We start from the raw sequence: 57,671 nt of genomic DNA, 5'->3' as shown, positions 1-57,671 counted from the left end.
ATCTCAAAATATTGTTTAATATTAAATTTATTTAAAAAATATTCTACCCACTCACGACTCGAACTTGAAGCAATAGCTAATTCTAAACCCATCTCTTTCGCTTCATTAAAGTAATTTTCAATTCCTGGACGTAATTCCTTCTTTTCCATCACTTGTTTATGTTTTTTACTCGTGATCTCTCTAACTGCTTGAAGATCAACATCTTTAGTTGCATTTGCTAATAAATAATCATATAAAATATGGACTCCATCTGTTCCAATGACTTGACTCCATATTTCAATTGGTAAATCTACACCGTATTCTTTATAAGTTTCCAGATAAACATCAAACCATGGAGTTTCAGTGTCTAGAATCGTTCCATCAAAATCAAATACTATTGCTTTTATCATAAAATATCCTCCTAAGTATGCTAGTTCATTCCTATCCTGAATAAAATACAAATGGTTTAAAGTTGAATATTAAAAAGACGATGAAAATAGTATATCAATTTTAACCCGTCAAGTCATTCTAATATGAAATTTTAGTGAAAAATGAAATTGTAATAATTTCTCAGAAAACGGTTAACCTATGAAAAGATGTTTTGACTATGTTAATTATTAAGCTTTTTTACATATGAGGAGGATATTAAGATGACTGATCTAAGAAATGGATTAAATCAATTATTGGCAAATTTAAACGTGATGTATACAAAGCTACACAATTATCATTGGTTTGTAACAGGTGAACATTTTTTTGAACTGCACAAAGCTTCAGAAGAATTATATGGTGAAGTAGCAACATATATTGATGAGGTAGCAGAAAAAATGCTGGCATGTAAAATGGTTCCAGCTGCTACAATGAAGGAATATTTACAATTGGCTTCCATAGAAGAAGCAAAAAATGGACTAAGCGCGGGTGAAATGGTGCAATCTGTTTCCAATGATCTAACTAAACTCATCGATGATCTCAAAATTGGGATTGAATTAGCTGACCAAGAAAAACATATCTGTATTTCTAATTTACTTCAGGATATTTTATGTGATTTTGAAATGGAATTGTGGAAGCTTTCTGCTTATTCGCAAAAATCTATTTAAGTAAATCAAATTCAACACCCGCTAATAAACGAATCAGCGGGTGTTTTAAAATTACATAAAAACAAAATATCTCAATCAATATATCACATTAGTCCAAATAAAGAATCATTCAATTCTAAATACAGGTCCTTTCGGAACAAAGGGTAAAGAATTCCCTTTCGGTATGATATAGGCATGTTCTCTTGTTATTTTTAATCGATGAATATATCCATCTGTAATAATTAATATCGGTCCCTTTTTAGGGAAATCATCTGTTTCTTGTAACAAATCAATCGCTGGCTGCAGAATTGTGCCACCTCTCCCTTTAACTTGTACTCTTCCTGCAATCTCTTCGGGTGATAAATATCCTGCATCATAAGCCATTGCATCACAAAATACAACTCTAGCAAAAGGAACATCTCTAGATAAACTGTAACTCGAAATAGCGCCTAAGGCTTTTGATAACAATTTTTTATCCATAGACCCACTTGTATCCAATATTACACCAAAAGTTCTCCCATCTTCGTCCCCACCATTTGAAACCCACTTTGGTCTTGGAATGTCTGGTGTAGATGACTGTCTTCTAGAGATTCTTGCATAGGTTCTGATCTTTTCTTGAGGAGAAAAATGTTGATCAAACCATTTTGCTAGTTCCACATCCCATTTTATTGGAGGCTGTCCTAATGCTTTTATTTCTTCAACTAACCCTGCTGGCAATAAACCTCTATTCATCTCTTGATGATATACAAATCCTTGCTGTAAACTATTTTTACAAAAATCATCAATGGTGATTCCATTCCTAGGATCCCAAAAACTTCGATTTCCTTTCTCGATAATATCACCTTGTCCGATTCCTCTAAGAGTGTAAATTTTTTTATATGTGCGGATATCACTGACAATTCGATCATAAATGGATTCAGCTGACAACCCCTTCATATTCTGATCTAATAAGATACCTACTTTGGGAATTTCACCTATCCCCATTTCAACAAGCCAGTGATTTATAACATAATCACAAGCCACATTCCAAAAATAGTGATCTCTACCAAGACATCGTTGTTGATGCATTAAACCTGCGTGTAAAAACTCATGTGCCAATACAAATTTACACTCTTCTTCATCTAGACCAGCAGCAGGGTTGATATAAATTTCTTTTTCTAATACATCTATTGCAGCTATTGATATATCTAACCTTTGACATAACGTTACATCATCTATAATTTTAAAATTTGAAGCTAAAGAACCTAACAATGGATAGTGATTAACAAACCACTTTTTCGCTTTTTCTGGAATCGAATATTTACCACTACCTTCTGATAAAGTATCTTGATACCCTCCTGCAACTTGAATGGCACTAGTCACAGCAATGGATAGCCCTTTCCCAAAACAAGCTTGCCAGTCAATTTCTCCCCCCCATCGATAAGTATACATATGATCTTTAAAAAGCATATCAATTTGATTCTCACCCGCTGTACCCAAATAAATGAATTCTTCAGGCACCCCATTTTCTATAAAAGAATCATACAACTTGTCTTCATTTTTTACAGGAGTTTGAATCTGATATCCTAATGCCCAAGGCGGCTTACCTAGTTTCATATCTAATAGAAACTTAGCAATATACACATCACATGCGATGTTCCAATATTGTTTGTTTTCTTTTTCCTTGAAATGTCCAAAACCTAAATGAAGTAAACAGTGTGCGAGTATATATATCCACTCATCTATTCCTCCCTTTTTATTAGGATTCGTATAAATATTACCTTTTTTTGATACCACTGCCCATCCGTTTGGAGGATATGGAGTATTTTCTTCTCTGAATATATTTGCATGTGTAACAAGTGGAGAAAACATAGGATGATTCTCAATATATAAATTTGCTTTCAGAAAATGCACAGATGCAATATCCACTTTTTGTTTTTTGTCTTTACTCATACCTTGGCCCTTTTCTGTGCAAGCCTGGGCAAATCCCTTACAACTTCTACCATGAACCATTCTGGTAGTGGATCTTCGTCCTTTGAATTGGCTACAACCATTTGAGCCATTTCTAGACTGATTTCACTTAAATCTTTCAACAATGATTTTGCTCGATGTGCATATTTTTGGTGATTTGAAGTCAAATCTTCCTTCCGATTTGGAAGTTCCTTAACAATCTGAGATCTAAATGAAAGACTTAGAAAATAAAGTGTGTCCCTTTCTTCAGGCTCAGTTGGAAATCTAGCGTCTCCATTCATAATATGATTAATTTGATACTTTGTTTTTAAATTTTTATGAAAAGTTTTAAACTGCTGTGCATGTGTAGGACTGATAGAGCCATTAGCCAAGATTTCAATGACTGAGTTAGGAATTTCTTGGCCATGATGACCGTATTCTTTAAGCGCATCACTTAACATATGCCAAGATCTTGGTGTTGAAAAAGGCTCTTCTGTTTTTGGTGGCTGTACCCATAAGTGATCTGGCCTTGTTTGCAAATACTCTAATACATAAGGATGCACTTCTTCTTCATATGCCCAAATAAACCATTGTTTAATACTAACTTCAAGCTGCACATGAAACATTCGATTAATTAATGCAGAAGACATTGGTTTTACAATTGCGCTGTCTTGAGCTCTATTTCCGGCTCCAATGACGACTGATCCCTCAGGAAGCTCATAATCTCCAATTCTTCTTTCATGAATTAAGCTATAAAAAGCTTTTTGAACTTCCTGAGAACACGCATTTAATTCATCCAAAAATAAACAATAAGGCTCTTCTCTAGCTATCATTTTTGGAGGACAGAATCTACTTTTTCCGTTAACAATTTGCGGTACCCCAATAATATCTTCAGGTGCTAGCTGGCTTCCTAACAAGGATACACATTTCAGTCCTACATCATTTGCGAATTTTTCTACTAATGAAGATTTCCCAATTCCAGGTGGCCCCCATATAAAAACAGGTCTAATTACTGCAACATTTAACAATACTTCCATTAATTCATGTTGATTAACTTTGAAGTTTAAATTCATTCATTTCTCCTTTTATAACAAATATTATATATTAAATTTTTTACCATTCTCAATTAAAATTTCACTTTGCATTCACCTTCTGTTCAAACCACTCATGTATAGATATCCCTAATTCTCTAACTTCTCTCATTATTTTTTCTTTCAATTCCTCATCCATATAAAAAGTCATCGGAGTCAAACCAGTATCTATCAATAATCCATCGTACTTTTCTATGACTTTTCCTTTAACAATAAACTTCTTGAGCATATCAATAAAGTCAAAATGAGTCTGTGATTGAACCCCTTGCAGCTGTGATTTTTTTACTTCAACCAATATTTTGTCATCCATTTCAATTTTCATATTGTTAGCTCCAACGTGCTGTAGCAATTCTACAATAATATCATATATCAACGAATCGATCGATGCAGGTGTAGGAAATTGAAATTTAGCCGTTCCATAAGTTGTAACATTCTTTTTATTTTCTAAAACAACTTGCGACTCCCACCCTTCTTCTTGTGCTTCTTCTAACGTCATTTCTTCTCCGTTTTCATTCATAAGAAAAGCTTCAACTTTCTTCTTCCCTTTACTATATATTTTATAAATGCGAGCTAATTTACCATCTTTTTTATAAGGCTGAAACAAAAACAATCCTTCATTTTTATGATATATTACATCTTTTTTGGCTAGCTCTGGATGATCCAATTTATATTGCTGAATCACTTCTTTCTTAATAAAAAACGTGCGTTTTCCCTTGTATTCATCCTCATAATACGCTAATTCATTATTCTTGATTAATTTATGTACATACGTGGTTGAAACGTTTAATATTTTTGCAGCATCTGAAGAAGTTAGATCTTTTTTCTTATAAAACGTCTTGATCCTCTCCACATCCTGGACTTTAAACTTGTATCCCCCATCCCCTCTATGTGTTTCTCTATTAATAGGCTCCAACCTTTTCTCTCTATTTGAATGTTCCATCAGCTTGTAAACTGAAGTTTTACTAATATGAAATGCTTTTGCTACATCTTGAATACTCATGTACTTTTTCAACTTAAATCACTCAACTTTCATTCTTTTTATTCAACTCATTTATTCACATAAGAAGTATATAAATGTTTATATCATTTTTAGAGCTAATTATCATTTTTAAATTATATCATATGAATATAACTTTTTAAATTAAAATCAATATGTATTAACTTTAATAGTTAAATTTAAACAAAACTAATAACCCATTATTTTATATTAGATATTAATTATAAACTTTAATAAAAAATAGACTTATTATAAGTTAATTTGATATAATTAATTTTAATATTTTATATATATGGGTGATATTTTTGAAAATTAAATTAAATGAATTTATGTTAAATAAATTTAATAACCATACTATGATACAGAAAAATAAAAAAGAGATGGTAACTCTATTGTTAAATGAGGAAGGCTATCAGGAGATTTATCAAAAATTCTCACAAAATGAGGATGAGTTTGGGAATTATAATTACAGACATTTGAGTAACATCGAAATGATTTATGTATATATACATATGAGAGGGAAAAGCAGAAAGGAAAAATCCAAAAAAGAGTATGTAAGAGAATTACTTCAATTTTTACATATCATTAAGGAATATGAGGTAGAAGATATAAGAAAATTAAGCCGAAGAAATGTTGAAGGGTATCAGAATCATATCGAAAAAATGTACGATAAAAGCAACACAATAACTAAAAAATTAAATATTGTCAAAAGCTTTTTGAAATGGTGTTATCAGGAGAGGTATTTAAAGAAAGATTTAAACAGAGGATTTTATTCAATTATGGTAGACAAAACCAAAATTGTAGAAAGAGATATATCTATTGAACAAATGAAGCAAGCATTACAATATTACGAAAGGAACCCAAAAGTAAAATCAATCATTTTGCTTTTAGCTACCAGCGGTTTACGACTTGCAGAGATCATAACACCAAACTGGTCTGATTTATATTATGATTCAAAGCGAAACAAGTACTACTTAAAAACGATCACAAAAAGAGATAAAGTTCGCCATGCTCTAATAAAAGATTATGTATTAGAAGAAATAAAAGAATATAGAGGTAGAGTTGGATTCGATTCAGAATTGAATACAAGTGACAACTCCCCCTTCTATCCGAATCGATATGGGAAAAAATATACTTTGTCTAGTTTATCTACAACTCTTTCAAAACAATTGGCTGATGCTGGACTAACAACGGTTCAAGGTGAAAGAGTGACTCCCCATTTTTTAAGACATTTTTTTGCACGAACTGCTTATTCTAATGGGGCACCCTTAGATCATATTGCAGATACATTAGATCATAGTGATCCAAGAATAACAAAACAAAACTATTTGTATAGAGAATTGAAAAAAGAACATGATGTGAGTGAATTTGTAGATTTGTAAATATTGAAGAGTTCAATATAAAACAAAATAATCATTTACTCATTCAATAATTGCATTAAATAAACACCATAATAAAATCCTTCTAGTGTAAATAAATCAGAGTAATTGTTTACATCGCTTTGATCTTCAGGCAGCTGAATAAAGTATCCTCCTTTTTCTCCTGTTAAATTGTTCACAAAATGAAGAACTTGTTTTTGTTCTTCTTCATAGATAGGTAGTTGGTAAATCTCCTTTGCTCTCACCATTCTAAAAGTTGAATATAAATTTACTGCATTCACATCATTCTTAACGGTATAACCTCCGACTTGTTGTGAAAAATATTTTTGTATAGCGTCGGATAATTGGTCAATATCTAAATTTATATTCTGATTCTTTGCACTATTTATAATATAAAATAGCTCTTTTTCACTTTCATGGTCGTTTAATCGATTGCTAATATCTTCAACATTGAAAATGATGTCTAATTTCTTGTCAACACTTCCGTCTAAATTTAATAAATAATCTATAGAGGTAAGATAAAATGTTGTTTGAATATCTTTTTCCGTATGTTCATTGGATAACTGTGTATAGAGCTCTTCAATACTTTCGATAAATTTGGTTAAAGAATTTAATTCATTCACTGATAATGTAAAGAAATACAATTCTTCTAAACTATTCACTCTATCTTTATGGTATCGAGTTAATGTTTCTAAAATCTTATTTTTATTATGAGGCATATTTAATTTTTTTGCAGTTACCATTCCATAATAGTTATCTCGTAAATTAAATTGAATATCTCCTTCATATATCCAGTCAACAGTAAAATTTTTTACATTTTCCTTTACAGCCTGGTTAGCACTATTATCTTTTATAATTTCATTTGCTAAAATCATTTTATAAATCATTTGAAAGTCCACTGTAGAAGATAGGGGCTCAAAGTTATTTAAATATTTACTATCTATTTGTAAATCTACACTCATATATTCACTAGCTTTTTGCAGGTTTAAAATAATTTCATTGTTAACTACAACATTATTTATTTCAGTACTAGACAATGAATTAAAATACTGAAGCCAATATTGTAACCATTCCTGCCTTTCTTCTACAACCTTATTATTTAATTGGTTTAATGGGATCTCTAAATAATTTAAACTTAATATAATAGGTATACCCTTACTAACCAAATTCATTTTCGCTTCATTTAAATCATAAGTAAAATTATTGTTATCCATAAATAATTCCTGCAACTTATTCTCTGTTTTCGCTAATTCTTTTGGATATGTATTTAATACTTGAAAAACCTCCAGTACTAGTGCTGTTGCAGTCAGTTTTTCCTCTAAGCCTTCCTTTTCTGATTCCCAATAAAACAAACCACTATTATCATCCAATTGATTTAATAACCTTTGTACGTGTAGGTTTATACTTTCATTACTAAAATTATCATATATAATTTGTTCGATTAACACCTTTAAATAAGTGTCATAAATAGAGTTATACGAAGATAATGTATCTTTTTTTGCTTCGTAAGTATTTTTAATTAAATGCATATCATTTTGATTAAAAGGTGTTTGTAAAATTTCTTTAGTTTTTAATAACCATGCTGTTTTATATAAATCAAGATTTTCTTTAAACATTTGATATATATTATTATAAAAAAAAGCATAATTTTCATTTTCGTAGTAGCTTCTTTCCAGCAAATTGATATGTAGGTTCTCATTTATTTGTTTAAATTCTTTATTTTGAGACATTTCTTGTAATTCTGATTTTTGTTGAAAGCAACCTGATGTCAATATCGTAATTAACAAAAATAAATAATATATTTTTCTATATTTTGAACTGACTATATTTAACTTCCTCATTTTTATCTCCCTTAGAAAATGGACAGCCCCTGATTAATAGGAGCTGTCCGTGTAAAATTAAATTATAACCATGTACCATCAGAAGCAGTAGGAGTATAAAAACTACTTCCGAATTTAAAAGTTGCTGAGGTAGATTGACTAACGTAAATATCAAAACCTGTTGCAGAAATATTGTTGTAATAATGGTTCATTTGCCAAGTATTATTAACTGAATCAGTCCAAGATGCTGTACTTCCGCTTACAGAAAAACCAGCGGATGCTGGCACAGATACGGATACAGTAACACCCGTAAAACTAATAGAATCAGCAAGAGTAACTTTATCCGCATTAAATGGATTAGAACCTAACCAAGCACCTCGTGAATCTCCAGAGACTTCCGTTGTGCAACAAATATTATAATTAATAGTGCTATCAAACTGAGCATACATAGTACTGCCATTATAAGTCATTGAGTCGTAATCGTTTATATTTGCTGATAACAATGCAGATACATCCGAATCAGAAGATTGCTTTCCTGTGTGTAATTTTCCCTTAATAATAGGAATATATTGATTGATCATTTTAATATATTCAGATTTATCTGTAACTTCTTCAGAAGGAATCATGACAATGTTGCTGTTGGTTTCTTTTAAAACTTTTATATCTTTGTGACTTTTCAAATCTGAAAACTTCATTTCTTTTTCAGCAAATACTGAACCTGCAAAGATAAATATAAAACAAAGCGACAACAGTGATATTTTTTTAAAATTTGAAATCATAAAATACCATCCTTCTTTTTATTTTATATTGAAAGCTGGCCAGCTAACAAACGAAAAATATTGAAGCAGCAACCATTAATATGTATTTATATATCTATAGTACCATAATTTGTAAAGCTTAGTGTTGTTTTTATATAAAATAACACTAAACTTTAGTATTCAAGACATTTTTATATTTTTTTCCTCATCTTTTAGTAAAAAATGAATCTGATAACAAAGTGGTTTGCACCATCAGTAGAAAGAACAATGGAATAACTTAGGTCAATCCCATTCGATTTTAACAATATGAAAACTGACTTTCATATAACTCTCTATAAAAACCATCCTCTTCTATAAGCTGTTCATGAGATCCTTGTTGTACTAAATATCCTTCTTTTAGTACAACAATGTTGTCAGCATTTTTAACTGTATTTAATCGATGTGCAATCACTATACTCGTTCTCCCTTGCATAAGCCGCTTTAAAGAGTTTTGAATTGTAATTTCTGTTATCGAATCAATACTGCTTGTGGCTTCGTCAAGTATAAGAATTGAGGAATTAACTAACATTGCTCTTGCTATAGCAAGAAGCTGCTTTTGTCCTTGACTAATGCCACTTCCATCCTCTTTTAATTTAGTATCATAACCTTCAGACAACGCTTCTATAAAAGAATGTGCTCCTGCTAATTTAGCCGCTTCTATCACTTCCTCATCCTTTGCAGTTAAACGACTATAACGAATATTGTCCCTAATACTTCCCTCAAATAAAAAAGGTTCCTGTAAAACAAAAGCCATCTGTTTTCTTAAACTATTCCGATCTAAATCCATCAATTGATATCCGTCTATCCATATATCTCCTTCAGTCACATCGTAAAAACAAGCGATTAAATTAATAATGGTTGTTTTACCTGCACCTGTAGGTCCTACAATAGCAATTGTTTCTCCAGGTTTTGCAGTGAAACTAATATGTTTTAATACTTCACTGTTGTCATCTTCATAAGAAAAGGATACATTTGAAAAAATAATTTCACCTTGTATGGAAGATATTTCTTTATATGTTTGTTTATCTTGCCTATCTTCTTTTTCCTCTATAATTTCAAATACCCTCTCTGCCCCAGCAATCGCTGATAAAAGTGAATTCCATTGATTTGCTAGTTCATTTAAAGGTCGAATAAATTGACGTGAGTATTCTAAAAAAATTAAAATAATACCTATAGTAACTCCTCCAATATTATATAAGATGAAAATGCCTCCAATACAAGCGATAAAAGCATAATTAAAAAAGTTTAATGTATTCATCAATTTAGGAATAAAACCTGCAATGGTTTGCGCCCAAAAACCCACTTCATAAATCGCTTTATTTTTTTCTTTAAACTCTGAAATGACTCTGTTTTCTTGAGAAAAAACTTTTATGATTTGTTGTCCAGATAAGGTTTCTTCTGTAAATCCATTTAGCACACCCATATTATATTGCTGTTTCTTATATAACTTTGACGTATGCTTTGTAATGATTTTAATACCAATAAACAATATTGGAATAACACTAAAAGTTAATAATGTAAGCAATGGACTTAACCAAATCATGATGGAAACAGTCCCTATTAAGGTGAGAACACTAGAAAAAAATTGAATCATTGAACTATTTAGCATGCTGCTAACATTTTCAATGTCATTTGTTAGTCTACTCATCAACTCACCATGTTGTCTCTTATCAAAAAAAGATAGGGGTAACCTGTGTAATTTTTCAAATAAAACAGATCTCATTTTAAAAATGATGTTTTGTGAGGTTTTAATCATCAATATATTTTGATACCAAACGGTGAAAGAGTGCAAGATATAAATTAAAGCCAAACCCAATAATAACCACAGTAATCCTAATTGATCGAAATTAACGATATAATGATCAATACCTAAACCGACCATTAATGGCCCAAGTAAACCCAATCCAGAACTAATTATAACTAATCCAAATACAATCAAAATTTGATTTTTCCACTCAGACATCAATTTCCATAACTTTTCGAGAGTAGTACTCATATTTTTAGTTGTATTACTTATCTCGGATACCTTTATACTCGTTAATTCTTCGTTTTCTTTCTTTTTTAAGACTTGCCTTGACACTTGAAAAGGTTTTAACATCTCTTTGAACATGAAGGGTCTATTCCTTTCCATTTTGAGACTCATAAATTTTTTGGTATAAAGTACTGCGGTGAATTAATTGATCATGATTTCCTTGATCTGCTATTTCACCTTTCTCCATGACTAAAATATGGTCAGCATTTTTAGCTGTACTAATTTTTTGCGTACTCATCAATGTGGTACATTCCATTTTCTTAATTGACTGCAATAACTTAGCTTCTGTTTGTAAATCCAATGCACTCGTACTATCATCTAACAACAAAATTTTAGGTTTTCTCACTAAGGCTCTAGCAATAGCTATTCTTTGTTTTTGCCCTCCTGATAAATTGACTCCTTTTTGTCCAATTAAAGTATCGTATTGATCTCTAAATTTAATAATATTATCATGAATTTGAGCTGATTTTGTTGCTTCTAAGATCTCTTTATCCTTTGCTAATGGATTACCCCATTTAATATTTTCTTTAATCGTACCTGTAAATAAGTGTGACTCTTGAAGAACAAATCCAATATTATTTCGTAAGTTTTCTACATCAATTTCTTTAATATTAAATCCATCAATGAAAATATCCCCTTCTGAACACTCATATAAACGTGTAATTAATTGAAATATAGTGGATTTACCAGATCCAGTTTCTCCTATGATGGCCACAGTTTCTCCAGACCTAACTTTAAATGAAATATTTTTAACCGCAAGTGTTTGAGCACTAGCGTATTGAAAAGATACATGATCAATTATGATATTACCTTCAATTATATAATCCAAATTTTTAAAAGTATCATGATTAGTACTTATATTTTCCGTTGTTGTGTCCAACACATCAAAAATTCTCTTGGCCGAAGCTTTTGCACGTGATAGTACCATAATAAGCATGGAAAAAATAGAGAGAAAACTGAGAATTCTAGTCGTGTAATTAATTAAAGCAACAATTTCCCCGACAGTTGCTTTATCTGTTTGAATTTGTATGCTGCCAAACCAGAGGAAAGCCATAATAACAAAATTCATTAATAACATATTAATAGGCGTAGAGGATTCAGTTAGACGAAATGCTGATACGGTTTGTCTTTGAAGTTTAGCACTGGCTCCCTGAAATCGTTCTATTTCAAAGTGCTTTCTTAAATATACTTTAATGAGTCTAATGGCTCGGAGATTATCCCTCATAATTTTATTGACTTGATCTAACTTTCCTTGAACAAAAGAAAAAGAATGCGCTGCTTTTTTATAAATCCAAATTAAAAAAAAGAAAACAAACGGAACAGTAATAATAAAAAACATCGCTAGAGGCGCATTCACAAAGAAGGACATCACGATGGCTCCAATAATAAGAAAAGGAGCTTTCATCATAATGCGTAAACCCATAAACACTACCTGCTGAAGCTGTGTTACATCATTTGTTAAACGGGTAACTAAAGAGGAAGATTGAAATTGCTTAAAGACAGATAATGAAAAAGATTGAATGTGTGTGTATAACTTTTCTCTTATATCATAACCAACGTTTTGACTTGTATATGCAGCATAAAATGTATTTATAATTCCAGAAACAAACACTAAAATTGAAGCAGTAACCAATACAATTCCCCAACGTAATACATGATGTATATTCTGCTGCTGGATTCCATCATCAATCATTTTGGCAATAAGAAATGGCTGCAATAATTCTAATCCTAATTCTAAAAACATAAATATCAGTGCAATGACTGCATGTATTCTATAAGTTTTTATAAAGGAAAACAATTTTTTCATGAAGAAGCCTCTCTTTTGTTAAGGTATGAGAAGATTATTAATCTATACGAATTTTTACATTAAGAATATACCAAAAGTTTATTAGTTAATTTTATATATTGAACGTTGAACAGAGGTGTATCCGTTGAGAATCAAAGTTATGACTTATAACATTCATCACTGCAAAGGTAAAGATAAAAAAGTAGATCTTTACAGGATAGCTAATGTAATTGAACATAGTAAAGCAGATGTTATTGGCCTTAATGAAGTAGATAAACATTTTTCAAAAAGAAGCTTATATAAAAATCAAATTCACTGGCTTGCAGAACATCTGAAGTTAAATTATGCTTATAGTCCTTCCATTTCTATCAATTCCAAAAAATCAAGATTTGCTCGACAATATGGAAATGCCCTTCTTTCAAAGTTCCCTATTATATCAAAAAAATCTCATTCTTTTAATTATGTACCTGGACTAGTTGAAAAAAGGTCTCTCCTCGATGCAACGATTCAAATTGATGGACAATTACTTCATTTCTTGGTTACACATTTAAGTCTTAATCGTTATTTTCATAAAAAACAAACTCATTATATTTCAAATTTAATTTATAATACTTCTCTCCCTGTTATACTCATGGGAGATTGGAATATGAAACCTAAATCACAAGCATGGAACAAATTAACCAATCAAGTACAAGATACTTGGCTGGTTGCAGGAAAAGGGCCAGGATACACTTATCCATCCAATCACCCGAAGTTTAGGTTAGATTACATTTTTACATGTACTAGGCTGAAGATTGATAAAATTGAAGTAATGAACAGTGTACCTTTGGCTTCTGATCATTTACCACTGAACGCAATTGTCACTTATACAAAAACATAACAAATGATTTCAACCAGCTAAAATTAGTCTTTTCTTTTTTTATGTATATTTTTTCTCAAAAAGATCATTACCAATAAGAAGAGTAAAATAAAAACAATAAATCCAATAACAATATAGTTTAGGTTTTCATTTTTCTGCAAATCTACCTTTTCACTAGGTTCTGATCCTTCTCCCAACACAGCTAAATCTTGTTTTGCATTTGCAATCCCAGTAGTTCGATCACATATGATCGTAATCAATGCTTCCTCATCATACATATTTGAATAATTTGCATATACAAGGTATTCCGCTCCAACTCTAAACTTAAAGCCACAATCACCTTCACCTTGTCCTGTAGTAATATTAACTTGAGTTTGATCTATTCCTTTATATGTCTTTGTAACATTGAAATTTACGGATTTTGGGCTGTATCCTCCCCGATTTATATCCTTAATTTGATATACTTGCCCTATAAACACAACATCAGATCGATTAACCTCATCCTCTATACTAAACGGTTCAACACAACTACATGCTTGAACAGAAGTAGAGGGTACAATGAAGAATTGCAATCCAACTATAACAGCTATTAAAAATAATGAGAAATTTCTCAATAACTTCCACTCCTTTAAATAGTTGAGCCCCTCATAATAATCAGATATTAATTTTAAAAATGCTACTCCTCTTAATCAATTACCTACTATATTTATAATGCTTTTATATTTTGTGTAACTATAACATTTTATCATAAAATATGATAAATTATAGAAAAGCATTTAGAGAGGAGTAATTTTATATGACGGTACATACTGAAACCTTTATAAATTCTAGTATTGAATTAATTTGGAGAGCTTGGACAGAATCTGATAGAATTACAAAGTGGTTTGCACCAGCCGCAGAAATACAATTAAAGAATTATGGAAAATATGAACTTTACTTTGATCCAACGAACAAAAATAGCATGAGTACGATTGGATGTAAGTTACTAGATTATGAGGAACCTAGTTTTCTAGAGTTTCAATGGAAAGGCCCAGACGAATTCAATGATGTAATGAATGATGAAAAAGAGCTTACCATAGTAAAAATCTCATTATTACCTTATGAAAATGGTACAAAACTAATTTTAGAACATACAGGTTGGGGTACTACAGATGGTTGGATTAAAGCAAAAAATTGGCATATCAAAGCATGGGAGCAAGCTTTAAGCAGTCTAAAATCTAATATGGAATCTGGAGAAGGCATTTTGAGTTGTAATTAATTATTAATATTCATCAATGAGGTGATCAATCCATGAAAATAACGCCACTAATACATATGAGACCAAAACTTCGTTCTTCTATTCGTATCTGGATTGGTTCAAAATTTTATACGTATAAAAGGTATTTAGAGTGGATTAAGCGAAAAACTAAATTTGCAACTCAATATAATGATACTCTATTACCATTCACAGTATTTAGCCATAATACGCCCACGTTAAGGAAACTAAAAGATGTTGATATGTGGATGCAATATAACAAAGTTATAAATTTAAAAATAGCATTAAAAAAGTTGAATCACATTATTATTCATCCAGGAGAAACATTTTCTTATTGGAAACTTATCGGAAAAATAACGAAACAAAAAGGATATGTTGACGGTATGGTTTTACACTATGGTAAATTCCGTACAAGTACCGGTGGAGGATTGTGCCAGTTGTCAAATTTAATCTACTGGATTACACTACATACGCCATTAGTTGTGACTGAACGTCATAGACATAGCTATGATGTATTTCCAGATGCCAAACGAACACAGCCGTTTGGTAGTGGAGCGACATGTGCTTATAACTATCTGGACTTGCAAATCTTTAATCCTACTGAACAACCCTTTCAACTTCATTTGGTTATAGAAGATGATTATTTATTTGGTGAATGGAGAACAACGAACCCACCTATTCATAAATATGTAGTATATGAAAAAGAACATTCAATTACTCAAGAGTATTGGGGAGATTACGTTCGACACAATGTAATTCACCGTAAAGTATATAATTTAAATAATGAATATATTGAGGATCAATATATAACTGAGAATCATGCGATCATGATGTATCAACCTCTATTAAAATAATATTATTAGAAAAGCCGTTATTACTCAGATAATAATAACGGCAGAAATTTAAATTGAACTTTCTCCTGAAAATTTATGTGAATTGTGTCTGTTGAAACCGATTAAATCGTCCAAGCTCCTTTAATAATACCAACTAAAAACCAATCTCCATTATATTCTTCAAACACTAAATTTAAGCTCTGCCAATCCATTCCCTCGTATTGAGGATCGAATCCTGAAAAATAATATTCCACTATATTTGCATTTGGATAGACTTCAAATTGATTTTGGATCATATTACCTTCAGCTAATGTTTCATTGTAACTAACCTCTTCTGAGTTGGCAAAATCAGCACTATAAACAAAATCATTAAAATACTCTGCAGGAGTTAATTCAATTGAGTCACCTGTGCCATCGTAAAATCCCCAAGTATAAACGTTTTTGTCTGTTAAAAAACCGTTTATTTGATCTGTATTAAATACTAAATCAGAAATTACATCCACATAGAGATATGGTGAAAATCTTACTCCTTTATTTGGGTGGACATATGATGATAATTGTGACATGTTTTTAGCTTGTAATAATAATACAACTTCATTTGCTTTATTTAACACAATCTCTTTTGTACTTAATTCAGGATTTTCTTCATCATCTGTTGATTCATCAATATCCTCATTCACAGTTCCCTCTTCATTAGTTTCCTTATTCAAATCTCCATTAGAACATGAGGTTAAAAAAATTAATGTTATAAAGATTATACTTATCATTCTCATCATGAAATCATTCCTTCTTTCTTTTTGTATAACATTATGATTTCTAATATAGTACAAAATTGGAAGTTTAATGTCAATTGAATTCTTGTAAATATTTTTTATACAAAGAGTAATAAGTTAAAGATTTAATAAGTAAAAGCCGTTATTTTTACAACGGCTTTTTGTAAGTTATATATTCAATAAAAATAGTGTTTACAATCTCTTTAATTCATTACATTAATTGAGTGTAATTATGGTTGTTTAATTATTCACTACAATTTGTAGGTGGTGGCGTTACTTCTGAATCAAGCTTAATTTTTTCTGAAACGGTATCTCTAATTACGGATACCACTAATTGAAGTAAATAGTTGATATCACTTTGGGTTTGTTGAAATTGTTGTACAATTGGTAAACTATCCAATTGATCTTGAAGCTCCGTTTGTTCTGCTTCTATTTTTTTAACCATTTCAGGGTTTTCAAATGATTCAAAAGCAACCACTTCTTTTTGTTTCTTCTTGATATCACTGATCATTTTTTGTATTTTTTCATTATTGTCTATTTTTTTCTCTGCTTCCTTATACATTCTTACTTCATCAGTCGTAGAGATTAAACTAGCTAGCTCTTTTGCCTTTTTTAAAATATCTTCTCGTACAACTAATTCAGTAATGGTATATTCAGGCATGCCATGTTCATTGACACGTTGTTTTGCCTCTGACAATATATTCACCCTCCTACCATTTAATAATAACTTTATTGTGGTGTAACCAAATTATACTACTTCTTGAACTACGATGTTCCCACTGACAAACCAAGTCGTTGTTTTATTTATTTTAACATCAACGAAATGACCAATTAAATCCTCCGTACCCTCAAAGTGGACCAATTTATTTGTACGTGTTCTACCACTTAGAAACTTTGCATTATTTTTACTTATACCTTCTACGAGAACTTCAACTGTTTGCCCCTGCAATTTCGCATTTTGTTTATAACTTGACTCTGCTACTGCTTCGTTTAGACGCTTTAGTCGTTGTTTTTTAACTTCTTCAGGTACATCGTCTTTCATTTTAGCAGCTGGGGTTCCTTCTCTAGCTGAATAAATATAGGTATATGCAAAATCATACTCAACTTCTTTTACTAAAGAAACTGTATCTTCAAATTGCTCTTCAGTTTCTCCTGGGAATCCAACAATAAAATCTGAAGTTAAAACAACATCGGGAATTGCTTTTCTAATTTTAGAAACGAGATTCATGTAATGTTCACGAGAATATTTACGACTCATGATTTTCAACATTTCTGTATTTCCAGATTGAACAGGTAAATGAATATGTTCTACTAAATTACCCTTTTTAGCTAATACTTCTATCAAATGATCATCAAAATCTCTAGGGTGAGAAGTTGTGAATCTAACTCTTGGAATATCTATTTTATGAATATCGTCCATTAGATCACCAAAACGATAATTTATATCTTCAAAATCCTTCCCATACGCATTTACATTTTGACCTAACAACGTAATTTCTTTAAATCCTTGGCGTGCTAGATCTCGTACTTCTGCTATGACATCTTCAGGTCTTCGACTTCTCTCTTTCCCTCTTGTATAAGGAACGATACAATACGTACAAAACTTATCACAGCCGTACATAATATTAACCCAAGCTCTCATACCTTCCCTCTTTTTAGGAAGGTTTTCAATGATATCTCCTTCTTTAGACCATACTTCAACAACCATCTCTTTATTGAAATAACAATCTTTTATTAAATGTGGTAACCGATGAATATTGTGTGTTCCAAATATTAAATCTACAAAATTATGTTTTTGTAAAATTCTGTTGATTACGTTTTCTTCCTGTGACATACATCCACAGACCCCTAAAATAAGAGATGGATTTTCCTTCTTAAGATGTTTCAAATTACCTAACTGTCCAAAAACCTTTTCCTCGGCATTTTCACGAATAGCGCATGTATTTAGTAGAATGACATCTGCTTCAGAAGCTTCTTCTGTTGCTTCATAACCTATTTGCTCTAACATGCCCTTCATCGTTTCTGAATCATGTTCATTCATTTGACAGCCATAAGTTCGAATTAAATATTTTTTTCCTATACCAAAGCCTGTCATTTCTTCAGGTATAGAAAAATTATAATGAACCTTTACATCTTCTTTTCCTCTTTTTTTAGCATCACTTAAAGAAGGAGGGTTAAAATATATAGAAAAATCCTTATCGGATTTAACAGACATGTCACAACACCCTTTCAAAAAAAATAAACATCCTTTTTATTATAACACCTACAGTAATTTTTTTAAAGAATACTCGCCGAGTGGTGAGACTTAAAAACAATAAGAAGAAAGGTAGTTGTTACGTTCAAGAATGGACAGGCTCAAAATTCATCTTAATAGTCAATAATTTCAGCAGTATCACATGTATTTATACCAGCTGCATTTGCTTCATCCGTATCAATGTGCATATCTAGTGCATAATTATCAGAAATTCTAGCAATAACATCTTCAAATATTAATGGACGTTCTCCATTTACTCTCACTTTCAAAAATTGCTTGTTTTTAATTCCCCATTTTTGTGCATCACTTGTATGAAAATGTATATGACGTGCGGCAATAATGACTCCTTTATCAAGTTGCACCTCTCCTGCAGGTCCAACAATTTTTATGCCAGGCGAACCCTCAATATCACCAGACTCACGCACTGGTGATTGCACACCTAAATAAAAAGAATCTGTTTTTGATATTTCTAATTGACTTTCTTTTCTGGCTGGACCTAATATACGTACTTTCTCAAAGGAATTTTTAGGACCTTCTATACTGACTGTTTCATTTGCTGCAAATTGACCAGGTTGTGATAAATCTTTCATTATAGTTAGTTCATATTCTTTCCCAAATAAAATTGCGATATGTTCCTGAGATAAATGGATATGACGTGCGGATACTCCAACTGGAACTTGTTTCATAGTGGTTACTTCCTTCCTATTTCAAAAATAAATTATTTTAATATTATATCCAAAAAAAAAATTTGCTTTGATATCAATTCAATAACAATTAATCCATATTGAAAAAATACTGTCAATTTTTAATTATACAAAAAAGCATATGGTGTACACCATATGCTTCACAAAAGTTCATACAATTATCTAAATTCAGCTACTAATTCGTTAAATTCCTCTTCTGATAATTTTAATTCTTGTTTGTTTAAAGCTTCTTCTTTAAAACCTGGTACATGATTTTCATAACTTGTTCTGGTTTTATCTTGATAGATAACACCAGTAAGCATACCATTATTTTCCATCAACTTAGACATAGCCATGATTCGATCGGAAGAATCGTAATTTTCAATATCTTCAACACTTACGATATTTTCTTTAAACCAATCATAAGTGTTTATTTTATTAAATGTTACACAAGGACTAAATACATTAATAAAGGAAAAACCATCATGTTTAATTCCTTCTTCAATAATGTTTGTCATTTCTTTTAAATTACTTGAAAAGGATTGAGCTACGAAAGTGGCACCTGATGAAAGTGCTAACTCTAAAGGCGGTAAAGCAGCTTCCTTAGATCCTTCTGGAGTACTCTTAGTTTTAAAACCAAAAGCACTACGAGGTGAAGTTTGACCTTTCGTAAGACCATAAATTTGATTATCCATAATAATATAAGTGATGTTCATATTTCTACGAATAGCATGAACAGTATGTCCAGTACCAATTGCAAGACCATCGCCATCTCCACCAGCAGCAATGACAGTTAGTTCGCGATTAGCCATTTTTAACCCTTGAGCAATTGGAAGAGAACGTCCATGAATTCCATGAAGTCCATTTGCATTGATATAACCAGATATTCTTCCAGAACATCCTATACCTGATACAACTGCTAAATCATCAGGTTCTAACCCTGTGTTAGCTGCCGCTCTTTGAATTGCAGCTTGGACGGAAAAATCTCCACACCCAGGACACCAATTAGGTTTGATTTTATTTCTAAATTCCTTAAATGTAGCCATCTATTTCAACTCCTTACAAGTTTCATGAATATCAGAAGGTAAAAACGGATTCCCATCATACTTAAGATGGTTCGCAATTTTTTCAGCATATCCAACATTTAGTTTAATTAAAGAAGCTAGTTGACCCGTCGCATTATTTTCAACTACAACAACTTTTTTAGCTTTTTCAATATATGGTTTTATTTCTTCTGTTGGGAATGGATGCATTAAACGGACAGTGACATGATTTGATGATATCCCGTCCTTATCCAATCTGGATCTTGCTTCGTCAATGGTACCACCAGTTGATCCCATACCAACAATTAATAAATCAGGAGTTTCATGTGGAGCGTCCACTAATATCGGATTAGTCACTTGAATGTTTTCCATTTTTCTCAAACGTTTATCCATCATTTTTTGACGATTATCAGCCGCTTCTGAAGGACGCCCTTCTTCATCATGTTCGACACCTGTCACATGATAAATTCCATTTTTGGTTCCTGGAATTGCACGTGGCGAAATTCCATCTTCAGTAATTTCATAACGCTTAAATAATTTTCCGTCTTCACGAGGATCAATTTCACTTACAATTTTTCCTCGGTTAATTTCTATGTTTTCAAAATCTAAATTCTCTGCAGTTTGTTTACCAAGTGATAGCTGTAGGTCCGTTACAACAATTACAGGACATTGATAAATTTCAGCTAAATTAAAAGCCTCTACTGTATCATAGAAACATTCTTCAATCGTGCTAGGAGCAAGTACTATTTTAGGTATCTCACCATGCGTACCATATATAACTGCATTTAAATCACTTTGTTCTTGTTTTGTAGGTAATCCTGTACTTGGTCCACCACGTTGAGTATCAACAATAACAACTGGTGTTTCTGTCATACCTGCCAAACCGATCCCTTCCATCATTAATGAAAGTCCTGGTCCTGCAGATGCTGTTAAGGAACGTACACCACCATAGTTTGCACCAATTGCCATCGTAATTGCAGCGATTTCATCTTCAGTTTGAATGACAGTACCATTATATTTAGGTAATCTTTTAATTAAATATTCCATAACTTCTGAGGCAGGTGTTATTGGATAAGCTGGCATAAATCTACAACCCGCTACCAAAGCTCCTAACCCAATAGCATCATTACCAATCATAAATAAACGTCTCTGTCCATCTGCTGGTTCAATTTGCAATTCAGGCAATGGACCACCAGTTTCGTCCTTAATAAACTCGGCCCCTCTGGATACAGCTTCAATATTTTTATCTACAATAGCTGTTCCCTTACGACCAAATTCTTCTTTAATTACTTCTTTAATTATATCAATAGGCAAATCAAGCAATGCTGCAGATGCACCAGTTGCCACCATGTTTTTCATTAAGGATGTACCAAGTTCTTCAGCAATACCTGTAAATGGTACTGCAAACAATCTAGCTTTGATGCCTTCAGGAACTTTTGGTGAGAATTTTGCGTCTGCAACAATAACTCCACCATCACAAAGTTCATGGGCATTTAAATCTATTGTTTCCTGATCAAATGCAACTAAAATATCTAAATCATCAGAAATAGAACGAATAGGTTTTTTACTAATTCTTATTTTATTGTTAGTATGTCCACCTTTAATACGGGAGGAAAAATGACGATACCCATATAAGTAATAACCAAGACGATTTAATGCTGTAGAAAAAATGCGGTCTGTACTTTCTAGACCTTCCCCTTGTTGTCCACCAATCTTCCATGACAATTGACTAATCACTTAATGCAACTCCTTTAACAAATTCATCCGATAAAAATTTTTATATAATTTTCAAAAAAACTTCACAAATGTTTTAAAATTAGTTTCAATAAATATGTTATGATTTCGAGTTACAAAAAGCAATAGATTTTGACAAAGATTACACATAGTTATTTTAGATCATATCCATACTAATAATAGATCAATCGAAAAAAGAATCTATTTTTACTATAAATAGTAATTAATTTTAAATTATGGTAAATTATTTTCAAAAAAATGGAACCAATTTTTATATAAAAAACCATCAACAATATCTTCAGAATAATGTTTTAATAAAGCTTCCTTCAGTGTAATATAGTTTCCTGTATGACTCAAATCATTCATCCAGAAGTCAATCCCATCAAAATCAGAACCAAACCCTACATGATGTTGCCCACCTATCTCACAAATATATTCAATGTGCTTTAACAAATCACTTATATAAACATCCTCACTAGTATTGACAAAATAAGGGACAAAAGATAACCCAATTCTACCTTTATTTTTTATGATTTCTAAGATTTGATCTTTTTTTAAATTACGAACATGATTACAAATATCATAAACATTTGAATGAGAGGCTATAAAAGGTTTTTGATTTATTCCTATAAAATCCCAAAATGAGTTTTCACTTAAATGAGAAACATCTAGAATAATACCTAAATCATTACATTGTTCAATAAGTTGCTTCCCCTTTAGTGTAAAGCCAGCATTTCTAGGCTCTAATACACCATCCGCCGCCCAATTTCCATAATTCCATGTAATTCCAATACACCGTACCCCTAACTCATATAAAATTCTCAAATAAGATAGATTACCAGACAAAGCATCTACACCCTCTAATGTAATCATAGCGCCAATCTTATTTTTAGATAAAGCAGATTGTAAGTCAGACTTATTTTTGATATGTATAATATGATCATATTTCAAAACCTTTTCGTGAAATATATAAATATATTTTAAAATATGATCTATACTTGGATTTTGAATACTTTCAGAAATATAAATAGCAAAACATTGCATTAAAGTATTGCTCTTAAGTAATCTTGAAATTGTCACATCTAAATAAAGATGATCATCAAATTGAATGTTTTCATTTTCATACATTTTCATCAATACATCACAATGTGCATCAATAACCTTCATTATATGTTCACTCCTCCACATAACAACACTTAGTTATATACCAATACAATAATTATATTTTTGAGCATAAAAAAACCTGTCTACTATGTAAACAGGTACTCCATAATGTTAAGGATTATCTAGGCTCCACAATTAATTTAATTGCTGTCCGATCTTCCCCATCAATTAATATATCTGTAAAGGCAGGAATACAAATCAAGTCAACCCCACTAGGTGCCACAAACCCTCTTGCAATGGCTACAGCTTTTATCGCTTGATTTAGTGCGCCTGCACCAATAGCTTGAAGCTCAGCACTTCCACGCTCACGTAATACACCAGCCAGTGCGCCTGCTACGGAGTTTGGATTGGATTTAGCAGAAACTTTTAATACTTCCATGGACAGTACCTCCTTGGGAATGATTGCCTTGGCTAATACTTTGCATTAGTTATAATATTCGTGAAATTTAAAAAAATTCCTTCTTTTCGCGAAAAGAGATTTAATATCCTCTAAATTCTCATTCGAATATCACTTGATCTTCGGCTAATCTGATGAGGTCTATTTTTTTTGCAAGACCAGTTGATTCATCAATTTCTATGATAGACCCATGAAACTGCCATTTTCCTTCATCTGGTATAAATCTAACTGGCAATTGAGTTTTAAATTTTCTTAAGACAGATAAACGTTCCATACCTAATACACCTTCTTTAGATCCTACCATCCCAATATCTGTTACATAGGCAGTTCCTTGTGGCAATATTTGATTATCGTTCGTTTGTACATGAGTATGTGTTCCTAGAACGACAGATACTTTCCCGTCCAGATACCATCCCATCGCTATTTTTTCAGAAGTTGCTTCAGCATGAAAATCAACTAGTATATTTTTATAATTTTTATGTAATTGATTTAAAATTTCATCTGCTTTTTCAAATGGACAGTCCAATGGAGGTAGGAATGTCCTACCTTGTAAATTAACAATAACTAGTTGTTTTGATTTATTTTTTATGACTGTAAACCCTCTTCCAGGAGTTCCAGAAGGAAAGTTTGCAGGACGAACAATCCTTTCCTCATCATCAATAAAATCAAAAATCTCTTTGTTATCCCAAGTGTGATTTCCCATTGTAATACCATGTACACCCAAATCATAAAAATGGTTAGCTATTTTACGAGTAATACCTCTACCGCCAGCAGCATTTTCACCATTCGCAATAATAATGTCAGGTTGATACTTTTGTTTTACATAGGGTAAAACATCTTCCAATGCTTTTCGTCCAACAGAACCAACAATATCACCAATAAATAATACTTTAATTTTATTTTCCTCCTTTTATGTATATGATTAACAAAACAAAAACCACCCAATGGCAGTCTTTTGAATATGTAAGTCTATTCATCTTCATATCACGATATAACATTTATACTACTTCTTCTGGATAATATAAAAGTGGCTTATGTAAGCCACTTTTATAGATCTTATTTTGCGTATTCAACTGCTCTAGTTTCACGAATAACTGTCACTTTAATGTGACCAGGATATTCTAATTCATTTTCAATTTGAGACGTTATCGTACGTGCAAGTCGATAAGCTTCAGTATCATCAACTTGTTCAGGATGAACCATGACTCTTATTTCTCTACCTGCTTGTATTGCATAGGACTTCTCAACACCTTCAAATGATTCAGAAATCTCTTCTAACTTCTCTAAACGTTTGATATAGGTTTCTAAAGTTTCTCTTCTTGCTCCAGGTCTTGCTGCTGAAAGCGCATCTGCAGCACCAACTAGCATAGAAATTACTGAAGTTGCTTCACAATCGCCATGGTGTGAAGCGATACTGTTAATAACTACAGGATGTTCTTTATATTTTTTCGCAAGTTCTACACCAATTTCAACATGAGACCCTTCAACTTCATGGTCTAACGCTTTTCCAATATCATGTAATAGTCCAGCACGTTTTGCCAAAGTGATATCTTCGCCTAATTCTCCAGCCATTAGACCTGCTAAATAAGCTACCTCTAATGAATGTCTTAATACATTTTGTCCATAACTAGAACGGAATTTTAAACGTCCTAAAATCTTAATTAGATCAGGATGTAAACCGTGAACACCAGCTTCAAATGTAGCTTGTTCACCGTATTCACGAATACGTTCATCCACTTCTTTACGTGACTTTTCGACCATTTCTTCTATACGTGCCGGATGAATTCTTCCATCAGCCACTAATTTTTCTAGTGAAGTTCTGGCAATCTCTCTTCTGATTGGGTCAAATCCGGACAATATAACTGCTTCAGGAGTATCATCGATAATTAAATCAATTCCAGTTAATGTTTCTAAAGCTCTTATATTACGGCCCTCTCGTCCAATGATTCTACCTTTCATTTCTTCGTTTGGAAGTGAAACAACTGAAACTGTCGTTTCAGCAACATGGTCAGCAGCACATCTTTGGATAGAAAGTGAAATGATATCTTTCGCTTTTTTATCCGCTTCTTCTTTCGCCCTTTGCTCAATTTCTTTAATCATCTGTGCTGTTTCATGTCTAGTTTCTTGTTCAACACGATTTAGTATTATATCTTTGGCCTCACTCAACGTAAGATTTGAAATTCGCTCTAATTCAGCAACTTGCTTGTCATGGATTAGTTGAATTTGTGACTGTTTATCATCAATTTGCTTCTCCTTGTTGGCAATTTTTTCTTCTTTACGCTCAAAAGATTCTATTTTTTTATCCAGCGATTCCTCTTTTTGCAACAATCGTCTTTCTAGTCGTTGGACTTCATTTCGACGGTCACGAATGTCTTTTTCAGCTTCGATTCGGATTTTGTGTGCTTCGTCTTTAGCTTCTAATATATTTTCCTTTTTAAGTGCCTCAGCATCTTTTTTAGCATTTAACATGATCTGCTCAGCTGCATGTTCAGCACTAGTGATCTTAGCTTCTGCAAGAGATTTGCGGATAAAATAACCAATCCCGCAGCATATTAAACCAACACCAACAACGAGAACGATAATCCAGATGGAATCCATGATTCATTCACCTCCTCGTTGATAAAACTCCAAGGGTTAGCCTGGGATAATATGGTTTTTTAATCCGTTTTACATTTTCATTTAATCATTCTTTTTTTCATACTTGGCAGAAAGTTGATAATAATTGGCGAAAAAAAATAGGTGAATATACATGAATATTTTATCTTTAATAAAATAAGGTTGTCAAGTAATGAAATGATTTAGAAGATAAATCTATCACTCATTGAATTCTTCTTTCTCAATTTTATCTATAATATTGCGAATTAAAGAATAATCAAATCCTCTTCTCATTAAAAAAGAGCTAATCTTAGATTTTTTTTTGGTGGGCTGTCCACTTTGTAAATCCCATCTTTTTTTGGCTAGTTGATATGCCGCTTTAAATTCCAATTCTTTATCTAATTCCTGTATCACTTGATTCATTGTCACTTTACTGATCCCTTTTTGGGACAACTCTTGTTCAATCCATTTCAACCCTTTTTTTTGATATTTAATGCGATGATTTGCTAAATTCAGTGCATAACTATAATCATCAATATATTTTGTCTTTTCTAATTGATCTAATGTAAGATCAATTAGATTTTCTTCATAACCTTTATCACTTAATTTTTGTTTAAGCTCATATCTTGATTTAACTCTACGTGAAATCATACGAATGGCTTGACGTTGTATGATTTGCAGCTCTTCATCTTCTACAACACGCTTTATCTTTGTTTCATTTATTTCTTCACCTTTAAGTAAACGATGTTTGACAAGTATGTCTTCATGAACAGAAAGTACATATCGATCGTTCACATAAATATTGTATCTATTAAGATTATTTTTTTGCTTTTCAACTAAAGTAATCAATTTCTCTTCAGACCTAGTGCTCATAAAACTTCTCTCCTAATGTTATATGTAGATAAAGCACCTTCAATGAAGGTGCTTCTTAAACACTTTAAAAATTTATATATTTAATGAGGCCGATTAAGATATGGACATCAGTATGGGCACTTTTTTACTCATTTGTAGCTAATGGAGCATTGTTTTCTGCTTTTTCATCTTCATTTTCATTCGGGATAAGATCTTTATCCAGTCTGATTTTTGTTTCGATTTCTTCAGCCAGCTCAACACTTTCCTTTAAAAATTGTTTTGCATTTTCCCTTCCTTGACCTAATCTCTCACCCTCATAAGAATACCATGCTCCACTTTTATTAATAATATCTAGTTCTGTACCAATATCTATGATACTGCCTTCACGTGAAATTCCTTCCCCATACATAATATCAATCTCAGCCTGCTTAAATGGGGGCGCCACTTTGTTTTTCACTACTTTGACACGTGTCCTATTCCCTACCATATCATTTCCCTGTTTAAGGGTTTCAATGCGTCTTACATCAAGTCTAACAGAAGAGTAAAACTTCAGTGCCCTACCTCCAGGAGTTGTTTCTGGATTTCCGAACATCACACCTACTTTTTCACGCAACTGGTTAATGAAAATAGCTATCGTTTTAGATTTGCTAATAGCACCTGATAGTTTTCTCAACGCCTGAGACATTAAACGAGCTTGAAGACCTACATGAGAATCACCCATCTCACCTTCAATTTCTGCTTTAGGAACTAACGCAGCAACAGAATCAACAACGATAATATCAATGGCACCACTACGTACCAATGCTTCTGCAATTTCCAGTGCTTGTTCACCTGTATCAGGTTGTGATAAAAGTAATTCATCGATGTTAACTCCTAGTTTCTTAGCATAAACAGGATCAAGTGCATGCTCAGCATCTATAAATGCTGCTTGTCCACCAGATTTTTGTGCTTCAGCTATAGCATGAAGAGCAACTGTCGTTTTACCGGAAGATTCAGGGCCAAAAACCTCTATAATTCTCCCACGTGGGAAACCACCTATTCCAAGAGCAATGTCTAAGGCAAGAGCTCCACTTGAAACAGTTTCTACCTGTGTACTAGTAGATTCTCCTAATTTCATTACAGAACCTTTTCCAAATTGTTTTTCTATTTGACGTAAAGCCATGTCTAAAGCAGCGCGACGATCTGTCAAAGAACTCACTTCCTTTTTTTATCTTTATAATCATAATGATACCTTGTTTTAGTGTTCTTGCCAAGCATTTTTTCGAACATATATTCGATTTATTTGTTTTAAAAAACCGCAACAAAGAAAAATCTTCGTTACGGTGCTTCCGATATCGTTATTATATATGAAACGCTGAAAAGACACAAGATTATTCATGTAGGAGAAATGTGTTTTTTACTGTCGAAACAAAGACTAAAACAGTATTTTTTGCGCTTGCCTGGGAAATATCGAGTGATTATATTTCCCTTATTTCTTTCCATAATTGATATAAAGCATATTTTGCTGCTCTAAGTTGAACCATTTCACGACTTCCTGGCATTTGCACAGATTTCACCTTTACTGGACGATCCTTTTGTTTTATGCCTATAAATACTAATCCGACGGGTTTCCCTTCAGACTCTGAAGGTCCAGCAACCCCTGTCACTGAGATTGAGAAATCTGTTTTTGTTTGATCATTCAAATTTTCTGCTAACAATTCTGCTGTTTGTGAACTGACTGCTCCCGGTGCACCTTTTCCTTCTAAGACCGCTAAAGGAATATGAAGATACTCGTGTTTAAATTGATTACTATAACAAACAATACCACCTTGATAAACTGAAGAGCTTCCAGCAACGCTTGTAATCAATTCGCTAATCTTTCCACCTGTACAGCTTTCTGCAACAGATAACGTAAGATTCCTAGATCCCATCATATTTATTAATGCTTCTTCAAAGGTGATATTTTCTGATGCATAAAGATATTTACCAACTCTATTGATAATTTCATTCTCTATAGATTTCATTTTTTCAAAGGCTTTCTTTTGAGTTTCAGCTTTTGTCGTAAGTCGAATCATTACTTCTCCTTCTTTAGCATAGGGAGCTATAGAAGGATCTTTTTGTTGCTCCATCAAATCCTTTAAACGGTCCTCAAGTATGGATTCACCAATTCCTGCAAACTTTAAAAACTTTGAATGTAACGGCTGCTCATCTCCAATGATAGATTGCAGCCATGGAACAGCATATCGATCAAACATAGGTTTGAGCTCTTTAGGGGGCCCGGGTAATAATATGTAATGATGATTATTTTCAGTTAAAGCAACTCCAACAGCAAGCCCTGTATCATTCTGCAAAGGTTCACAATCAGAAACTATATAGGCTTGTTTAATATTATTTTCGGTCATTTTAATTCCACGTTTATTAAACAGATCACTCATTTTTTTCAAAGAGGGCTCATGAACTTCAATTGATTTCCCTACAAATTCTGCAAAAATATCTTTGGTTAAATCATCTTGAGTAGGTCCCAAACCTCCACAACAAATTATAAGATCAGCACGATTATTAGCTATTTTTAATGCTTCTGCTATTCTTTCTTTATTATCACCGACTGCGATTTGAAAATAAACATTGATACCTAATTGAGCCAGTTTTTCAGATATATACTTAGCATTGGTATTCACAATCTGTCCTAATAAGATTTCTGTACCTACTGCAATAATCTCAGCTTTCAATAATATCCCCTCCTCTAAACCCGAACAACGTACTATCATCATAATAAAAAACAACAGGCAGTAAAACTAACCTATTGTTTATTTGTTGAAAAATGAATAACTGATTTATTTTTCAGAAAATAATCAATTCCAGAATATACTGTAATAATGACAGCGATCCAACTTGCAACAAGATCAAATGGAAATCCGATAAATGTAAAAGGAAAATTATTAAGCAATAGTGCAATAATAGCTGTAATCTGAGAAGCTGTTTTCCATTTACCCCATTTGCTTGCAGCAACAACTTTTCCATCTAGTAATGCAACTTGCCTTAGCCCTGTAACAGCAAATTCTCGACTAATGATTACAATGGCAATCCAAGCTTCCAATTTCCCCATATCAACTAGTGAAATTAACACAGCTGCAACTAATAACTTGTCAGCTAGAGGATCAAGCAGTTTACCTAAGTTTGTAACAATCTTTCTTTTCCGAGCAATATATCCATCTAAACCATCTGTGCTTGCTGCAATGATAAAAATTAACGTAGCAATAATTTGGCTATAAGTAATTTCAAATTGAGCAAATTCTAAAGGTGGAAAATCTAAATTAACCAATAAAAAAAACATAATGATTGGAACCAAAAAAATCCTGGCCAAAGTTATGCGATTGGCTAAGTTCATAGATTCCCCTCCCCTGTTAGATCATATTCAATAGAGTGAGTGATCCGAACTGGATGCAATTCACCTATGTTTGCTTTTATGTTTGAAACAAACACTTCTCCATCTATTTCTGGAGCGTCATATTGTGAACGGCCAATAAACACATCATTTCGTCCATCATAACGTTCAATTAATACATCTAATACCTTACCAATATGTTTATTATTTTGTTCCTTTGCAACTACCCTTTGAATTTCCATTAAAATGTTAGATCTTCGTTCCTTCACATCATCCGGAACTTGATCGGGCAGTCTTGACGCAGGAGTATCCTCCTCTTGAGAGTATGTAAATACCCCTAATCGATCAAATTTAATTTCTTTAACAAAATCACATAATTTTTCAAAATCCTCTTCCGTCTCTCCAGGAAAACCAACAATAATGGAAGTTCTCAGTGAAATTTCTGGAATTCTTTTTCGGATTTTATTAATTAAAGCTCTGGTATCCGTCTGTCTCCCTGGTCTTCTCATTCTTTTTAGAATTTGATCTTCACTGTGTTGTAAAGGCATATCTATATACTTACAAATTTTAGGATTATTAGCAATGGCTTCAATCAATTCATCTGTAAAGAAACCAGGATAGGCATAGTGTAGTCGAACCCACTGGATTCCTTGTACCTCACTTACTTTATTTAATAATTCAGGCAGCTTAAATTGATCATATAAATCAGTACCATAATTTGTTGAATCCTGGGCAATTAAACTTATTTCTTTAACTCCTTGTTGTGCCAATTGCTTTACTTCAGTAAGAATAGATTCAATGCTCCGACTTCTAAATTTTCCTCGCATAATCGGTATACTACAAAAAGTGCAAGCATTATCACAGCCTTCTGCAATTTTCACATATGCTGTGTATCTAGGCGTTGTTACTTTGCGTGGCAATGCTGATTCATAATTAAAGATAGGATTACCTACAAGTGCAGGTTTTTTACCCTTTAATGCTTCGTCAATGATTTGATTAATATTATCAAAATCACCTGTACCTACTATGCCATCAATTTCTGGCATTTCCACCATCAATTGCTCTTTATATCTTTGTGTTAAACAACCAGACACAATTAATGCTTTAAGATTTGCGGTATTTTTTAGATCAGCAAGATCTAGTATAGTATTGACTGATTCTTCTTTAGCCGCATCTATAAAACCGCATGTATTCACAATAATGACAGTGGCGTCACTTTTGTCATCTGTAATGGAATACCCACGCTCGTGAATTAAACCAGACATGATTTCTGAATCCACTAAATTCTTTTCACAGCCAAGAGTCACTAGGTTGACTTTTTCGCTCATTCAGTAGCGCCTCCAAATATAAGTGCAATTTATTCTTAACAAGTATAATACATGCATATTAGGCTGTCAAAACAAATTAACCCCCTGTTTATCTCATGTTTATAAATTGTAATTCTAGTGCTAAATCAGCTTCATTCAACAATTTGATCACTTTTTGTAAATCATCTTTATTCTTTCCTGTCACACGAATTTGCTCACCTTGTACTTGCGTTTTTACTTTTAATTTTTCATCCTGAATCATTTTTCTAATTTTTTTATTATTTTCTTGATCTATCCCTTGTTTAACCTTAATCTTTTGTCTCACAGTACTTGAAGCTGCAGGTTCTATTTTATCAAATTCTAAATTTTTAATGGAGACGTTTCTTTTGACCATCTTTGTTTTTAAAATATCTAACACGCTTTGCAATTTATAGTCATCATCAGAAATAATGGTAACTTCTTCACCATCTAATGAAATTTCACTTTTACTCCCTTTAAAATCAAATCGGGTTTGAATTTCTCTCTCTGCTTGATGAATAGCATTGCTTAATTCTTGAAAGTCCACCTTAGACACAATATCAAATGAATATTCGGAAGCCATAACACTTCCCCCTTTCCATTATTTCACATCAAATTATAACAGTTAAATACAAAAAAAGGCAAACCATATCAAGTTTACCTAATTAGTATATTGATTTATACTCTAATCGTCAGCGCTTTCATCACTAGGAGGAGTGCCCTCTGAAATTTCTGTATCCTCTTCTTGACTTGAATCAGACTTTTTGAGATTAATTTGAAAATTCCATACGTTCGCAATATCCTGCTCAACTACTTCTCCATTCACAGTAATCGCAGCATTGTTAGCATTGCCTAAACGAATATATAATGATCCTTCATGTTCTAGAGAATATATCTCACCTATTTTATTTGTTTCAAACAATTGTTGATGTATTTCTTCTCCCTCATTATTGTTTTTTTTTATTTGCATCCAAACTCTATTCAATATTTCAACTTCCACTTGAAGTTTATCCACATTTGAAACGACATAGGTATTTGTACTTCCTTCAGATGTTACTAAAGTCACTTCAGGATCGGGGGGAAGCTCAGGTACTGGAGCAGGTTCAGGTTCAACTTCTACTTCAGTAGTGGAATCATCCATTGTCTCTTTTTCAGATTCAGTTAACACTTCTGATTGATTTTTATCGGTTAAGCGTGGTTCATCAAGTAAATTTTGATCTTTTTCCCCGCTTACTAAAAAATAATAAATTAAAGCAAAAATTAAGGCGATAAAACAAATGACTAGAAAAGCTGCAGCCCATTTCGTTATTTTTTCAGTACTTATAAAACTCCTTTTTTTCCTGCGTATATTCCTTACTTTAGTTTCTGGTGCAGTAACAGTAGGTACATCATTCTGATACAATTTCATGACCTGATCTCGATCTACTCCAACTGAATCTGCATAGCTTTTAATAAACGCTTTTACATAAAAATGACCAGGGAGTGCATTGAAGTCACCTGTCTCAATTGCAATTAAATATCTTTTTTGTATTTTAGTTAATTCTTGAAGCTCATCTAAAGATATATCTTTATCAAGTCTAGCTTTTTTAAGTAGATCACCGAGTTCAGACATGTTTCACTCCCCTATAGATTCATAATGTTAAAAGTCACTTAAAGGATTCGTAAAGTGTTCAATTACAATCTCTTCATCAGGATGATTTCTTAATTCAATAATAAAATTAAAATCATCATAATCAAACTGAGATTCTCTAACAAAAATATCCGGATGTTCAATTACTTTTGTTGAAGGCATTCTCATCACTTCCTGCAATAAATGATAGTGCATTTCATTAGATCGTATTGTACTAACAATGCCATCTATAATAAAAATGTTATCAGGATTCAATTCATCTTCTAATAATTGACTACGAACTGTCTGCCTTAATAATGTGGAAGATAAAAAAATCCACCTTTTTTTTGAACAAACACTACCCGCTATAATGGATTCGGTTTTTCCAATTCTTGGCATCCCTCTTAATCCAATGATTTGATTGCCATCTCTTTTAAATATCTCACCTAAAAAATCAACCAATAATCCTAATTCATCACGAGTAAAACGAAATGTCTTAAGGTCATCAGAATCATCTCGTTCAATGAAGCGACCATGTCTAACAGCAAGAATATCAACCAGTTTAGGTGGACGTAATGCAGTTAATGTTATGTTCCCTACATTTTCCATCAAATTTCTTAAAGCAATGATTTTATTGTCATCATTAGTTTCCAATAACATTCCACGATTACTATCCTCTACTCCATTTATGGTTAAAATGTTAAAATTCAACATACCCATAATAGATGCGATATCACCTAATAAGCCAGGCCTGTTTTTATGTATTTTATATTCCATGTACCATTTTTTATATTCCAAAATAAAGCACCTTCCTGTCGATAAAAACTATGAACAAATGATGTAACTTTGATTCATTTGGTGATTTATCTCCTTACATTAGTTTATCAAAAAAAAGAATGCTTTACCATTGTTAAAATTGATTTGTATGAACAAAATTATAAAAAATCCCCCATAATTGGGGGACAAAAATTTATGTTTTATTTTACTAATTTTACCATCAACTTTGCTATTGTTTTTCTTTCTTCATGATCACCTACATCCCATAATTCCTTCAATAATCTTTCTTCTGAATTTTTGGGATCCACTTTTTCATCAAGAAATTCACCAATTTGATAAGCCAGTTTAGAAATAGTGTCTTCACTCATTCCTGCTTTTTTAGCCTGTTCGACCCTATCTGAAAGAAAATGTTTCCATTTATCAAACGTTTCTAATACGGTTGACATATATTCATCCCTCCTCCTTGTTGAATTTAAATCAACAGTTATAATATTTGCAAAGACAAGGAGAAATATGCGGTTAGAGGTTTAGGTTAGCCACCCACCATTTGGACTAATGATTTGTCCAGTAATGTAACTGGATTCTGGTAAAGCTAAAAAATAAACCAAAGAAGCAATTTCATCTGGATGGGCAAATCTTCCGGCAGGTATTTCACTCTGTAAATTACTTTTATCCTCATCATTTAATTTATCAAGCATATTTGTATCGACGGCACCTGGAGCAACCGCGTTCACAGTGATATTGGATGGAGCTAGTTCTTTAGCAAGTGACTTCGTAAATGCATTCATTCCACCTTTTGTGGTTGAATACAGTACTTCGCAGGAGGCACCACTAATCCCCCATATAGAGGATATATTAATAATTCTCCCATGTTTTTGACTAATCATGTAGGGTAAAAAAGTTTTAGTGCATAAAAACATTCCTTTTAAATTGACATTAATGACGTCATCCCAGTCATTTTCATCCACATCTGTTAATAAACCATAATGTGAAACGCCTGCATTATTCACTATAATATCTGGCTGCATATCATGATATGCCAATTTCTCTTTCATACGTTCAATCTGTTGTTTAGATCTTAAATCAGCAGAAATTGTAATAGCTTTTGAGCCATTTGAAATACAAGTTCGAGCAATTTCGTTTGCTGACTCATGAGAATTCAAATAATGAATTACAATATTGATACCTACCTCTGAGAATCGTTTAGCTATTGCAGCTCCAATCCCTCTACTTCCCCCAGTAATAAGCACTGTCATCTCTGAAAATGGTTTCATCCGTTCTCCTCACTTTGAACAATGGATGCTGACATTTTAGTCCAATCAAAATGTGTATTTAATCTGTTATTGACCTGTTCAATTTTTAAATTTTCATAAGTAGTTAAAATATCAAATAAATCAATATCCTTAAATTGGTATCTTGTAAATTCACTTGCAATGGATTCAGGAGAATTTAACATTCTTAAAAAGTTACCTATCTTTTTCTTACGGCTTCTTTCAAAAGCAGCTGGTTCGATACCTTGTTTCATAACTTTATCAATTTCTTCCTTTACTCTGGATAGTAACATTTCTGGTTCTCTTGTTTCACCGCCCATAATGGAAAAAGCAAAATCATATTGTCCATTATATTCATGAGAAAATTGATCAGTTATTAACTTTTCATCGTATAGCTTTTGATAAATGTCAGAACTAGAACCGAATAATACATCCAGTAATACTTTCATTTCACATTCTCTTTGTAACAATCCACTTGATTCATTTTCTAATTCTGATTCCTTAAAACCAAACAAACACTTTGGTAAGGAAACGGGTAAAACCGTAATTTTCTTTACTTCTTTTACTGAAGATGATTCATTTTCAAAATAACGTTTAATATTCCCTTGTTTTTCATAATTTTTGTGGGATTGATTTTCTTTGACAAGTCTCATAATTTGTTCTGGTTCAACGCCTCCAACAATAAATAAATTCATATTACTTGGATGGTAAAAAGTATAATAACATTCAAGCAACTGTTCCTTTGTAATTTTTGATATTGAATCAATTGTACCAGCGATATCAATATGCACAGGGTGAGTATGATACATCGCATCGATTAAACCAAAATAACAACGCCAGTCGGGATTATCCTTGTACATATTAATTTCTTGCCCTATAATTCCCTTTTCCTTTTCAACACTTTCATCTGTAAAGTAAGGATTTTGCACGAAATTTATTAAAGTTTCAATATTTTTCTCAATTTGCTCTGTTGCAGAAAATAAATAAACTGTACGATCAAAACTTGTAAATGCATTTGCTGATGCACCTTGAGACGAAAATTGAGAAAAAACATCACCAGTTGGTTCCTCAAACATTTTGTGCTCTAAAAAATGAGCAATTCCATCAGGCACCTTAACTTTTTGCTTTCCTTCAACCTGAAAATGATTATCTACTGAACCATATTTTGTTGAAAAAGTAGCGAATGTTTTTTTAAATCCGGGTTTTGGTAAAATAAAAACTTTCAAACCGTTATCAAGCTGCTCAAAAAAAATTTTTTCATTTAATTTTTCATAAGGTATAGTTTTCATTTCATTCTTCCCCTTTCTTATCTCGCAAGAAATAAATCGTATCAAGATCAATTTGTTCAGCAAACGTTGAAATTGAAAGTATATCAACATCATTTATTTGTTGAATTAATTCATCACTACTTCTTTCTTTTCCAGACAATATATTGTTAAAATCGAAACCAATCATTTCAAAGGCAGAATCCTGTATTTCCTGAAGTTGATTGGAAATCATCGCTTTAGTATGTGTTAATTCTATATTACTAATTATTCCTTTTTTGAGATCTTCAATTTGTTTTTTTATAATTTCAACCGCTTTATCATAATTATTAATTTCAATCCCTGAATGTATAGTAATAATGCCTTTATGTCCTTCAAATCTTGAAGAAGAATAATAAGCTAAACTTTCCTTCTCTCTAACATTGACAAATAACTTTGAATGAGGAAAAGAGCCTAAAATTCCATTGTACATCAATGCAGTGGGATAATCTTTATCAGCATATGTTACATGAGTTCTTAAACCCATATTTAATTTGCCTTGTGTCACATCTAATTCTTCAATAACAGATTTGATTTGCTTTTGTGAAGTACTGCCCTGATTAGACTTTTGTTCATACTCTGTTTGCTGTTTATCATGAATATTGAAATGATCTTTAACAAATTTTTCAACTTCATCTAATGATGTATCTCCTACTACATAAATATCCATAACAGCATCACGTAACCATCTTTTGTACTCTTCGTACAAAATTGTAGGTGTTATTTCTTTAAGTTCATCAATTTGTCCTAGAGCATACAATCGATAAGGTTCATTTTTACACATTTCTTGAATGCATCTTTCTGCAGCATATCTAATTTTATCATTAATAAGTCCTTCAATACGTTTTTGAACAGTGTTTTTTTCAGCTTCAACATATGACTTACTAAAAGCATCATTTTCTACATACGGATTTGTAATCGTACCACCCAAGAATTGAATAGACTGCTTCAAAAGAGAGTTTTTTTCATTTACAAAATGATCATTAATCACATCCATTTGAAATTTAATAATCTGATGATCTCCTCTTTTAACGACATCAAAACCAAAACCAGCACCATACATATCATCTAATTTTTTTCTAAACTGTTTTGTTTCAGGGTATTTCATTGATCCTCTTCTTAATACAAAAGGAATTAAACCTACTGGAGTTACTGTAGATTCAGATAATGGACAACCTATATAAACAGAAATAGCATAGGTTTTGAATCGTTTCGTAGGTAAAACATGAAGTCTAATATTATTTATTGATGTTCTTTCAAACAAATGATTACTCAAAATTTAACTCCCCCTTAAATTCATGATTCTTGTGAAAAATCTATTCTAAGTGATAAAATTGTATACCACTTAATGCTTATTACTTTATATTTTTTATTTCATAACGCCACATTGTAAAAATAGCTTGCTCAAGCAAACAGATTTCAATCATTGAACAAGCTATTTTTGAACCTTTTACATTATTTAATTATTTAGCAAATATGTGCTGACCTATCTTTTTTACCTGTGGTCTTGACCAAATCCAAGAAGAAGTAGCTGTAGCTGGATTAAAATAATATATACAACCCCCCGTTGGATCCCAACCGTTAATCGCATCCATTACAGCTTTTTTAGAAACTTCATTTGGAGTAAGCCAAATTTGTCCGTCTGCAACAGCTGTGAAAGCTAATGGTTGAAAAATAACACCGGAAATTGTATTTGGAAACTTTTCAGACTCAATTCGATTTAATATTACAGCTGCAACTGCTACTTGACCAACATAAGGCTCTCCTCTTGCTTCACCATGTACCGCGTTTGCCATTAAGTTCAGATCATTTGTGGAATAACCAGAATGATTCGTATATGTAACATTGTTCTGAATTTGTTCTCCCGGTCTCCAAGCTTTTGTAGCTTTCCATAGTTTAAGTTTCGTTTTTGGACCCACAACTCCATCTGCTTTTAACCCAAATTCCCATTGAAACCATTTAACAGATTTTAATGTATTACTTCCAAAGTCACCATCAATTTTACCATTATAAAAACCTAAATGTTTAAGTCTTCCTTGCAGTTCTCTCACATCATTTCCAGCTGATCCATATTTTACAATAGCATCACTAAATGTCTGTTCAGTTTCAATTTTGGAATTGGATTGATAGACGGTGATTAAACCTATAGTCAAGCATAAGGTGATGAGAATCAATCGTTTCTTCAGCATATTTCAAACCTCTCTCATTTTTATAATGAATTACTTTATTCCTTATTATGAGAAAAGTTGAAATTAACTATTCGTTTATGAAGTCTTCTGATTTTGACTTTTACTTTGATTCAATTGATCTAGTGTAATGATTACTTCTCTAGGTTTACTCCCTTCATAAGGGCCTACGTAACCTTTGGCTTCCATAGAATCAATCAATCGAGCAGCTCTTGTATAACCTATTCTCATTTTCCTCTGCAATAGGGATACTGAAGCTTGTTTTGCTTCTATTATAATTTGGACAGCTTGATCAAATAATTCATCTTTTGGCTCAGTATCTTCTTCTTGTTCATTTACTTCTGGAACTATATCTTCGTTATATTCTGCTTTTTTCTGATTTTTTACATAATTTACTACAACTTCAACTTCTTGATCTGAAAGAAATGCACCTTGTATTCTGATTGGTTTGGATAAACCAACAGGTAGGAATAACATATCTCCACGACCAAGTAATTTCTCAGCGCCTACTGAATCCAATATCGTTCTAGAATCAACTTGAGAGGATACACCAAAAGCAATTCTGGATGGAATATTTGCTTTTATTACACCAGTAATAACATTCACAGAAGGTCTCTGAGTAGCAATGATTAAATGAATTCCAGCTGCCCTTGCCATTTGTGCCAACCTACATATAGAATCTTCAACATCGTTTGCAGCAACCATCATTAAATCTGCTAATTCATCAACAATGACTACAATATAAGGTAACGGCTCTCCACTTTCAGTCTGTTTAAGATATTCATTATAACCTTCAATATTACGCGTTCCTGTTGTAGAAAAAAGCTCATACCTATTTTCCATTTCATTAACAATTTTTCTCAGGGCTAGTGAAGCTCTTCTAGGATCTGTCACAACTGGAGCTAACAGATGTGGTATTCCATTATAAACATTTAACTCTACTTTTTTAGGATCAATCATTAAAAATTTTACTTCATTCGGTTTGGCTTTAAATAAAATACTTGTGATAATTCCATTTACACAAACAGATTTTCCCGAACCTGTTGCACCAGCAACTAATAAATGAGGCATCCTTGCAAGATCAGCTATAATAGGTTGTCCAGAAATATCTTTACCTAATGAAATGGATAGTTTAGCATGTGAATCTAAAAATGTTGAACTTTCCATCACTTCTTTTAAAGTAACTACTGCCACTTCCGTATTAGGAACTTCAATTCCAATTGCAGATTTTCCTGGTATAGGAGCTTCCATACGTATATCCTTTGCAGCCAGAGCAAGGGCAATATCATCCGTAAGACTAACTATTCTACTAACCTTTACTCCAATATCTGGTTGTAACTCATATCTAGTAACACTAGGTCCAGGAACTACATCAATAACTCGTGCACTTACCCCAAAACTTTCTAATGTTGCTTCTAATTTTTTTTCATTTGTTCTGAATTGATTTCTTTTTTTACTTTTACCACTGTTTGTTTTGCTTGTTAAGATTTTAATTGAAGGAAGTTGGTATGTATCTGAATACTCTGGACTATTCAAATTCATTTGAGTATTCATTGTTTCGGGATTAACATTAGTATCAGGTTCTATTTGAATCTGATCCTCTAGGTTAATTTTGTCAAACTCACCATTCTGAACTTCCTGTGAAAATTCTCCTTTACTTTCAATGGCAAGCGGTTGTGAATTCAACTTTACTTGAACTTCATTTTCATTTTCAAAATACGGTTCGGATATGTGATTATTTTGGAGATTTTGATTTTCTATCAAAGTCTCATGATATGGTACTTCTAAATTAACCTCTAAATTATCCTCTAGATCATCTTCTTCTATCTCATTATTAGTGGAAGAGGCTTTAGATTTTTTTCTCTGATAGTTGTAGTTTTTAAATAGTAAGCTGAATTTTTTATACTTACTTTTAAAAGGTATTTTCATTCTTTCTGCTTTTTTCTTTAATTTTCTTAACATTTCCACAAATGACATTCCTGTTAAACACATGATTCCAATAATAAATAATGTGATCATAATTAACTGTGAACCTAGGTTATCAAATAATAAATATAATATTGCATAAAGAAAAGCACCAACCATACCACCACCTAAAGAGATTTTGAAAGCCTCAACATTCTCAGCTGCAAACAAATTCTCAGTAAAGTTTTTATAAGGTATGGTTAAAATATCTACACTTTCATACTTACCTTCTGGTTCCATTTTTGATAGCAAGTCCATTTGGAAATAAATAAGAAATCCAAAAATAATTAGTAAAATTCCTGTTTTTTTATAAGACCAGGAAAACGGCCACTCTCGTTTAACCATTACGTATAATCCAATGTATATTAATATTACAGGTAGAATGTAATAAAGCGTTCCAAATAAAAAATAAAATATGTAACTAAATGCATGTCCAACTGCGCCAATCCCTGAAATTGATTCTTTCCCTGCAAGGGATATTACAGAGAGAATGATAAGAATAATTCCGTATATTTCATACTTCATGTTGACTTTAATTGATTTTTTTTTCTTTCTTTTTCTCGCCAAAAAAAACACCCCCAGAATGTTAATTATACCACAATATTCCTAAAAGGTGTTTGTTGAGGTTATTCGAAAATTCCAGCATTATGCATAATTTAACCGAGCTGAAATTTCAACTTTTTGAATACGTAATTATTTTAAGTTTATTTAGACTGAAGTTGAGGTTGAAAATATATAATCTGACCAGGAGAATAAGCCGGATTTAAATAATCTTGAGGATTTGGACTAATTAATCGTACAACTTTTGCTTGATATGCATTCATGGGCTGTACCTGCATAATCACTCCATTTAATTCAATTTCTTGATTGGGTTTATTATTTTCAATCCCATTAAAAATATCATCTAAAGGAACAATGGAATACATAATCATTGAACCATGCCCCCGTTTTTCGCTTTTCTATATTCTTCTATCCGTTCATTTAATTGTTTTGTAGCATCAGACAAACCGCCAACCTTATCAATTAATCCATAACTAACTGCGTCTGGACCAATTACAGTTGTTCCTATATCTCTAGTCAATTCACCTGTTTTAAACATTAACTCTTTAAATTTTTCCTCTGTTATATTAGAGTGCTCCATAACAAATTTAACAACTCTTTCTTGCATTTTATCTAAGTATTCAAACGTTTGAGGAACCCCGATTACTAATCCATTTAAGCGAATTGGATGTATCGTCATCGTTGCGGTTTCTGCAATGATGGAATAATCTGATGATACTGCAATTGGAACACCTATACTATGTCCACCTCCTAATACGATTGTAACAGTGGGTTTTGACATCGTTGCTATCATTTCTGCAATAGCTAAACCTGCCTCCACATCACCACCAACAGTATTTAAAATAATTAGTATCCCTTCCACTTTTGAATTTTGTTCAGCTGCTACTAATTGAGGAATGATATGTTCATATTTTGTTGTCTTATTTTGAGGTGGTAAAACCATGTGGCCTTCAACTTGTCCGATAATGGTCATGCAAAATATGTTTGATTCTTCTTGAAGTGTAGAGTTTTGCCCTAATTGTTGAATGTTTTCCACAGTTGGATTTTTAATTTGTTCATTTGCTGGAACTTCATTTGTTTTTTGATTTCTAGTATTGTACATGATTTCAATCCTTCCATCTTTAAATGAATCCTTCATAGTATGAGTTAGGTGCAAAAATTTATACTTTTCCATCCAAAAATGATCCTAAAAATAAAAAACAAATGAAACCTATTTTGATTAAAACAGTATCTGATGTAATAGGTTTCACAACATTAAAAAGACTCTTTTAAGGATTATAAAAGAGTCTTTTCCATAAATTAAATTTATACTTCCATAATGATTGGTAAAATCATCGGTCTTCTTTTGGTTTGTTCATATAAAAATCGTCCTAGAGCTTCTTTAACATGTGTTTTAAGTGAAGCCCATTCGTTTACATTATCATTCATTAATTTATTTAAAGTTGCTGATACAATCTTATTTGCCTCATCAAGTAAACCTTCTGATTCACGAACGTAGACGAATCCTCTTGAAATGATATCGGGTCCAGATAAAATTTTGCCTTCTTGTTTACTTAAAGTGACCACTATAACAAGAATTCCATCTTGGGATAACAGTTTGCGATCTCTAAGTACAATGTTTCCTACATCCCCTACACCTAATCCATCTATAAGTACATTCCCAGCTGGTACTTTAGAAGCTTTACGAGCAGATCCGTTTTGAATCTCCACTATATCTCCATTATCAACAATAAAAATATTGTCAGCTTCAATTCCAACCGACTCTGCTAATTTACCATGCTGTCTAAGCATACGATATTCTCCATGTATAGGTATAAAATACTTAGGTCTCATCAAATTAAGCATCAACTTAAGTTCTTCTTGGCTCCCATGTCCAGAGACATGCACGCCTGATGAGCTGCCTGGACCATATATAACATTTGCACCAAGTCTAAAAAGTTCATCTACAGTTCGACCTACTAACTTTTCATTTCCTGGAATTGGTGTGGCTGCAATAATGACTGTGTCTCCAGGTAATATATCTATTTTACGATGAGTTGATCTCGCCATACGAGTTAACGCAGACATAGGTTCACCCTGACTACCGGTTGATAGAATAACTACTCGATCTGCAGCTAATTTATTCACTTCATCAGGTTCAATCAACATTCCTTCTGGAACCCTTAAATAACCTAGTTCTGATGCAATACCAACCACATTAACCATACTTCGACCTATCACTGTCAAATAACGGTTTGTGTTTACCGCAGCATCAATGACTTGTTGAATTCGATGAATATTAGAAGCAAATGTTGCAACAACGATTCTTTGATTCGCTTCACGAAAGGCTCTTTCTAATTCAGCACCGACATTTTTTTCTGATCCTGTATATCCAGGACGTTCAGCATTCGTACTGTCAGACAATAAAGCTAACACACCTTTATTTCCAATTTCAGCCATACGATGTAAATCAGCATATTGATCATTTACTGGGGTGTGATCAAATTTAAAGTCACCTGTATGAACAATGACACCTTCAGGAGTATCTAAACATACACCAACAGAGTCTGGAATACTATGGTTTGTTTTAAAGAAAGTTGCCGTCATACTCCCTAATGTAATTTCAGAATCAGCATGAATTAAAACTCTTTTTGTTGAACCTAATAAATTAGCTTCGCGTAATTTATTTTCAACTAATCCTAGAGTCAATTTTGTTCCATAAATTGGAACATTTAACTCCCGCAAAACATATGGCAGTCCACCGATATGATCTTCATGTCCATGTGTAAGAATAATGCCTCTAACTAAATCAATATTTTCCTTTAGGTAAGTCGTATCAGGAATTACAATATCTATGCCGAGCATATCTTCCTCAGGGAATTTCAAACCAGAATCAACTACTACAATATCATTTCCATATTGAACTACATACATATTCTTACCAATTTCACCCGCGCCGCCAAGAGCAAAAATGGTTATTTTATTATTTTTTTTAGACAAAAAATGTCCCTCCTATTATTTTAAATTGACGACGATTTTAATAAAACAAAAACCAAAAAATAACCGCACCCAGTCACTTATAATAATTATACAACATTGAAAGCATGTTATTCAAGTCAACTCATTATGTATAGTGTTACCTAAAACAATAAAATAACCCACAAAAGTGAAGTGAAACTTCTTTGTTAGTCCCCAATTCTTGGATGAAATGGTGCCAGCTTTCACCCATCTCATGGATGTGGTGTGACCTTTGCTGGCTATTACTTTTGCGGGAGCCTAAACCACAGGAGATAGATTTTCAATCCAAAAAAATCTCCAATAGACACATCTAAAACACATTGGAGACGTTTTTATTACTCATTTAACCTTTAGATTTTATCAATCAAATCTCTAATGATGTCTTTGTTTTCATCCGTTGCTTCTATCATAGGTAAACGTACTCCCCCAACATTCAGACCTAACAAACCCAAAGCATATTTAACTAATGATGGACTAGGGCATAAAAATAAACCAGTAAAAATCGAATGACATCGTTGATGTATTTCTCTTGCTTTTTCAGTTTCTCCGTTTTCAAAGGCAGTTAACATAGCATTGATTTCTTTACCAATAATATGACCAGCGACGCTTACTACACCATATGCACCAATAGAAAGCATAGGTAAAGTCAAACTATCATCCCCGCTGTATACTTTAAAATCATGATCAGTGTGGGTAATAATTTGTGAAATTAAATCAAAATCATTATGAGCTTCTTTAGTAGCAACAATATTGGGTACTTGTGCTAATTTAATTATGGCTTGTGCCTCAATAGACACTCCTGCCCTTTTTGGAATATTGTACAGCATAATAGGTAAGCTTGTGGATTGTGCAATTGTTTTAAAATGGTTATACAGACCTTGTTGATTTGGACGATTATAATAAGGTGTAACTAAAAGCACCCCGTCAACACCTATTTTTTCCCCTTTTAATGTCATATCTATGGCATGCTGTGTATTATTACTCCCTGTCCCCGCAATGATTTTACAACGTCCATTCGCAAATTGAATTGTCTTTTGAAATAACTCAACCATTTCTTCATCTGATAAAGTGGGGGACTCTCCTGTAGTTCCACAAACAACTAAACAATCATTCTTCTGCTCCTCAATTAAATAATCTACGAGTTTTTCTGTTTGTTCCCAATCAATTTTCTGATTATGATCAAAAGGAGTCACCATTGCAGTCATCATTCTACCAAAATCCACTTTTATTCCTCCTTTGTTAAATAAACTGCCTAATTATTATAAGGATATTATAATTACTTTAAAGCATAAAAGCTACTATTCAGAAGACTTCTCTCTTTAAAATAGTGTTTATTTGTGTAAATCAAATTTTTTATGAAGTGCCTTTAAAGCTTTATTTACATGATTAGCATGGACTAATACCCAAATTGTCGTATTAGAATCCGCTGATTGTAATATTTGTATATCAGCTTCCGTTAGTGCTTCAACAATTTTTGCCATAATACCCGGAACACCATTGATGCCCCCACCTATGACTGATACCTTTGCACAATTTGATTGATAAAATGGGTCATATCCTAAATTATGCAATGTTGAAATTGCTTTTTCAATTTCATGATCATGAACAGTATACATAACACCTGAAGGTGTAACATTAATTAAATCTACACTAATTTGCTGCTGTGCCATAGACTTAAATACTTTTAATTGAAGATCATATTGTCCTTGACTTGCTGTAATATGAATCTGTGAAACATTAGGAACATGAGTGATTCCTGTTACAAGGCGATCATAAACAACACTTTGTTCCTGTAAAGTTTCATTATTTGTTACTAATGTACCCTCATCTTTAGAAAATGTAGATCTTACTCTTATTGGAATATTAGCATGCATAGCAATTTCTACAGCTCTAGGATGAACAACTTTAGCACCATACTGAGCCATATTACATATTTCAATATAAGATACTTTTTTCAGCGGCTTAGCATCTTCTACAATTCTTGGATCAGCAGTCAGAATTCCTTCTACATCTGTAAAAATATCAACCTTTTCTGCATTTAAAGCTGAAGCAATTGCTGTTGCTGAAGTATCACTACCACCACGACCTAACGTAGTCAGATCACCTTTTTCATTACATCCTTGATAACCTGTAATGATTACAACTTTATTTTGATCAAGCAACTGCAAAATACGCTTTGGTTGTATAGATTTAATCAACGCTTTATTATGTTGATTAGTGGTTAAAACACCTGCTTGTGAACCAGTTAATACTTCAGACGAAATAGAGAGTTGATTTAATAAGCTGCATAATACAGAAGCAGAAATAATTTCACCACATCCCAACAGCAAGTCAGTTTCTTTAGGAGGTAGATGATCGCCATTATTTTTTATTAAATCGATTAATGTATCTGTTGCATAAGGCTCTCCTAATCTTCCCATTGCTGATACAACGACAACCAATTTATAATTTTGTTCATATGCACTTTTAATGTGATCAATTACATGAGATCTAGCAAATTCATTAGATAAAGAAGTTCCACCAAACTTTTGAACTAAAATACTCACTCTCTTTCATACCTCCTTGGTTGTATTAAGGAGCCTTAGCATGAGTAATATATTTATAGTAGTTTCTTCTTTGGTGTATTTAATTTATGATTCCTTTGCAATATATTCTGCAATTTGTACTGCATTCCAAGCTGCACCTTTTAACAAGTTATCAGATACAATCCACATATTCAAACCACGTGGGTTCGCTAAATCCTTACGAATTCGTCCAACAAAAACATCTAATTTACCAGCACTATTTGTTGCCAATGGATATATCTGCTCCTCAGGTTGATCCTCTACTATAATACCTGGTGCCTGTGAAAGTAATGATCTTACTTCCTCAACATCAAAATCTTTATTTAATTCCACATAAACAGACTCAGAATGACCAAATATAACAGGGATTCTCACACATGTTACTGTTATTTCTAATGATTCGTCACCCATTATTTTTTTAGTTTCGTTAATCATTTTCATTTCTTCAAAGGTATATCCATTATCTACAAATGTATCGATTTGAGGGATTGCATTAAAAGCTATTTGATGTTTTACAGGTAAACTTCCAACAGGTAAAATGTCAGGATTCACTTCTTTACCCTCAATAAATTCCTTTGATTGTTTAATCGTTTCATCAATCGCACTTTTTCCTGATCCTGACACTGCTTGATATGTGGATGTAATAATTCTAGAAAAACCATAACGATCATATAACGGTTTTAATGCTGCAACCATTTGAATTGTTGAACAATTTGGGTTTGCTATTACACCTTTATGGTCGTTCAGTTGATCTATATTTACTTCTGGAACAATTAGTGGTGTATCTGGATCCATACGAAAAGCACTTGTATTATCAATGCAAATCGCTCCACTTTCAACCGCATGTGGAACAAGCTCCTTACTTACACTTCCTCCAGCACTAAACAATGCAATATCAATATTTTTAAAACTATTCGAAGTGGCTTCTTCTAATGTAATTTCTTTGTTTTTAAATTCTATCTTTTTTCCAGCTGATCTAGCAGATGATAGTAATTTCAGTTCTTTGATAGGGAATTCTCTTTCTTCCAAAAGTTTAATGATTTGTCCACCAACGGCTCCAGTAGATCCAACAACAGCTACATTAAATAATTTTTGATTTGTCACGTTTATGTTCTCCTCTCAAATTGCAATGAATATTTTAACCATGGAAACGCAGTGTTAACTATCTGGCAAAGGTACATCTCTTGAATATGAAGACTTAAGATTTGAATCTCCTAAAAATATAGCAACTTCATTTATTTAATAGTTAAATAGGATATTGAATGATCATTGGTTGAATTTGCTTCCCATCAATTGCAGATGAACATGCTTCAACAACAAGATCCATATTTGCTACTAAGGAATTAGGTTTCTGATCCGGGTTATCCTGTCCATAAGGTACAAAATATATATTTTTTGTATTATACAATTTTGCAATGTTACTTGCATTTAACCCAAGTCCATCATTAGTTGATATAGCTAACACCAAAGGTCTTAGATTCCGGAGTTGAGCTTTAGCAGCCATGATAACTGGTGAATCTGTCATAGCATTAGCTAATTTACTAGTAGTATTGCCCGTACAAGGAGCGATGACCAATACATCCAATAATTTAGATGGACCAAGTGGTTCTGCTTCAACAATTGTAGAAATAATATCATTTCCTGTGATTTCTTTCAACTTTTTTAACCAATCTTTTGCATTACCAAAACGTGTATCCGTTGTTTTTAAAGTAGATGAAACGATGGGTATCACATTTGCTCCTTCATCTACAAATCTTTTTATTTCAGGTAACACCTCTTCCACCGTACAATGTGATCCAGATAAAGCAAATCCTACTGTTTTACTTTTCCAGTCCATATTAATCATTCCCCCATTCACTAGAATCTTCCGATATCAACTGAATTAAACTTTTGGCTATGATTTGGCCAGCTGTTTTCGGTGCTACAATTCCAGGTAATCCTGGGGCAATCATTGCTTTAATACCTCTTTTTTCTGCAAAACGAAAATCCGTTCCACCAGGTTTTGAGGCAAGATCAATAATAACTGCTCTATGTGGGATATGAGCGATGACCTGAGCTGTGACTATCATAGTTGGAATGGTATTAAATAGCAGGTCAATATCAGTCACTTCATTGGTTAAGTTATTCAAATAAAAAGGATTTAACTGCATTTCAGATGCTCTTGCAAAATGCTCATGCTTTCGTACTCCAATTTTCACATGAGCACCAACTCCCTTTAAAGTCCTTGCTAATGTTATACCGGTTCTACCAAGTCCTAAAACGATACAGTTAGAACCATGAATTGTGATATCCGTATTCTCAATAGCCATCATGATTGCGCCTTCAGCTGTAGGTATAGAATTATATATAGCCACATCATCACGTTCAAAGAGCTCAATGAGTTCAATTTTGTTTTCTTGACATAAGTTTTTAAAGTATGGTTTAGAATATCCAGTGTATATTTTGGCATGTTTGGGAAGGCTTTTTAAATGATTTTTAGTAAGCAGCAATTCTTTTGATGAAAAGATTGAATCTATCTTACCAGTATTATTAGTCACTACTGCGTGAAGAATCAGGACATCAATGGTTTTAAGTATATCTTCCTTCAATTCAGCATATTTTACCCCACCATATTTGGGCTCTAAATTATCAAATCCAATTAAAGTAATAGATGCATCCATTTCTGAAAACTTCTCGATCACCTCTAACTGTCTTGCATCCCCGCCTAAAAATGCTACATGCATTCCTGTTAACATCAACATTAAACTCCTTTCTATACCACCTTCAATAACTCATAATATGCTGGAGAGAATAATTAAGTTACAAACTTAAATAGTCATCTCTGTGTGATTAAAATGGATTAAGCTACATCATAAGGCGAACTATTTTACAATTCAAATATTTAATTTAAATAAAATTAAAAAAATTCAGAATTTTATTTTTTAAGGATTTCAAGAAAAAAAGATAGTTATCAAATATCAAATTTAAAATAAAAAAGGGGATTAAATTAAATGTTAATTAAACGTTTAGGACTTATATTATTATCTGTTGGATTATCCATTGTTACTCTCTTTAACCCTACTGTTAATGACTCTACTGTGTTTGCTGGATACGTTGAAGGTTCCCACAGTATCAAATACAAAAGGATCTTCAACAATTTTAAGTGGTGGTTCTACTGAAAGTGCATTACCACCATTACTTGAAGTGTTAGGGGAAAATGATGATAAGCTCGTTGGACCTGGTTACGAGTATGAGGGTTTCCTATATACATGGGATGAAAGTGGTTATATGGGTACACTCATGATTGATCCAACTTCAAAATATGTTGCTGATTCACAATTAGGATTTGATGGTTATTGGAAATTAATCAGTCCAGTCTATGTAAGTTCAGCAGGTAATCCGATAGATAGATCAATTTCTTATACGTATGACATTACTGAAACTGAATCAGTCCAAATGAGTAAAACATTAGGAACTAAAGGTGGGATTGAATGGGGAGTTAAAGACAAAGCGGGGGTTTATGAGGCTCACGTAAAGGCCTCAATTGAAGTTTCAGAAAGTACAACTAATTCTTTTGGTACATCAACGTCGATAACCACAAGTGAAACAGTAACAGATACCTTTCATTGGGGGCAATCATACAGGAATGAATTTGGAACATCTTATCCACCTTACATTGGAGGTCTCTATCAACTCGTTGGTGATTATTATATCACTCCTGGAGCGCATGTTGATAAATTAGCAGGTGAAATATATGAATGGGGACAAGATTTTGCTAGAGAAATTTCCAAGCCCGGAGCATTAGAATTAGCAAGACTCCCAGCTCCACCGGATTCAATTTTTTCATTGGGTTCCCATGTATCACTACCTTATACCTATTCTGATAATGTTTATAATTTAGTAGAAGTATATGACCCGGCATATTTTGCAAATTAAATAATCTTTATTATAAAAAAAACGATACTACACATAGAAGATGATTTCTGTACAAACAGAAGTCATCTTCTTTAAATCTCATGGATAATTATCCTCTTTGTTAAGATTTAAATCCTGTATGACCAAAACCACCAGATCCTCGTTCCGTAACCGTAAGTTCATCAACTTGAATGAGTTGAATTTCAGGTATTTCTTGAAACACAAGCTGAGCAATTCGATCTTTTGGCTGAATGATATATTGTTCTTTACTGTGATTAATGAGTAAAACTTTTATTTCACCACGATAGTCTGCATCTACAGTCCCAGGAGAATTTAAAACTGTAATTCCATGTTTGTAAGCTAGGCCACTTCTTGGTCGTACCTGTGCTTCTAAATAATTAGGCATGCTAATAGCAATACCAGATGGCACTAATATCCTTTCTCCTGGTTGTATAATTAATGGGGATGCAATGGCTGCAATCAAATCATAACCACTCGAGTAGGTTGTCATTTTTTTAGGTAAATCAAATTCAATTTCAGTAGATACTTTTTTTATTTGTACATTATATGACAAGGCGATCCCTCCTAAATTGTTTAAATACATCTTCCTTTTGACCAACCATAGCCACTGCAAATGGTGTACTAAACATTTTACTGAGCAAACTATTAACATCATCAGTAGTGACAGATTCTATTTTATTAATAATTTCATCTAAAGATAGATGCTTTCCCATCATTAGTTCATTTTTTCCAAGTCTATTCATTCTACTACTTGTACTCTCTAAGCTTAAAATCAAACTACCCTTTAATTGTTCTTTACTTTTTTTAAGTTGTTCAGTTGACATTCCTTTAAGAAGAATGGACTCCAATGTTTTCATTGTAACATCTAACACTGAATTTGTTTGTTTCGGTGCACTCCCCATATAAATTGTAAATAAACCACTATCTTCAAAAGCACTGTGGTATGAATAAACTGAGTATGCAAGACCTCGATTTTCTCTGATTTCCTGGAATAATCTAGAACTCATACCTCCACCAATATAATTATTTAACAATGTCATTGTGAATAATTGATGATCTTTTAATGAACAGCCTGGGAGAGTTAAACAAATGTGATTTTGTTCTGTATCTTTATAATGAAATAATTGATCAGCTTCAAATGAAGGAGGAGTAGGACTTAAAGATTGTCCTTGACCTGAAAATTCTCCAAAATATTTTTCTATCTTCTCTAAAATTAAATCATCAATATTTCCCGCTACACTAATTACTGTATTATTTATATGATAATGACTTTTCATATATTGTATCAAATCTTCACTATGCAAATTTTCTAATATACTATTTGTCCCTAATATAGGATAAGCAAGTGGATGATTTTTATAAGCAGCGGTCGTCACTAAATCATGGACTAATTCATCTGGTGTATCATCATACATCGAAATTTCCTCATAGATTACATTTTTCTCTTTGATTAAATCGTTAGGATCCATAGTAGAATTTAAAAACATACTTGAGAGCACTTCTAAAGCTATATCTAAATGTTCATCTAATACTTTTGTGTAATAACATGTATATTCTTTTGAAGTAAATGCATTTACATTTCCACCAATACTATCAAATGTATCTGCAATTTCTGCAGCAGAATATTGATCCGTTCCCTTAAACAACATATGTTCTATAAAATGAGAGATACCGTTATTTTCAAATCCTTCATTTCTAGAACCTGTTTTAACCCAAATACCAAAAGAAACAGATCTGCACGCTGGAATTTTTTCAGTAATTACACGCAAACCGTTTTTTAAGTGATGTTTTTTCACTACATTGCCTCCTACTACCCCATTAAAAATATGTATTTCGAACAAAAGGTCGTTTATTCATTCTATCAAAAATTAAAATGGGTCTCAACTTCATTGATTCTTTTTGAGGAAATTAATTCAGATACTGTTCCAATAACATAACCCTCTTGTTTGATTACTTCTATCATTTCAGGTAGAGCTTTGCTAGAAGATTCAGTAGGATGCATAAGAATAAGTGCTCCTGGTTCCAATCTTGAAGATATTTTTTTTATAATATAATCTGGACCAGGATTTTTCCAATCTATCGTATCAATGGTCCAATGTATGGTTTTCATATTTAATTCATTAGCTAATAACACGGTCTCTTGATCCCAATCCCCTGACGGTGGGGCAAACAACTTGTTGTCTACATTAAAATGTTTCCTTAATAATACTTGCGTTTTTGACATTTCATCCAAAGCTTCTTCTCGGTCTAACTCGCTCATATTTTTATGTGAATAAGCATGATTAGATAATTCATGTCCCAAATCTGCAATTTGTTTTGCAACCTCAATATTATTATTGATCCATTGACCATCTAAAAAAAATGTAGAATGGACACTTTCACTTTCTAATGTTTTTAGTATAGACGGAATATATTCTGTTCCCCAAGATACGTTAACCATAATGGAAACCATTTTTTTGTCAGGGTTTCCTTTAAAAATCGCATTGGGTTCTAAATCTTCAAGTTGAATTTTTGGTTCAATTTCATTATAAACAAATGGAATTTGATTATTATTTAATTTCTTAGCTAAGTAATATGTTTTTTCTATGTTTACTTCTTTTCCATTGTAACCAGGAATCGCTTTCCAAACACGATCAATTCTAGCGTTTATGGGTTCAATGAACTTCATCTCTGCGGATTCTCTTATTTTTTGTAGGAGCAAATCATTTGAGTCTTGAGGTTGATACACTGATAACAAATTATTATTTTCTTTCACACTATTAATGTAATCATTTAAAGCACTAGATTGATTTAAAAGCCAAAATAATATAAAAAATAAAGAAATAGTTATCCAGCCTCTTTTTATGTGCATATCAATATACCCCTTTTTGTACATACTTTGTCCTATCTTATGATATTTTAAATAAAAAAAGTACATATAAAGGATATATCATGTCCCAAGATGTTCTGAGTATATTTAGACATACAAAAAAAGAGACAGAACAATTCTGACTCTTCACTCTATCGTGTAAATTTAAGATTTACTATCTGATACTAACGTTGCCTTGCGAGAAAGATTAATACGTCCCTGTTGGTCAATCTCAGTCACTTTTACTGTAATACTCTCACCCATTTTCACAACATCTTCAACTTTTGCAACTCGCTCAGTGGATAATTGAGAGATGTGAACCAAACCTTCTTTACCTGGTAATACTTCTACAAATGCACCGAACTTCTCGATACGTTTGACTTTACCTAAGTAAGTCTCTCCAACTTCAACTTCTTTGACTATATTTTCAATTGTTTGTTTAGCTTTATCATTCATTTCTTCATTTACAGAGGAAATAAAGATGCGGCCATCTTGCTCAATATCAATTTTCACACCGGTATCTTCAATAATCTTATTAATGATTTTTCCTCCTGCACCAATAACATCACGGATTTTATCCGGATTAATATTTAAAGTTAGGATTTTAGGTGCGTATTGTGACAAGCTTTGATTTGGTTCTTGGATTGTCTCAAGCATTTTATCCAAAATAAACATTCTACCCTCAGTAGCTTGCATTAAAGCTTGTGTTAATATTTCACGATTTATACCCTCAATTTTAATGTCCATCTGTATGGCTGTCATACCATTCTTGGTACCTGCTACCTTAAAATCCATATCTCCAAGATGGTCTTCCATGCCTTGAATATCAGTTAGAATTGAAATATGATCCTGATCTTTAATAAGACCCATTGCAATTCCAGCAACTGGGGCTTTAATTGGTACACCAGCATCCATCATAGCTAAAGTACTTGCACAGATACTTGCTTGTGATGATGATCCATTAGATTCAAGAACTTCTGACACTAATCGTATTGTGTAAGGAAAATCTGTTTCAGGTGGTATCACTTTTTCTAATGCTCTTTCTCCTAGTGCTCCATGACCAATTTCACGTCGACCTGGCGGTCTTAAAGGTCTAGCTTCCCCTACACTAAATGGCGGAAAGTTATAATGGTGCATAAATCTTTTTGATTCTTCAAGGTCAATTCCATCTAAAATTTGAACATCTCCAAGCGCACCTAACGTACATATACTCAAGGCTTGAGTTTGTCCTCTTGTAAATAAACCTGATCCGTGAGTGCGTGGTAAGATGTTGGTATCTGATTCGATTGGACGTATCTCATCTAAAGCTCTACCATCAGGTCTTACTTTCTCATGTGTAATTAACCTTCTTACTTCCTCTTTCACAATAGTGCTGAGAACTTCATTTACATCCTTTAATAAATCAGGTTCCTCTTTATAAATTTCTGTAAAATGTTCTATTGTTTCATTTTTTACAAGATCAATTGCATCTTGACGAGCGTGTTTCTCATGTACTTGTACTGCTTCAACCAAACGTTTAGATGAAAAATCACGAGTAACTTGATTCACTTCATCATTTATACTATGTAATTCTACTGTCATTTTAGGCTTGCCGGCAATTTCAACATACTTTTCTTGCACAGCTACAATTTTTTTGATCTCTTCATGACCAAACATGATCGCTTCTAATACTATATCTTCTGGAACTTCATCTGCTTCACCCTCTACCATCATAATGGCATCATTAGTTCCAGCCACGACTAAATATAAATCACTTTCTTCAATTTGATCTCTGTTAGGGTTAATGATGAATTCTTCATTTATCCTACCAATTACAACTCCTCCGATTGGTCCGTTAAAAGGAATATCAGAGATACTGAGAGCTGCAGAAGTACCGATCATGGCAGTGATCTCAGGTGAAAAATTCTGATCAACACTCATGACCAAGTTCATAATTTGTACTTCATTTCTAAACCCTTCTGCAAAGAGTGGTCTGATCGCTCTATCTGTCAACCTACTAGCTAAAATTGCTTTTTCACTTGGGCGACCTTCTCTTTTAATAAAACCACCTGGTATTTTCCCAACCGCATATAATCTTTCTTCATAATTTACTGTCAATGGAAAAAAATCTAAGTTACTTGGCTCACTAGAGGCAGTGACAGTACATAAAACCACTGTATCTCCATAACTAACCTTTACAGCTGCGTTAGCCTGTTTAGCCAAAACGCCTGTCTCTAAAGTAAGTTTTTCACCATTAATTTCCATATCTATTGTTTTTTTCATATTGTCCCTCCTTGGATGTATCATAGTACATCAAAATTGAATTCTTCATAAATGTTATTATTTCCTTCTTTTTTAATTAAATATCTATTTAAGTGAAATCTTTTAAAGAAATCTTCATTTGAAGATTATTTAAATATTTTTGTAAAGAAAAAAGATATATCTTTCATAAGTTAAAAAAAGCAACCACATTGTTCACAGTTAGCTCAAATTAGCCAAAGGATGAACAACCGGTTGCTTTTTACTTTATTATCTACGTAATCCTAGTTTTTCAATAAGCGTACTGTAACGTTTTACATCGTTTTTCTTTAAATATGCTAACAAACTACGTCGTTGACCAACCATTTTTAACAATCCACGACGGGAATGATGATCTTTTTTATGTGTACGTAAATGATCTGTCAGGTTGTTAATGTTCTCAGTTAGGATAGCAATTTGAACTTCTGGTGATCCTGTATCAGTTTCATGAACTTTAAACTCTTGAATGATTTCTGTTTTACGTTCTGCTGTAAGTGCCATCCGTCTCACCTCCTTATTTATAAAATCGCCAATAGCCCAGAATTCGCTGGTGAAAACGGTATTCCATGCTATGGTTCATATGGTGTAAAGAAAAATATATTCATTCTTCAGTACCGTTGCTAGTATATCACAACTAGTTTTTGAAAGCAAAGAAATATAAAATCAAATTACACTTCTCTTTATTTAGACAAAGTGCTTATGTCTGAGCCTTTTAAAGGTTAATGTCACTTTTTTGAGTGTATTGTTTAGCTTTTTTAACATCCTCTTTAATCTGCTCAACTAGAGCTTCAACAGAATTAAACTTTTTTTCATCTCTTAAATAAGATAAAAACTCAACCTTTATTTCTTCATCATAAATATCCCCTGAGAAATCAAAGATATGAGCCTCTAATGTCGGTGTAATATTTTCTTCATAAAATGTTGGTTTAACACCGATATTTAAAACCCCTGTATATACCTTATCCTTGAATGATAATTTTACAACGTAAACACCTTTTTTGGGAAGTACAAAAGGTTCAGTTACTTCTATGTTAGCTGTTGGGAAGCCAATTGTCCTACCTCTGCCATCCCCATGTACTACAGTTCCAGTTATAAAATAATCACGTCCTGTAAATTGTCTAATACAATCAACATTCCCTAAATGTAATTGCTCTCTTATCAAAGTACTGCTTACTTTTTCCCCATTTAAGTTATATGGTTCAACAATTTTTACATTGATTTTACCATCACATATTTTTTTTAAAGTTTCTACTGTTCCACTTCCTCGGTAACCAAATGTAAAATCGAATCCTACAACGATAGTATGTAATTTTAGTGGGAATAAAAACTTGGTTACAAAATCGTCAGAGCTCACTTTTGAAAAGTCTTTATCAAAATGAACGA

At 32.5% G+C, this 57,671-nt stretch carries 53 protein-coding genes (2 of these 53 cut by a window edge); 6 read left to right on the top strand and 47 right to left on the bottom strand.

Annotated elements, in window-relative coordinates; all coding sequences use genetic code 11:
• Positions 1 to 386, bottom strand: the 5' portion of a protein-coding gene (locus ERL59_RS00560; RefSeq protein ID WP_160643477.1) for an HAD-IA family hydrolase. The gene continues 274 nt to the left of window position 1, outside the view; only the first 386 of its 660 coding nucleotides appear in the window; its start codon is at positions 384 to 386; its stop codon lies beyond the left edge, outside the window.
• Between the two features lie 243 nt (positions 387 to 629).
• Between ERL59_RS00560 and ERL59_RS00555 the strand changes: the two genes are divergently transcribed.
• Positions 630 to 1,073, top strand: a complete 444-nt coding sequence (locus ERL59_RS00555; protein ID WP_160643405.1) for a Dps family protein — start codon at positions 630 to 632, stop codon at positions 1,071 to 1,073.
• A 105-nt stretch (positions 1,074 to 1,178) separates the two neighbouring features.
• On the opposite strand, the gene ERL59_RS00550 is transcribed toward ERL59_RS00555, so the two are convergent.
• From ERL59_RS00550 to ERL59_RS00540, 3 genes are all read right to left on the bottom strand, one after another.
• Positions 1,179 to 2,984, bottom strand: a complete 1,806-nt coding sequence (locus tag ERL59_RS00550; protein WP_160643403.1) for a vWA domain-containing protein — start codon at positions 2,982 to 2,984, stop codon at positions 1,179 to 1,181.
• The gene (locus tag ERL59_RS00545) at positions 2,981 to 4,054 is read right to left on the bottom strand and encodes an AAA family ATPase (RefSeq protein WP_160643401.1); all 1,074 of its coding nucleotides are present in this window, start codon (positions 4,052 to 4,054) and stop codon (positions 2,981 to 2,983) included. The genes ERL59_RS00550 and ERL59_RS00545 overlap by 4 nt, the downstream gene beginning before the upstream one ends.
• Positions 4,055 to 4,115: 61 nt before the next feature.
• Entirely contained in the window at positions 4,116 to 5,072 is a 957-nt protein-coding gene (locus tag ERL59_RS00540) for a helix-turn-helix domain-containing protein (RefSeq protein ID WP_160643399.1), read from the bottom strand.
• A 302-nt stretch (positions 5,073 to 5,374) separates the two neighbouring features.
• Here ERL59_RS00540 and ERL59_RS00535 point away from each other — a divergent pair, with 302 nt between their 5' ends.
• Entirely contained in the window at positions 5,375 to 6,451 is a 1,077-nt protein-coding gene (locus ERL59_RS00535) for a tyrosine-type recombinase/integrase (protein WP_160643397.1), read from the top strand.
• Positions 6,452 to 6,486: 35 nt separating this feature from the next.
• On the opposite strand, the gene ERL59_RS00530 is transcribed toward ERL59_RS00535, so the two are convergent.
• From ERL59_RS00530 to ERL59_RS00515, 4 genes are all read right to left on the bottom strand, one after another.
• Entirely contained in the window at positions 6,487 to 8,289 is a 1,803-nt protein-coding gene (locus tag ERL59_RS00530; RefSeq protein WP_160643394.1) for a hypothetical protein, read from the bottom strand.
• A 62-nt stretch (positions 8,290 to 8,351) separates the two neighbouring features.
• On the bottom strand, positions 8,352 to 9,047 hold the full coding sequence (locus tag ERL59_RS00525; protein WP_160643392.1) for a hypothetical protein: 696 nt from the start codon (positions 9,045 to 9,047) through the stop codon (positions 8,352 to 8,354).
• A gap of 277 nt (positions 9,048 to 9,324) precedes the next feature.
• A complete protein-coding gene (locus ERL59_RS00520) occupies positions 9,325 to 11,175 on the bottom strand; it encodes an ABC transporter ATP-binding protein (protein ID WP_160643390.1) in 1,851 nt (616 codons plus the stop codon).
• Between the two features lie 7 nt (positions 11,176 to 11,182).
• Complete coding sequence (locus ERL59_RS00515) at positions 11,183 to 12,904, bottom strand: ABC transporter ATP-binding protein (RefSeq protein WP_160643388.1); 1,722 nt, start codon at positions 12,902 to 12,904, stop codon at positions 11,183 to 11,185.
• Between the two features lie 124 nt (positions 12,905 to 13,028).
• On the opposite strand from ERL59_RS00515, the gene ERL59_RS00510 reads away from it, so the two are divergent.
• Positions 13,029 to 13,763: an endonuclease/exonuclease/phosphatase family protein gene (locus ERL59_RS00510; RefSeq protein ID WP_160643386.1), complete on the top strand. Its 735-nt coding sequence runs from the start codon at positions 13,029 to 13,031 to the stop codon at positions 13,761 to 13,763.
• A 23-nt stretch (positions 13,764 to 13,786) separates the two neighbouring features.
• On the opposite strand, the gene ERL59_RS00505 is transcribed toward ERL59_RS00510, so the two are convergent.
• Positions 13,787 to 14,356: a hypothetical protein gene (locus ERL59_RS00505; RefSeq protein WP_160643384.1), complete on the bottom strand. Its 570-nt coding sequence runs from the start codon at positions 14,354 to 14,356 to the stop codon at positions 13,787 to 13,789.
• 182 nt (positions 14,357 to 14,538) lie between these two features.
• Here ERL59_RS00505 and ERL59_RS00500 point away from each other — a divergent pair, with 182 nt between their 5' ends.
• The gene (locus ERL59_RS00500) at positions 14,539 to 15,000 is read left to right on the top strand and encodes an SRPBCC family protein (protein ID WP_160643382.1); all 462 of its coding nucleotides are present in this window, start codon (positions 14,539 to 14,541) and stop codon (positions 14,998 to 15,000) included.
• Positions 15,001 to 15,032: 32 nt separating this feature from the next.
• Positions 15,033 to 15,851 (top strand): VanW family protein, encoded by an 819-nt coding sequence (locus tag ERL59_RS00495; protein WP_235929745.1) that lies wholly within the window; start codon positions 15,033 to 15,035, stop codon positions 15,849 to 15,851.
• 101 nt (positions 15,852 to 15,952) lie between these two features.
• Here ERL59_RS00495 and ERL59_RS00490 read toward each other — a convergent pair whose 3' ends face one another.
• The 32 genes from ERL59_RS00490 to dpsA form a co-directional block, all read right to left on the bottom strand.
• Positions 15,953 to 16,540 (bottom strand): hypothetical protein, encoded by a 588-nt coding sequence (locus tag ERL59_RS00490; RefSeq protein ID WP_160643380.1) that lies wholly within the window; start codon positions 16,538 to 16,540, stop codon positions 15,953 to 15,955.
• Between the two features lie 307 nt (positions 16,541 to 16,847).
• Positions 16,848 to 17,300, bottom strand: coding sequence for a RicAFT regulatory complex protein RicA family protein (locus tag ERL59_RS00485; RefSeq protein ID WP_407925660.1), 453 nt, complete (start codon positions 17,298 to 17,300; stop codon positions 16,848 to 16,850).
• A 51-nt stretch (positions 17,301 to 17,351) separates the two neighbouring features.
• The gene (gene miaB / locus ERL59_RS00480) at positions 17,352 to 18,818 is read right to left on the bottom strand and encodes a tRNA (N6-isopentenyl adenosine(37)-C2)-methylthiotransferase MiaB (protein ID WP_160643378.1); all 1,467 of its coding nucleotides are present in this window, start codon (positions 18,816 to 18,818) and stop codon (positions 17,352 to 17,354) included.
• 152 nt (positions 18,819 to 18,970) lie between these two features.
• Positions 18,971 to 19,543: a phosphate propanoyltransferase gene (pduL, locus tag ERL59_RS00475; RefSeq protein WP_160643377.1), complete on the bottom strand. Its 573-nt coding sequence runs from the start codon at positions 19,541 to 19,543 to the stop codon at positions 18,971 to 18,973.
• A 176-nt stretch (positions 19,544 to 19,719) separates the two neighbouring features.
• A complete protein-coding gene (locus tag ERL59_RS00470) occupies positions 19,720 to 20,586 on the bottom strand; it encodes a 2-oxoacid:ferredoxin oxidoreductase subunit beta (protein WP_160643375.1) in 867 nt (288 codons plus the stop codon).
• The gene (locus ERL59_RS00465; RefSeq protein ID WP_160643373.1) at positions 20,587 to 22,320 is read right to left on the bottom strand and encodes a 2-oxoacid:acceptor oxidoreductase subunit alpha; all 1,734 of its coding nucleotides are present in this window, start codon (positions 22,318 to 22,320) and stop codon (positions 20,587 to 20,589) included.
• A gap of 231 nt (positions 22,321 to 22,551) precedes the next feature.
• Positions 22,552 to 23,484 carry a dipeptidase gene (locus tag ERL59_RS00460; protein WP_160643371.1) on the bottom strand — a complete coding sequence of 311 codons (933 nt, stop codon included), beginning with the start codon at positions 23,482 to 23,484 and terminating at the stop codon, positions 22,552 to 22,554.
• A 115-nt stretch (positions 23,485 to 23,599) separates the two neighbouring features.
• Positions 23,600 to 23,860: a stage V sporulation protein S gene (locus ERL59_RS00455; RefSeq protein ID WP_160643369.1), complete on the bottom strand. Its 261-nt coding sequence runs from the start codon at positions 23,858 to 23,860 to the stop codon at positions 23,600 to 23,602.
• 118 nt (positions 23,861 to 23,978) lie between these two features.
• Positions 23,979 to 24,773, bottom strand: coding sequence for a TIGR00282 family metallophosphoesterase (locus ERL59_RS00450; protein ID WP_160643471.1), 795 nt, complete (start codon positions 24,771 to 24,773; stop codon positions 23,979 to 23,981).
• Positions 24,774 to 24,934: 161 nt separating this feature from the next.
• Complete coding sequence (rny, locus tag ERL59_RS00445) at positions 24,935 to 26,476, bottom strand: ribonuclease Y (protein ID WP_160643367.1); 1,542 nt, start codon at positions 26,474 to 26,476, stop codon at positions 24,935 to 24,937.
• Between the two features lie 216 nt (positions 26,477 to 26,692).
• The gene (locus tag ERL59_RS00440) at positions 26,693 to 27,346 is read right to left on the bottom strand and encodes a regulatory protein RecX (RefSeq protein WP_160643365.1); all 654 of its coding nucleotides are present in this window, start codon (positions 27,344 to 27,346) and stop codon (positions 26,693 to 26,695) included.
• 124 nt (positions 27,347 to 27,470) lie between these two features.
• Positions 27,471 to 28,514 (bottom strand): recombinase RecA, encoded by a 1,044-nt coding sequence (gene recA, locus ERL59_RS00435; protein ID WP_160643363.1) that lies wholly within the window; start codon positions 28,512 to 28,514, stop codon positions 27,471 to 27,473.
• 268 nt (positions 28,515 to 28,782) lie between these two features.
• Positions 28,783 to 30,033, bottom strand: a complete 1,251-nt coding sequence (locus tag ERL59_RS00430; RefSeq protein ID WP_160643361.1) for a competence/damage-inducible protein A — start codon at positions 30,031 to 30,033, stop codon at positions 28,783 to 28,785.
• A 71-nt stretch (positions 30,034 to 30,104) separates the two neighbouring features.
• A complete protein-coding gene (pgsA, locus tag ERL59_RS00425) occupies positions 30,105 to 30,692 on the bottom strand; it encodes a CDP-diacylglycerol--glycerol-3-phosphate 3-phosphatidyltransferase (protein ID WP_160643359.1) in 588 nt (195 codons plus the stop codon).
• Complete coding sequence (gene rimO, locus ERL59_RS00420; protein ID WP_160643356.1) at positions 30,689 to 32,017, bottom strand: 30S ribosomal protein S12 methylthiotransferase RimO; 1,329 nt, start codon at positions 32,015 to 32,017, stop codon at positions 30,689 to 30,691. The genes pgsA and rimO overlap by 4 nt, the downstream gene beginning before the upstream one ends.
• 88 nt (positions 32,018 to 32,105) lie before the next feature.
• Entirely contained in the window at positions 32,106 to 32,597 is a 492-nt protein-coding gene (locus tag ERL59_RS00415; RefSeq protein ID WP_160643354.1) for a YajQ family cyclic di-GMP-binding protein, read from the bottom strand.
• A gap of 102 nt (positions 32,598 to 32,699) precedes the next feature.
• A complete protein-coding gene (locus ERL59_RS00410; RefSeq protein ID WP_160643352.1) occupies positions 32,700 to 33,626 on the bottom strand; it encodes a helix-turn-helix domain-containing protein in 927 nt (308 codons plus the stop codon).
• Between the two features lie 27 nt (positions 33,627 to 33,653).
• Positions 33,654 to 34,421, bottom strand: a complete 768-nt coding sequence (locus ERL59_RS00405; protein WP_160643350.1) for a DUF3388 domain-containing protein — start codon at positions 34,419 to 34,421, stop codon at positions 33,654 to 33,656.
• A 179-nt stretch (positions 34,422 to 34,600) separates the two neighbouring features.
• Positions 34,601 to 34,846, bottom strand: a complete 246-nt coding sequence (locus tag ERL59_RS00400; protein ID WP_160643348.1) for a DUF3243 domain-containing protein — start codon at positions 34,844 to 34,846, stop codon at positions 34,601 to 34,603.
• Between the two features lie 81 nt (positions 34,847 to 34,927).
• Positions 34,928 to 35,674: an elongation factor P 5-aminopentanone reductase gene (gene ymfI / locus ERL59_RS00395; RefSeq protein ID WP_160643346.1), complete on the bottom strand. Its 747-nt coding sequence runs from the start codon at positions 35,672 to 35,674 to the stop codon at positions 34,928 to 34,930.
• Positions 35,671 to 36,960 (bottom strand): EF-P 5-aminopentanol modification-associated protein YfmH, encoded by a 1,290-nt coding sequence (gene yfmH, locus ERL59_RS00390; protein WP_160643344.1) that lies wholly within the window; start codon positions 36,958 to 36,960, stop codon positions 35,671 to 35,673. Before yfmH ends, ymfI begins: the two co-directional genes overlap by 4 nt.
• A gap of 1 nt (position 36,961) precedes the next feature.
• Positions 36,962 to 38,251, bottom strand: coding sequence for an EF-P 5-aminopentanol modification-associated protein YfmF (gene yfmF, locus ERL59_RS00385; protein ID WP_160643342.1), 1,290 nt, complete (start codon positions 38,249 to 38,251; stop codon positions 36,962 to 36,964).
• A 187-nt stretch (positions 38,252 to 38,438) separates the two neighbouring features.
• Positions 38,439 to 39,161, bottom strand: coding sequence for a spore cortex-lytic enzyme (gene sleB / locus ERL59_RS00380; protein ID WP_201763431.1), 723 nt, complete (start codon positions 39,159 to 39,161; stop codon positions 38,439 to 38,441).
• A 78-nt stretch (positions 39,162 to 39,239) separates the two neighbouring features.
• Positions 39,240 to 41,693: an FtsK/SpoIIIE family DNA translocase gene (locus ERL59_RS00375; RefSeq protein WP_328699880.1), complete on the bottom strand. Its 2,454-nt coding sequence runs from the start codon at positions 41,691 to 41,693 to the stop codon at positions 39,240 to 39,242.
• Between the two features lie 137 nt (positions 41,694 to 41,830).
• Positions 41,831 to 42,058, bottom strand: a complete 228-nt coding sequence (locus tag ERL59_RS00370; protein ID WP_160643337.1) for a YlzJ-like family protein — start codon at positions 42,056 to 42,058, stop codon at positions 41,831 to 41,833.
• Positions 42,055 to 42,789, bottom strand: a complete 735-nt coding sequence (locus tag ERL59_RS00365; protein ID WP_160643467.1) for a ClpP family protease — start codon at positions 42,787 to 42,789, stop codon at positions 42,055 to 42,057. Before ERL59_RS00365 ends, ERL59_RS00370 begins: the two co-directional genes overlap by 4 nt.
• Positions 42,790 to 42,992: 203 nt before the next feature.
• Positions 42,993 to 44,666: a ribonuclease J gene (locus tag ERL59_RS00360; RefSeq protein WP_160643335.1), complete on the bottom strand. Its 1,674-nt coding sequence runs from the start codon at positions 44,664 to 44,666 to the stop codon at positions 42,993 to 42,995.
• A 368-nt stretch (positions 44,667 to 45,034) separates the two neighbouring features.
• On the bottom strand, positions 45,035 to 45,907 hold the full coding sequence (gene dapA / locus ERL59_RS00355; RefSeq protein WP_160643333.1) for a 4-hydroxy-tetrahydrodipicolinate synthase: 873 nt from the start codon (positions 45,905 to 45,907) through the stop codon (positions 45,035 to 45,037).
• Between the two features lie 108 nt (positions 45,908 to 46,015).
• Positions 46,016 to 47,230 carry an aspartate kinase gene (gene dapG, locus ERL59_RS00350; protein ID WP_160643331.1) on the bottom strand — a complete coding sequence of 405 codons (1,215 nt, stop codon included), beginning with the start codon at positions 47,228 to 47,230 and terminating at the stop codon, positions 46,016 to 46,018.
• Between the two features lie 84 nt (positions 47,231 to 47,314).
• The gene (locus ERL59_RS00345; protein WP_160643329.1) at positions 47,315 to 48,352 is read right to left on the bottom strand and encodes an aspartate-semialdehyde dehydrogenase; all 1,038 of its coding nucleotides are present in this window, start codon (positions 48,350 to 48,352) and stop codon (positions 47,315 to 47,317) included.
• A gap of 142 nt (positions 48,353 to 48,494) precedes the next feature.
• Positions 48,495 to 49,085, bottom strand: coding sequence for a dipicolinate synthase subunit B (locus ERL59_RS00340; protein ID WP_160643327.1), 591 nt, complete (start codon positions 49,083 to 49,085; stop codon positions 48,495 to 48,497).
• 1 nt (position 49,086) lies between these two features.
• Positions 49,087 to 49,983, bottom strand: a complete 897-nt coding sequence (gene dpsA / locus ERL59_RS00335; RefSeq protein WP_160643325.1) for a dipicolinate synthase subunit DpsA — start codon at positions 49,981 to 49,983, stop codon at positions 49,087 to 49,089.
• A 358-nt stretch (positions 49,984 to 50,341) separates the two neighbouring features.
• Here dpsA and ERL59_RS00330 point away from each other — a divergent pair, with 358 nt between their 5' ends.
• Entirely contained in the window at positions 50,342 to 51,163 is an 822-nt protein-coding gene (locus tag ERL59_RS00330) for a hypothetical protein (RefSeq protein WP_160643323.1), read from the top strand.
• A gap of 100 nt (positions 51,164 to 51,263) precedes the next feature.
• On the opposite strand, the gene dut is transcribed toward ERL59_RS00330, so the two are convergent.
• The 6 genes from dut to ERL59_RS00300 all read right to left on the bottom strand — a co-directional run.
• Entirely contained in the window at positions 51,264 to 51,716 is a 453-nt protein-coding gene (dut, locus tag ERL59_RS00325) for a dUTP diphosphatase (RefSeq protein WP_235929743.1), read from the bottom strand.
• Entirely contained in the window at positions 51,706 to 52,959 is a 1,254-nt protein-coding gene (locus tag ERL59_RS00320) for a M16 family metallopeptidase (RefSeq protein WP_160643318.1), read from the bottom strand. The genes dut and ERL59_RS00320 overlap by 11 nt, the downstream gene beginning before the upstream one ends.
• A gap of 65 nt (positions 52,960 to 53,024) precedes the next feature.
• Positions 53,025 to 54,014, bottom strand: a complete 990-nt coding sequence (locus ERL59_RS00315) for a polysaccharide deacetylase family protein (RefSeq protein ID WP_201763424.1) — start codon at positions 54,012 to 54,014, stop codon at positions 53,025 to 53,027.
• Between the two features lie 162 nt (positions 54,015 to 54,176).
• A complete protein-coding gene (gene pnp, locus ERL59_RS00310; protein WP_160643316.1) occupies positions 54,177 to 56,273 on the bottom strand; it encodes a polyribonucleotide nucleotidyltransferase in 2,097 nt (698 codons plus the stop codon).
• Positions 56,274 to 56,519: 246 nt separating this feature from the next.
• Positions 56,520 to 56,789: a 30S ribosomal protein S15 gene (gene rpsO, locus ERL59_RS00305; protein WP_160643314.1), complete on the bottom strand. Its 270-nt coding sequence runs from the start codon at positions 56,787 to 56,789 to the stop codon at positions 56,520 to 56,522.
• A gap of 211 nt (positions 56,790 to 57,000) precedes the next feature.
• Positions 57,001 to 57,671: the 3' portion of a bifunctional riboflavin kinase/FAD synthetase gene (locus ERL59_RS00300; RefSeq protein WP_160643312.1), read on the bottom strand. The gene runs 286 nt beyond the window's last position; 671 of the gene's 957 nt are visible here — the last part of the coding sequence; its start codon lies off the right edge, out of view; it ends in the stop codon at positions 57,001 to 57,003.

The sequence above is a fragment of the Chengkuizengella marina genome, assembly GCF_009910845.1.
Lineage (GTDB): Bacteria > Bacillota > Bacilli > Paenibacillales > KCTC-33759 > Chengkuizengella > Chengkuizengella marina.
This window is presented reverse-complemented; position numbering and strand designations above follow the sequence as displayed.

What these genes read in the sequence shown, in the direction of transcription:
- ERL59_RS00525 (WP_160643392.1), bottom strand. Translation starts at nt 9,047, where the DNA reads ATGATTTCAAATTTTAAAAAAATATCACTGTTGTCGCTTTGTTTTATA.
- ERL59_RS00530 (WP_160643394.1), bottom strand. Translation starts at nt 8,289, where the DNA reads ATGAGGAAGTTAAATATAGTCAGTTCAAAATATAGAAAAATATATTAT.
- yfmH (WP_160643344.1), bottom strand. Translation starts at nt 36,960, where the DNA reads ATGAAAACTATACCTTATGAAAAATTAAATGAAAAAATTTTTTTTGAG.
- ERL59_RS00365 (WP_160643467.1), bottom strand. Translation starts at nt 42,789, where the DNA reads ATGTACAATACTAGAAATCAAAAAACAAATGAAGTTCCAGCAAATGAA.
- ERL59_RS00515 (WP_160643388.1), bottom strand. Translation starts at nt 12,904, where the DNA reads ATGAAAAAATTGTTTTCCTTTATAAAAACTTATAGAATACATGCAGTC.
- ERL59_RS00370 (WP_160643337.1), bottom strand. Translation starts at nt 42,058, where the DNA reads ATGATTATGTATTCCATTGTTCCTTTAGATGATATTTTTAATGGGATT.
- ERL59_RS00400 (WP_160643348.1), bottom strand. Translation starts at nt 34,846, where the DNA reads ATGTCAACCGTATTAGAAACGTTTGATAAATGGAAACATTTTCTTTCA.
- rny (WP_160643367.1), bottom strand. Translation starts at nt 26,476, where the DNA reads ATGGATTCCATCTGGATTATCGTTCTCGTTGTTGGTGTTGGTTTAATA.
- ERL59_RS00440 (WP_160643365.1), bottom strand. Translation starts at nt 27,346, where the DNA reads ATGAGCACTAGGTCTGAAGAGAAATTGATTACTTTAGTTGAAAAGCAA.
- ERL59_RS00540 (WP_160643399.1), bottom strand. Translation starts at nt 5,072, where the DNA reads ATGAGTATTCAAGATGTAGCAAAAGCATTTCATATTAGTAAAACTTCA.
- ERL59_RS00415 (WP_160643354.1), bottom strand. Translation starts at nt 32,597, where the DNA reads ATGGCTTCCGAATATTCATTTGATATTGTGTCTAAGGTGGACTTTCAA.
- ERL59_RS00340 (WP_160643327.1), bottom strand. Translation starts at nt 49,085, where the DNA reads ATGGACTGGAAAAGTAAAACAGTAGGATTTGCTTTATCTGGATCACAT.
- ymfI (WP_160643346.1), bottom strand. Translation starts at nt 35,674, where the DNA reads ATGAAACCATTTTCAGAGATGACAGTGCTTATTACTGGGGGAAGTAGA.
- ERL59_RS00455 (WP_160643369.1), bottom strand. Translation starts at nt 23,860, where the DNA reads ATGGAAGTATTAAAAGTTTCTGCTAAATCCAATCCAAACTCCGTAGCA.
- ERL59_RS00520 (WP_160643390.1), bottom strand. Translation starts at nt 11,175, where the DNA reads ATGTTCAAAGAGATGTTAAAACCTTTTCAAGTGTCAAGGCAAGTCTTA.
- pnp (WP_160643316.1), bottom strand. Translation starts at nt 56,273, where the DNA reads ATGAAAAAAACAATAGATATGGAAATTAATGGTGAAAAACTTACTTTA.
- ERL59_RS00545 (WP_160643401.1), bottom strand. Translation starts at nt 4,054, where the DNA reads ATGAATTTAAACTTCAAAGTTAATCAACATGAATTAATGGAAGTATTG.
- miaB (WP_160643378.1), bottom strand. Translation starts at nt 18,818, where the DNA reads ATGTCTGTTAAATCCGATAAGGATTTTTCTATATATTTTAACCCTCCT.
- ERL59_RS00495 (WP_235929745.1), top strand. Translation starts at nt 15,033, where the DNA reads ATGAAAATAACGCCACTAATACATATGAGACCAAAACTTCGTTCTTCT.
- ERL59_RS00410 (WP_160643352.1), bottom strand. Translation starts at nt 33,626, where the DNA reads ATGTCTGAACTCGGTGATCTACTTAAAAAAGCTAGACTTGATAAAGAT.
- pgsA (WP_160643359.1), bottom strand. Translation starts at nt 30,692, where the DNA reads ATGAACTTAGCCAATCGCATAACTTTGGCCAGGATTTTTTTGGTTCCA.
- ERL59_RS00315 (WP_201763424.1), bottom strand. Translation starts at nt 54,014, where the DNA reads ATGCACATAAAAAGAGGCTGGATAACTATTTCTTTATTTTTTATATTA.
- rimO (WP_160643356.1), bottom strand. Translation starts at nt 32,017, where the DNA reads ATGAGCGAAAAAGTCAACCTAGTGACTCTTGGCTGTGAAAAGAATTTA.
- ERL59_RS00470 (WP_160643375.1), bottom strand. Translation starts at nt 20,586, where the DNA reads ATGGCTACATTTAAGGAATTTAGAAATAAAATCAAACCTAATTGGTGT.
- dpsA (WP_160643325.1), bottom strand. Translation starts at nt 49,983, where the DNA reads ATGTTAACAGGAATGCATGTAGCATTTTTAGGCGGGGATGCAAGACAG.
- ERL59_RS00555 (WP_160643405.1), top strand. Translation starts at nt 630, where the DNA reads ATGACTGATCTAAGAAATGGATTAAATCAATTATTGGCAAATTTAAAC.
- pduL (WP_160643377.1), bottom strand. Translation starts at nt 19,543, where the DNA reads ATGAAACAAGTTCCAGTTGGAGTATCCGCACGTCATATCCATTTATCT.
- ERL59_RS00500 (WP_160643382.1), top strand. Translation starts at nt 14,539, where the DNA reads ATGACGGTACATACTGAAACCTTTATAAATTCTAGTATTGAATTAATT.
- ERL59_RS00550 (WP_160643403.1), bottom strand. Translation starts at nt 2,984, where the DNA reads ATGAGTAAAGACAAAAAACAAAAAGTGGATATTGCATCTGTGCATTTT.
- rpsO (WP_160643314.1), bottom strand. Translation starts at nt 56,789, where the DNA reads ATGGCACTTACAGCAGAACGTAAAACAGAAATCATTCAAGAGTTTAAA.
- ERL59_RS00460 (WP_160643371.1), bottom strand. Translation starts at nt 23,484, where the DNA reads ATGAAGGTTATTGATGCACATTGTGATGTATTGATGAAAATGTATGAA.